The following is a 56,161-nucleotide window of genomic DNA, read 5'->3' as shown; positions in this document are numbered from 1 at the left end:
CCACCCCTTCCTCGGCCCCGGACTCCGGCACCTCCGCCGATCCCGTCGAGACGATCGGCTCCGACTTCATCGCGGGGACGTTCGACCAGGAGGCGGCCGATCTCCTCCCGTCCGACATCGCCGAGGCCGGCGTCATCCACGCCGCCGGCGGACCCGGGTATGCCCCGCACTTCCTGCTCGCCGACGACGGCGAGACCCTCACCGGGAACGACATCGAACTGCTCCTCGCGGTCGGCGACGTGCTCGGTGTGGAGGTCGAGCACGAGGACGTGGGCTTCGACGCGATGATCCCCTCGCTGCAGTCCGAACGCGTCGACATGGCGAACGGCGCGATGAGCGTCACGGACGAGCGACTCGCCGTCGTCGACTACGTCACCTATTTCGCCGGTGGCACGTCGCTCATCGTGCCGACCGGGAACCCGCTCGGCATCGACCTCGACTCGATGTGCGGTCGCCGGATCGCGGTTCAGCAAGGAACGGTCTACGCGGACAACTACATGCCGATCTTCGACGCCGAGTGCACCGCCGCGGGCGAGGAACCGATCGAGATCTCCGTGTTCCCGACCCAGCCGGACGCCACGCTCGCTCTCACCTCCGGTCGAGCGGACGCGAGCATGTCGGACTACGGGCCGCTCGTCTACGTCGCCGACCGGTCGAGCGGCGCACTCGAGGTGCTCGAGGAGACGTACGACCCGAGCACCTGGGGCTTCACCTTCACGCAGGGCTCGGACCTCTCGCCGGCGATCGCCGCGGCGGTCAACGTGCTCATCGAGGACGGGACGTACGCGGAGATCCTCTCGAAGTGGGGCGTCACGAGCGGGGCCGTCGAGGAGTCCGAGGTGCTCACCAGTGCCGGGGAGTGAGGCGGCCCCCTCCCCGGCCGCGGCGATTCGGGTGGTCCCCGTCCGACACTACGGACAGTGGGTCGCGACGGCGCTCGTTCTGCTCGTGGCCGGCCTCATCGCGGTCTCCCTGCTGACGAATCCGCGTTACCAGTGGGACCTCGTCTTCAGCTACGTCTTCAACGCGCAGATCCTCGCCGGCCTCGCGACGACGATGTGGCTGACGGTCATCGCGATGGTCTTGGGCGTCGTCATCGGGGTCGTCATGGCGCTCGCGCGCGAGTCGTCGAACGTGGTCGTCTCCACCGCCGCCTCCGCCTACGTCGCCTTCTTCCGCGGGACCCCGCTCCTCGTCCAGCTCATCTTCTGGTTCAACCTCGCCGCGCTCTACCCCGTGGTGTCCATCGGAATCCCCTTCGGCCCGACTCTCTTCACGGAGAGCACGAACGTGCTCATCACGCCGTTCCTCGCCGCGGTGCTGGGACTCGGTCTCAACGAGGGCGCCTACATGTCGGAGATCGTTCGGGCCGGTCTGCAATCGGTCGACTCCGGGCAGACCGACGCCGCTCACGCCCTCGGGATGAAGAAGTCGCAGACCTTCCGTCGGATCGTGCTCCCGCAGGCCATGCGCGTGATCATCCCTCCCACGGGCAACGAGACGATCTCCATGCTCAAGACGACGTCTCTCGTCAGTGTCATCGCGATCCCTGAGCTCCTGTGGCAGGCGCAGGCCATCTATTCGCGTACGTACCAGGTCGTCCCTCTGCTCATCACCGTGAGCCTCTGGTACCTGCTGCTCACCACGGTGCTGAGTATCGGCCAGTACTACCTCGAGCGTCACGTCACGCGCGGCGATTCCCGACGGACCGACCGCACGCTCCTCGGCATGATCGCCCGCGGCATCGTGCCGCGACACGCTCCGGTCGCTCCCGCCGGGGAGACATCGACGGAGAGGACGTCCCCATGACGATCGAATCGGCCCCCGTGCTCGTCGAGGCGAGAGGTGTGCACAAGGCGTACGGATCGAACCTCGTGGTCCGCGGCATCGACATGACGGTGCGGACGGGCGAGGTCATGTGCCTGCTCGGACCGTCAGGCTCGGGGAAGAGTACGTTCCTGCGCTGCATCAACCACCTCGAGAAGATCGATGCCGGCACCATCAGCGTCGCCGGGGAGCTCGTGGGCTATCGGCGCCAGGGCGACCGGTTGCACGAACTCCGCGATGCGGAGATCGCCTCCCGGCGAAGCGACATCGGAATGGTCTTCCAGTCGTTCAACCTGTTCCCGCACATGACCGTGCTCGAGAACCTGGTCGAGGCGCCCATCCGGGTGCGCCGCGAGAGCCCGACGTCGGCCAGGGCCCGGGCACGCGAGCTGCTGGACGCCGTCGGTCTGGCGGAGAAGGCGGACGCGTACCCTCGGTCGCTGTCCGGCGGTCAGCAGCAGCGCGTCGCCATCGCGCGAGCGCTCGCGATGCGGCCGAAGCTCATGCTCTTCGACGAGCCCACGTCGGCCCTCGACCCGGAACTGGTCGGCGAGGTGCTCGACGTCATGCGCGGGCTCGCCGACGACGGAATGACGATGATCGTCGTCACGCACGAGATCGGTTTCGCCCGCGAGGTCGCCGACACCGTCACGTTCATGGACGAGGGCGTGGTCGTTGAATCCGGTCCGCCGACGCAGGTGCTGCGCGCACCCCAGCACGAGCGCACCCGATCCTTCCTCGCGAAGGTCCTCTGACATCCCTCCCCTCATCCGTTCCGCCACCCACAGAAGAAGGATCAGCACCACATGGAGACATTCGACGTCGCCGTCGTCGGCCTCGGAGCGCTCGGAAGCGCCGCGGCCTACCACCTCGTACGGAAGGGGGCGCGCGTCGTCGGCTTCGAACAGTTCGATCTCGGCCACGTGCGCGGTGCTTCCCACGACACCTCACGGATCGTGCGCACGTCCTACGGCGCTCCGGAGTACGTGCGGCTCGCGCAGGCCGCGTACCGCGACTGGGCCGACCTCGAGGCAGCCACCGGGGAGCACCTCCTCGACATCACGGGGGGCCTCGTCTTCTTCCCCGACGACGGTCCGCACTCGATCGACGACTTCGTCGAGAGCCTCACGGCCACGGGGGTTCCGTTCGAGATGCTCTCGAACGTGGAGGTGCATGCGCGCTTCCCGCAGTTCTCGATCCCCGCCAACGTGCGGGCCATCTACACGGCGGACTCGGGCATCGCGCACGCGGCCCGCTCCGTCGCGACCCTGCAGATGCACGCCCGGATGGGAGGCGCCTCGCTGCGCGACCGCACCACGGTCGAGGGCGTCGAACCGGACGGCGACGGTGTGATCGTCCGCACGTCCTCCGGCGACGTGCGGGCACGGAAGGTCGTCATCGCGGCCGATGCGTGGACGAACCGACTCGTCGCCCCACTCGGCGCGGAGATCCCCCTCACGGTGATGCAGGAGCAGGTCACGTACTTCACCCCGTCCGAACCACAGGACTTCGACCGCTCCCGGTTCCCCGTCTGGATCTGGGAGGACGTGCAGTGTTACTACGGCTTCCCGACGTACGGCGAACCCACGATCAAGGCGGCGCGAGACGTCTCCGACAACCTCATGCGGCCGGAGGATCGGACCTTCGTACCCTCCCCCGCGCTGCTCGACCAGCTCTCGACCTTCATGGCGGCGACGATCCGTGGGAGCGGAGAGGTGCTCCGCACCGTGACATGTCAGTACGCGCTCACCGAGAACCGCCGCTTCATCATCGGCCCGCTCGACGACCACCCCGATGTGATCGTCGCGCTCGGCGCGGGACACGCATTCAAGTTCACGCCGACGATCGGTCGGGTGCTCGCCGAGCTCGCGCTCGACGGGGAGACGTCCGAGGACATCTCGCGCTTCACGGTGACGGAGCCGGCGGGAGCCGCGGTTCCGTTCCCCGTGGGGTGAGGGCGGGCTCGGGTCAGGTCGCGTCCCGTAGCGCGTCGGCGAACGCCTGGATCGCTCGGTTGCGCTCGCCTCCGCGACGCACCGCGAGCGAGACGACCCAGTCCGGGAGGTCGTCGCTCAGCGCGATGACGCGGCACCCCGCGGAATCGATCGCATCGGGGACCACCGCGATCCCCACCCCGGCTGCGACGAAGGACGCGACGCTCGGGAGATCGGCGACCTCGGCGGACAGACGCCGCACGATACCGAGCTCGGCGAGCCGGGCATCGAGTTGCACCCGATTGCCGAAGCCCGGCAGCACGTCGATCCAGTCCTCGTCGGCGAGATCGGTGAGCGACACCTCGTCGCGACCGGCCAGCGGGTGATCGAGCGGCACGAGCGCGACGAACGGCCGACGCACGACCGGCACCGCCTCGAGTCCCGGCGGAACCGGGAGTGCGACGAAGGCAAGGTCGAGCCGACCTCGCAGGAGGTCGTCGAGGAGGCCGGTGGATCCCGTCGCCGAGGTCATCAACTGGACGTCCACACCCGCGTGGTCGCGCCGGAAGCGTCCGAGAACACCGGGGAGGTCGAAGACGAGGAGCGCCGCGAAGGTGCCGACCCGGACACGACCCCGGAGGCCGAGTCCCGATTCGTTCGCCGTCGAGAGCAGCGCGTCGATCCCGTCGAGGACGTCGCGCGCGATCGGGAGGAGGGCTTCCCCCGCCGGGAGCAGGGAGACGGCCTTCGTCGATCTCTCGAACAGTCTGACGCCGAGCTCCCGCTCGAGGCTGCGGAGCCCGGCCGAGACCGTCGACTGTGCAACGAACAGGCGCTCGGCTGCGCGCGTGAGATTGGACTCGTCGGCGACCGTGACGAAGTACTCGAGCATGCGCGTATCCATGACCGTGATCATAGAGTGCATCGATTACTGGCATCGATATAATTCGCTTCCCTCGATGACCAGCCGCGCGCATGATCGACCTATGAGCCTCCTCGCACACAACAGTCGGCCGTCCTCCGACGAACGCACGCCCTCCCCCTCGGTCCGCACCAGCCGAACACCCGGCGCCCATCTCGCCGTGCCGCACCGCGCGGGCTTCTGGATCACCGCGGCAGCCTTCCTCGTGATGATGGCGTTCAACACCGTGCCGACGCCGCTGTACGCGCTCTACGCGGAGCGGGACGGGTTCCCGACGATCGTCGTGACCGTGGTGTTCGCGGCCTATTCGATCGGCGTGATGATCGCGCTCTACCTGGCCGGACATCTGAGCGACCGTGTCGGCCGGCGACGCATGATCCTCTCGGCGGTGGTTCTCGAGACCCTTTCGGCCGTCCTCTTCCTCGTCTGGTCCTCCACGCCCGGCCTCATCGTCGCGCGCCTGGTCGCGGGGCTCGGGATCGGCCTGCTCACTTCCGCAGCGACAGCACACCTCGCCGATCTGCGGCGCATCACGCACCCCGTGTCGACGGCGGGCTTCGCCGCGACGATCGCCGGCATCGCGAACATGGGAGGTCTCGCGCTCGGCCCCCTCGTCGGCGGGATGTTCGCGGAATGGGCGAACGCACCTCTCGTCACCCCGTTCGTCGTCTTCCTCGCTGCGCTCGTCGCGATCGGCTTCGCCTACGCCTTCGTGCCCGAGACGGTGTCGGCGCCCATGGCCCGGGCGCCCTACCGCCCTCAGCGTGTCAGCGTTCCGGCGGAGAGCCGTTCGACGTATTGGGCCGCCGGAGTCGGTGCGTTCGCCGCCTTCGCGATCACCGGACTCTTCGGTTCGGTCGCTCCCACGTTCCTCTCCCGGATGCTGAACCAACCGGATCACCTCATCGCCGGGCTCGTCTCCTTCGCCGTCTTCGGGGCAGCGGCGGCCGCACAGGTCGTCTTCGCGACTCTCGCGGCCCGACGTCAGCTGGTCCTCGGGGTCGTCGCGATGGTCGTCGGTCTCCTCACCCTCGGGGCTGCCGACCTCGCGGTCTCGGCGGTCGCCTTCGTGCTGGGGGGAATCGTCGCGGGCGCCGGCGTGGGCCTCGTCTTCCGGGGCGCCCTCGCCACAGCCTCCTCCCTCTCCGACAGCGGCAACCGGAGCGAGATCACGTCGGGCATCTTCCTGCTCGCCTTCGCCGGGATGACCGTTCCCCCGCTCCTCGTCGGCGCCGCCCTCCTCATCCTTCCCCTCACGCCGGTCTTCGCCGGGTTCGTCGGCCTCGTGCTCATTCTGATCCTGTGGGCAGGGCCCCGGATGATCCGGACGACGGCGCGCTGATCCCCCGGCTCAGGCGTCGAGGCGCGCCCGGAGCCAGTCGACGATCCGATCCCGCAGGGCGCCGTCGAGGAGGTCGAGGGCGTGCCCGTCGCCCTCGACCCGCTCGAGGACGACGTCGACCGCGGCCTCCTCGAGCGCGGCGACGAACGCATCCGCCTGCTCGACCGGAATGAAATCGTCCTCCGCGTGCACGATGAAGAACGGCGGCGCCCCTGGCTCGACGGCGTGCATCGGCGATGCCGCCCGCGCCGACGGGCAGTCGTCGTACGTCTCGCAGCCGAGGTAGTCGAGCTGAACGCGCTGGAAGCTGTCGTCGAGGTCTCCGAGCGCGGCCCCGTCCTGCGTGAGGTCGAGCGGGGCGCTCAGCTCCACGACACCGCGCAGGGTCCCGGAGGCGGTCGCTCCTCTCAGCCCCAGCAAGGACACGAGGTTGCCTCCGGCGGAGTCCCCGAACGCCGCGACCCGCGACGGGTCGTGGCCGAACGTCGCCGCCTGCCCGTCGTCACGGATCCAGTCGAGCGCCGTCTCGAGGTCGTCGAGCCCCGCGGGGAAGGGATGGTCCGGCGCCAGGCGGTAGTTCGACTGGAAGACGACGAATCCCTCGCTCGCGAGCCACGCGCACGCCTCCCGCCACTGCGGTTGTGCCTTGTCGCCGGCCCGCCAGCCGCCCCCGTGTACGGACAGGATCGCGGGCGCGCCGGGAGCCGCTTGGGCCGGCCGGCATACGTCGAGGCGGATCCCGGCCGGGCCGCCGAAGTCGACGTCGTCGATGAACTCGATCTCATGGTCCGCTATCGGCGACCACGACACGGCGCCGTCGCCCGTCGCGGGTTCCGGGGCGCATGCGGCGAGCAGCAGCACGAGCCCGGCCGCCGCGAGACCCGCCGCGCGCCGTACGGCCCGCGCCGCCGCCAACCGCTTCATCGTGCGGCGAGGATCGGTTCGAGCCGCGCCGTCAGCACGTCGGCGAGCGAACGGGAGTAGGTCGCCGTCACGTGGTGTTCGTCGGAGTAGACGAGCGTCGCGCCGATGACGGCGGGGCACGTCGTGACGTTGCAGAAGAAGTCGGTCAGGTCGATCACCGCTCCCCCGTGTTCGGCCGCCACGAGGCGCTGTGCGTCGCGGATCGCCGGGTTGAGCGCGTCCTCCCGCGGCACGGAACACCGGTCGGCGTCATCGAGGTTCGAGGAGAGGCACAGCACCGGTGACGTCTCGAACTCGGGCGAGTCGGCGATCGTCACCACGAGGCTCGACTCCGGCAGCCGGTCGTACAGCGCGGACAGCCCGTCCACCCAGTCGTCGCGCTGTATCGCGGGATCCCGCCCGGGCGTCGGGCCGAGGTGGTTCGCGAGCACGATCACGTCGGGCGGATCGGCGAGAAGCTCCTGCACGGCGGCCTCCCGCCACTCGGCGCACGACGCGTTCTTCGACGACGCCCACGCCTCGGCGGTCTCCTCGGTCCGGCAGCCCGACTTCGTATACGTGTCGAGGCGGTAGTCGAGCGCGGTCGCCGCCTGCTCGAGGGCGGGGAACCAGCGGCCCGCGTGGGAATCGCCGAACAGCGCGATCGTGCGCGGCGACTCGACGGAGCCGAACGAGCACGACACCACCTCCGTGCCGGAGAGATTCTGCTGGCACCCATCGGTGTAGACGGCCCCCGTGTCGGCGGTCGCCGAGCGGAGGGCCGGCGCGATGTTCGTCGGCACGACGTCCGTGCCGACGGGAAGTTCCGCCGCGGCGGTGGGCGGCACCTCCCGCGCCGACGTGAGCGGGAGGTGCGTGGCCGCGGCGCTCCCGCCGAGGAGGCCCGCGACGAGGGCGAGCGTCACGGCAGAGGAGACCACGACCACCCGGCGCCCCGTCGATCGTCCCGAGCGCAGGGGCGTCTCGACGAGACGGAACAGCAGCCACGCGATCGGAACGGACGCCGCGGCGAGAACGACGGAGACGACGGCAGGTAGAGGCTCGTCGAGTCCGAGGTGCTCGTGAGCGAGGACGAGGATCGGCCAGTGCACGAGATAGAGCGAGTAGGAGATCGCTCCGACGAAGAGGAACGGGCGGAGCGAGAGCAGCCCCGTGACGCTCCCCCGCGGCACGCCCTCACTGCCGGTCGTTCCGCTTCCGGCCGCGATCACGAGTGCCGTGCCGGCCACCGGGAGGAGCGCTGCGACACCCGGATAATCGACGGCGGCCGTGTACGTCGCCGCCGCCGTGAGGACCATCCCGAGCCCCACCCATCCGAGCACGACCGCGACGCGGCCGGGCAGACCCGCGAGGAGCGGCGCCGCCCCCGCGACGAGTGCACCCACGCCGAATTCCCACGCCCGCGTCATCGGCGAGAAGAACGCGAGCGACGGCGCCTCCGGTGTGAGCGCGACGCTCGCGACGAACGACGCCACGGTGACGAGACCGATCACGAGGAGGATCGAGCGCACCGAGCGTCGCCCCACGAGGAAAGCGGCGAGCAGCAGGACAGGCCAGACGAGATAGAACTGCTCCTCCACCCCGAGCGACCAGAAGTGCTGGAACGGCGAGGGCGCCGTGCCCGCGAGGTAGTCGGTCTGACGGATCGCGAACACGATGTTCGGCACGTAGAGCGCCGACGCCACCGCGTCCTGCAGGATCTCGACGATGCGCAGCGGTGACACCACGATGAAGGCCGCGACCGCCGTGGCCGCGATCGTGACGAGCGACGCCGGCAGGATCCGTCGCGCACGTGCGGCGTAGAAGCGCATGAAGTCGATGCGTCCCGTGCGGCGCAGGCTCCCCACGAGGTGCCCGCTGATGAGGAAGCCGGAGATCACGAAGAACACGTCGACGCCCACGAACCCACCCGGAACGAGTGTCGTCACCGCGTGGTTCACCACGACGAGCATCACGGCGACCGCGCGCAGTCCCTGGATGTCGCCGCGGAACGGGCGCCGCTCGGGTGCGCGCGCCGGAGCGGTGGTACCGCTCGGCAGCTCGCGCACGCTCGTCATTCCCCCACTATGCCGCTCGCGGGAGAACGGGTGGTGAACGGCTGAGGACGCCGGGCTACGGCTGCGACGAAAAATCCCGTCCACGACGGTGAACGGGATTCCTGGTGTGCCTGGATGTGGTGGACCTAGGGGGATTCGAACCCCCGACCTCTTCATTGCGAACGAAGCGCGCTACCAACTGCGCCATAGGCCCAAGTGCCTGAACAGGCTATCACGATCGAACCGGGCGACCGGACGGCGCCGGAGCCCCTACCCAGCACGGCTGGGTGCTCGGCATGACGTCTCACTGATACCGAGAATCTCCAGAATCCAGCATCGCTGGACAGCCCGCCCGTGACCGGACATGTCATGGGTAAGGATGACCACGATGGAGGCTCGACCATGAACGACACCGACCTGGACGCTCGACTCTCGGAGTCGGCGCCTGCCGCTTCTCCCCCGCTCGGCCTCGCCGCCCATCGCGGCCGGATCATGGCGGAGGCGCGGGCACGACGGTCCCATCGCGCGCGTCTCGGCATCGCCAGCGCCGCCGCATCGCTCGCGCTGATCGGCGGTGGCTCCATGGCGATGGCGGGCAACGGCGGGCAGACACCCTGGGGCTGGGTGGCCGACAACGTGTTCTCGACCGATCGGCCAGACGGCTCGTTCTGCTTCAAGGGCATACGTGTGATGTTCGACGGCGTCAGCGGAGGCTCGGACATCGCGCGCGACGCTCGAGACATCGTCACGTCGATCGATCTCGACAGCCTCGACACGACCGAGGCAGAGGCGAGGGCCCGGGCAGACGACGCTGCTGCCGTGGATCTGGACGGCGAGCCGGCGCCCATCCACGACAGCGAGGATCAGGTGCGGCTGCGAGCGATCGACTCGATCGTGGCGCACAGCCTCTTCGACGGATTGGCGGAGCGCGGTTACAGCGAGACGGAGATCGCCCAGGTCTCGCTCGAATCGCGCACGACGGGCTGCGAGTGATGGGCACGCCGACCGGGCGCACCGCGTTCGACGACAGGATCCGGGAGAACGAGCAGGACGTACTCCGCTACTTCCAACGGCGCCTCCTCAACGACGCTGACGCCGCCGAGGCCTTCGGCGAACTCCTCCTGACGGCCTGGAAGCTGCGTCGCACGATGCCGGCGGATCCTGTCGCTGCCCGCATGTGGCTCTTCGCCACCAGCCGCAACGTGCTCCTGAATACCAGACGGAGCCTCGCGCGGCGATCGGTCGCCACTCGACGCTTCGTCGATGAGATGAGGACGCATCCGCAGAGCGTGGAAGCCGATGATCTCGCGATCGAGATCCGCGACGCCATCGCGGCCCTGCCTGCGGAGGATGCCGAACTCGTGCGCCTGGTCTATTGGGACGGCTTCCGCTCCCACGAGGCGGCGGCCGTGCTCGGGATCAATCCCTCGACGGCGCGGTCGCGGCTCTCGCGAGCGAAGCAGACCCTCCGCGCGGTGCTGGCCGACGAACTCGAGCCGACCGGCACCCGGTCGGAGTGATCGCGTCAGCCCGCCATCCGGCGACGGCGGACGATGTCGTTCGTGGCGATCTCGGTCTCGTCGATGACGCCCATGCGGGCGAAGCGGGAGTCGACCGCCGGGGCGTCCTCGACGGCGACGGGCGCGGCAGGCGCGGTCGAGGCGGCCGGGGTCTCGCGCACGGGGAGCGTCGTGACAGGGCGGGCGAGTTCGGCGGCGCGCTGGGCCATCGCCTCGGCGAGAGCCGCCGCACGGAGGCGCTCGTGCGCTTCCGCCTCGGCGATCGCGGACGCTGCCGCGGTGCCTTGGGAGAGGTGCAGCGGACGCGGCAGGGGCACGGGCGTCCACGTGGTCTCGGGGACCACATCGGCCTCGTACTCGACGAGAGCGGACGATGCGGGGGCGGCAGCGGTCACCGGTGCCACGGCTACTGCGGTGGAACGGCGTCCGGTGACGCGCGCCATCCGCGACAGCAGACCGACGCACACGACGGAACCCGTCGCTCCGGCGGCGAGGAGCATCCAGGCTCCGGCCGTCGCGAGCTGAATGCCGCCGAACGCGGTGGAGACGAGAGAGGCGAGGAGCACGGTGGTGGTGGCGAGCCGGGCCCGGCGTCGCGAACGGGCGAGAGCGGAGGCCGCTGCCTCGGCGGAGAGCTTCCGCGATTCGGCCTTGAGCTTCCGGGCGAGCGCCTCGGCCTCGGCCTTCGCGATCGCGGCCTGCTCGGCGCGGTGTTTCTTCAGCACACGCTGCTGCTCGGCGACCGCACGGGAGCTCGCCTCGACGCGGACCTCCTCCGGCACTTCCGAGGTCTCGGCGAGGATCCGGAGCGTCTGCTGGAGGCGCACGGCGTTGCGTTCCGTCGCGATGTACTCGCTGCGGCGGCGCCACGTAGGGATGAGGTAGAGGATCCAGAGTGCGGCGGCGATCGCGAAGACCACCCCTCCACTCAGAACTCCACCACCGGCCATGTCCCTAAGGTAAGGGTTGAAGGTTCCCCGAGCCTGGTGATCGCATGGGTGTGTTGCGGCGTATCGCGTGATCGAGGGCGGCAGCTCGGTGCCGAGGGCGGCAGGTCTAGGTGGCGCCCTCGCTCGGGAGTAGCGACTTCAGTCGGTGAAGGTGGTGAGGGGGTGGGCGGCGGCCTCGCGGTCGGCGGCGGGAATGACGCACGCGTCGGCGGGCACGCGGCCCTCCTTCCAGCGCGCGAGCACTCCCCCGGGCACTTCTTCGCGCACGAGCGCGAAGCAGAAGTGGTCGGCCCACGAGCCGTTGATGTGGATGAAGCGACGGCGGAGCCCCTCGTAGCGGAAGCCGAGCTTCTCCACCACCCGCAGGCTCGGCGCGTTCTCCGGACGGATGCAGATCTCCATGCGGTGGAGACCCATCGAGAAGAACACGTGATCCGTCGCGAGCGCGACCGACGTCGGCGTGATGCCGTAGCCGGCGAAGCGCTCGCTCACCCAGTAGCCGAGGGTCGCGCTCGACACCGACCCGTAGACGATACCCGAGACGTTGAGCTGACCGGCGATCTCGCCCCGGTGCTCCATCACGAACGGCAGGCCGTTGCCGCCGCGCGCCTGCGCGAGAAGGGAGCGGATGCTGCCCTTCATGTCCCACGCACTGAGCGGGCCGTACGGGTTCGTCGCCTCCCACTTGCGGAGCCACGTACGGTTCTCCATGAGCTCGCGTTCGACGACGCGAGCGTCGCGTAGACGAATGGAACGCAGAGAGATGTCACCGTCGCGAAGGACGGGAAGCGGTGCCGCCATGGCAGTCCTTCCGCCGGGCTCGGCCCGGCCGGGAGATGGATCGAGCTCGGCCGAGCGTGGCCGTACTCAGTCGGAGTCGGAGTCGGCCGAACTCGGTCGAGATCGGCCGTGCTCAGTCGAGGTTGGCCGCGAAGTCCTTGAGCCACGGACCGAGGTCGGCGCCCAGGTCCTCGCGGTCGAGAGCGAGCTGCACGATCGCCTTGATGTAGTCGAGGCGATCGCCCGTGTCGTACCGGCGACCGCGGAAGATGACGCCGTACACGCCGCCCGCGATCTCGTCGTCGGCCGCGAGCACCTGCAGGGCATCCGTGAGCTGGATCTCGTTGCCCTTGCCGGGCGGGGTGTTCTCGAGGACGTCGAAGACCTCGGGCTTGAGCACGTAGCGACCGATGATCGCGAGGTTGGAGGGGGCGTCCTCCTTGGCCGGCTTCTCGACGAGGCCCGTGACCTTGACGACGTCGGGGTCGTCGGTCGCCTCGACGGCGGCGGCGCCGTACAGGTGGATCGAGTCCGGGTCGACCTCGAGCAGGGCGATGACGGTGGCGTTGCGGCTCTCCTGCTCGTCGAGCATGCGCGTGAGCAGTTCGTCGCGCTCGTCGATGAGGTCGTCTCCGAGGAGGACGGCGAACGGGTTGTCGCCCACGTGGCTCTTCGCACGCAGCACCGCGTGACCGAGACCCTTCGGGTCGCCCTGACGCAGGAAGTGGATGTCGGCGAGGTCCGTCGACTCCATCACGCGGGCGAGCTTCTTCTCGTCACCCTTGGCGAGGAGGTTGGACTCGAGCTCCGCGACGCGGTCGAAGTGGTTGGCGATCATGTTCTTGTTGCGGCCGATGATCATGAGCACGTCGTCGAGCCCCGCGGCGACCGCCTCTTCGACCACGTACTGGATCGCCGGCTTGTCGACGACAGGCAGCATCTCCTTCGGCATGGCCTTGGTGGCGGGGAGGAAGCGCGTCCCCAGTCCCGCGGCAGGAATGACGGCTTTTTCGACTCTGTGTCCCATGGGGCCAGCGTACAGATAATCGACCCTCGCGCACGTCGCACTAACAGGGGACACACCGGACGGATGCCCGAACTAGAATGTGCGCATGACGACCGACACGGAGCACCGCAAGCGCGCCCTCCGAGCCGAACTCCGCGAACGCCGTCGCAACCTCACCTCGTCGGAGCAGGATCACGCGTCGGCCGGTCTCACCGAGAACCTGCAATCGGTCACCCTCGGACTCAGTGCACGCTCGGTCGCCTGCTACCTCTCTGCTCCTGACGAACCGAACACCCGCCCCTATCTCGCATGGGCGCAGTCGGAGGGACTACGTCTCCTCTTCCCCGTGAGCCGGGACGACGGACTGCTCGACTGGACCGTCGGCGAGGACGGCGAGGAACTCGTCGGCCTCTTCGGCATGCCGGAGCCCTCCGGTGAGCTCCTCAGCCCCCTCGCCATCAACGACGTCGACCTCATCCTCGTGCCCGCCGCCGCGATCGGTCGCGACGGCATGCGCATGGGTTGGGGCAAGGGCTACTTCGACAAGACCCTCGGGTCGATGGAGAAGTGTCCCCCCGTCTACGCGGTCGTCTACGATTCCGAACTGATCGACGAGGTCCCGCGCGAGCGGCACGACCAGCCCGTCGACGGCGTCGTCACGCCGGACCGCATCATCGAATTCTGATCCCCCGAGAAAGACACGCATGCCCACCTATGCCTATCGCTGTGCCGATTGCGGAACCGCCTTCGACCAGTACCAGTCGTTCACCGACGACACCCTGACCGAGTGCCCGGCTTGCGGCGGACGCCTCCGCAAGGTCTTCGGCTCCATCGGGGTCACCTTCAACGGCAGCGGCTTCTACCGAAACGACTCGCGATCGAGCTCGTCGACGTCGAGCCCGGCGTCGGGATCGTCCTCCGACGGCGGGTCGTCCTCGGGCTCGAAGGAATCCTCGGGGTCGAACGGGACCGGCTCAGGTTCCGGCTCGTCCGGATCGGGCTCGGGATCCTCCGGGTCGTCGGGATCCTCCGGGTCGTCGGGATCCTCCGGGTCGTCGGGCTCCAGCGGCTCCGGTTCAGGCTCATCGGGATCGGGCTCGTCGGGATCGGGATCGGGCACGTCGGGGTCCGGGTCGAAGACCGCGGCCAACTGACCGCCGGCCGGCGGCGCATCCACCTCACTCAGGGAACGAGGCAGAACACATGATCAAGGGTTTCAAGGAATTCATCCTTCGCGGCAACGTCATCGACCTCGCGGTCGCCGTCGTGATCGGCGCGGCGTTCACGGGTGTCGTCAACGCGATCGTCACGAACCTCTTCAACCCGCTCATCGGGGCCCTCTTCAACGCTGAGAGCCTCAACGATGCGTTCCCCGTCGACATCCCCACGATGAGCGGCGGCGAGGCGACGATCCACTTCGGCGCGATCCTGGGTGCGATCCTCAACTTCCTCATCATCGCCGCGGTCGTCTACTTCGTCTTCGTACTGCCCATCAACACACTCAAGAAGCGTGCGGACGCACTGCTCGCGAAGAACAAGCCCACCGAGATCGAGAACGAGGCCCCCCTCGCGTCCACCGAGGTCGAGCTGCTCGCCGAGATCCGCGACCTCCTGGCCAAGCGCGAGGCGTAAGCGAGTCGCCCCGCCGAACGGCGGGCGCTCAGGCTGCAGGCCTAGGCCGACACCGGGACCGTTCCACGGACGGCCCATGCCCGGGCCGGGAGCGAGATCGAACCGTCGGGCGCGACCGGCATGGCACGCCGGATCGCTTCCCTGAGAGCGGCGACGGCCTCCGGCTGGAGCGTCGCGACGTAGGACGGCGCCGACCCCTGATTGACGAGGAGGGGTGACCAGTAATCGTCGAAGTCGGCGTAGACCGTCGTGATGTCGATCGGATGCAACTCGATGTCGACCAGTCCTGCGGCTCGGAATCGGTGCGCGAGCTCGTCGGGCATCCAGGAGGCGAACCGTCGACCCTCGTGACGACGCCGAGCGACGGGGTCGAGGAGTGTCGCGGTGTCCCAGAAATGCCGGATCGACCACATCTCCCCCGCGTAGTCCCAGATGTAGGCACCGACGACCCCACCCGGCCGTGTCACACGGACGGCCTCGACCAGTGCTGCGGAGGGGTCGTCGACGAAGTTCAGAACGAGGCCGGAAACGGCCGCATCGACGGAGGCATCGTCCGCGGAGAGCGCTTCGGCACGGCCGACGGCGAACGCGACCCTCGAGTCGTCGACGGTCGAGCGGGCGTGCGCGATGTAGGTCTCGGACGGATCGGACGCCACGACGGAACCCGGGTTCGCGACTCGGAGGATCTCCGACGTGAGAGGACCGGTCCCGCAGCCGGTCTCGAGCCAGCGAGCGCCGGGAGGCAGTCCGAGCCACGCGACGAACTCCCGAGCCACGAGCCGGCTCCACCGACCGATGTACGGCTCGTATGATTCCGCGTCCGACCAGCGGATCGGTGGTGCTGTTTCTGCAGACATGGGGGGTTCGCCTCTCACGTGAGGTCGGGTCGCCCGTTCCCTCGCCGCGCGCTGCCTGATTTCGGGATCACTGTACACCCGCTCACCAGTGCGGCGGAACATCCTCGATCAGTCGCTGGTCGTTCTCGCCGCGCCCGCCCGAGGGCGTCGAGCGTGGCTGCTCCCGCCGGGGGATGTCCGGGGACGTGTCGGTGCCCGCGACCGGCTCCAACCGGGCGCGACGCGAACCCGGCACCCTGCTGACGCGCTGACGCGACCTCGGCTCGTCGTCATTCGACTCCGAGCCCTGCGGATCCGCGTCGTCAGGAGGCGACGACACCCGTGTCCGCCGCGTCGGGGAGGGGGGCGCCGAGGATCGACATGACGTTACGGGCCACACCCTCCGGGTCGGCGAACAGGTCGAAGCTGTGCACGCGGATGTAGTGCCAGCCGAGGCGCCGCAACACATCGGGTCGCAGACGGAGCGACTCCCGCAGCGACTCGAGCCCGACCTCGGGGTCGGATTCGATGGCGACGGCCTTCGACCCGTACGCGGCGACGAGAGCGATCGAGCCGCGATATCCGATCTCCACGTTGAGGCCGTAACGGTAGAGGCGCTCGGCGAGGTCGAGCAGCATCGGCTGCGCACCGTCGGTCACCGGCGGGCGCGGGTCGCGACGCGGCGGCTCGCGGAGGATCTGCGCGAGCGCGACGATCCCGTGCTGCATGCGCTCGGGATCGATGTCGTCGGGTCGGATGCACGAGACGATGACCATCGAGCGACGTGCGCGCGTCATCCCGACGGCGAGCAAGCGGTCGCCACCCGGACGACCGAGGGCACCGAAGGTCGACAGCACGCGCCCGTGGGGCGTGACGCCGAACCCGAGGGAGAAGATGACCCGATCGCGGCTCTCCGCCTCGGACTGCTCGAGCGTGAGCACGGTGAAGGGCTCGGCGCGCTCCCGGAGGATGAAGTCGGAGAGGTCGCTGCGGCGCGAGAACGCGTTCAGGACGGCCTGCTGCACGCGCACGGCGTGCTTCTCGCTCGCCGTCACGACCATGAGGGACTCGCGCGGGCGGTTGGTGGCGTGCTCGAGTACGAGGCTCACCACGCGAGCGACCTCGGGATCGACGGACTCCACCGTGCCCGTGAGCGGATCGGGCATACCGTGGCCGTTCGCGACGTAGTCGAGCGTGAGCGACCCGTGTCCGAGGAACGATCCGGCCCACGGCAGGGAGTCGATCTCGCCGCCGTAGAAGCGCTGGTTCACGAGCTCGGCGAGGTCCTCGCCTCCCGCCCGGTAGCTCCGCGTGAGCTGGAGACCTGGCAGCAGCTCGCCGAGACGGGCGAAGGCCGATCGCGACGCGAGCTCGTCGACGTCCACCTCGTGGTGGGACGAGGTCTGGTCGGGAGCGCCGATGGCGATCTCGAAGGGCGTGGGGCTCTGGGTGACCGGGTCACCGAACACGACGACCTGCTTCGCGCGGCGGATGGCGCCGACGTTCTCGGACAGCAGAGTCGCTCCCCCGTCGAGCAGGAACACCGCGTCGAACCGCAGGGAATCCGGCAGGGAGGGCACGTCGTAGGGCGACATCGCCCAGATGGGCGACAGCGAGCGCGCGAGGTGCGGGGCCGCGGCTTCGACGTCGGCCGGCGAGATGACGCCGTCGCCGCGCAAGAGCGTGCGAAGGGCGAGCGCCTCGTCCGGCCAGTCGACGAGACCGATCTTCCACATGTCCGCGAGCATCCCGGCCAGAATCCCCCCGGAGGCCGACGCGTGCGCCTCGTCGACGAGACGGAAGTCCGCCTCGAGTCGATCGATGACCTGCGTGTTCGCACCGAGGAGGGCCTTGTCCGAAGCGAGCGCGTTCTCGAGGACGGACTGCCACCACGCGAGCTCGAGCTCGTCCGCGACGAGGTGCTCGGGCACGTGCCGGCTCGACAGATCCACGAGGAGGTCGTCGAGACCCTTCTCCCGCAGCTCCGCGATCAGGGTCGTGCGCTCCTGCAGGTTGTCCATCACCTGGGACTCGGCGGCGAGGCCGGACATCATGCGGACGAGTTCCTTGACGGGCGCGGCGACGAGGCGGTCGGCGGCGTCCTCGCGACCGAGCGGCCCGTCGAGCTGACCGAGGTCAGCGACGACGCGCTGGTAGGCGACCTGGACGTCGGCGATGCCGAGCGGCACCTCGGGCGTGACCCCCGCGTCGACGTAGCGCTGCCAGAGGATGCGCTGCTGCTGCACGCGACGGAGCGCTCCGTTGAGATCGGAGATGTGCACCCCGGGACGCACGTACTCCTTCGCGAGCCTCTTGAGACGGCGGCGGTTCGCCGACGCCATGCCCGGCGACTCGCGGCGCGAATCGGTGGCGGCGATGAGTTCGGCGAGTGAGCGGTCGAAGACGGAGGGCTGGAACTTGTCGAGCGTCTCGCGCACGTCGAGCAGCAGCCGCAGGTAGATGCCGAGTTCCTCGAGCGTCTCGAAGGGCCGCATCCGGGTCTGACCGATGAGCTCGTACCCGCGCTCGAGGAGCCGGGGCAGCTCGCTGCGGTTGAGTTTCTTCGCGAGCTCGTGCGTCGCCTTGGCGTCCTCGGTCGTCGCGAAGTGCGCGCCGTACCAGGGCGAGTCGCCCGGACCGTACTGGAACTCGCCGAGGGCGGCCGCGTGGGCGAGAGCCTTCGCCGTCTCCTCGCGTCCCTGCGCGAGCTGGGTGATCGAGTGCATACCGAGTCGGGCCGTCGTGGACGGCGACTCCGGCTTGTTCGCGAGGGCGGTGAGCGCATCGAGAGCGTCGACGACGGAGACCCCGAGCAGGTGGTCGATCGACACGAGCGACGACCTGTAGTCGATGAGCACCTTGCGGAGACGGACGAGTGCGTCGTCCACGTCCGAGACACGCGGCGCCTTCGCCTTCTCGTTCCGCGAGATCGCGGTCACGAGGTCGCGCCGCAGCGTGGACGGGTGGGCCGCCAGGCCCGGGAGGCCGACTCCCGTGAAGCGGTGACGCATGCCGTCGAGGCTCGAGCGGCGCGGGCTCACGACGAGCACGCGCTTGTGCTTCGAGACGAGCTCTCCGAGGGCATTCACGATGGTCTGCGTGCCGCCGGTGCCCGGAAGCGTGCGGACGACGATGGACTGCCCGGCCACGATCTGGGCGATCACGTTCTCCTGCTCGGAGTCGGCGTCGAGGAGCAGCGTGTCCGTGGTCGGCGGGCGCTCATCCTGCGGCACCGGGTCGACCGGCGAACTCATGCCCTCGATGAGGCGACGCGATCCCGGGTTGCCGGCGAGGGCGTCGAGCACGGGGTGGTCGAGGCTGCGCGTGTCGTGGACGAGACCCGCACTCGCGTCGGCGAACGAGGAGACGACGAGGCGCGGCTGCACGTTGAACCAGTCGAGGTGCGACGTGAGTCCGCGCAGTCGATCGATGACCGGTTGCGGCTTGAAGACGTCACCCGCGTGGGCGAGGGCCTCGAAGGCGGTCGCGTCGAGGGTGATGCCGAACTGCTCGCGCAGGGCGCGGGCGAGTTCCGGGTTGAGCACCGTCGTGCCGGTGAGCTTGAGCTCGAAGTCGCTGCCGTAGCGACGGATCGCGAGCGGCCGGAGCAGCACGGGGGCGCAGTAGTCGTCGCCCTCGAAGCGCCAGTGCGCGAGGCCGACGGCGAGGTGGACGGCGTCGATGCCGCGCACGCTGCGGAGCTCGATGCCCTTCGCGGTGATCAGATCGGCCGAGACCTTCGCGCGGCGCAGCGCGACCTCGTCACGGATGAGGTTCGACAGGAGCGTCGACTGGCCGGTGATGAACTGCGGGAGTCCGCCGGGGTGTGTGGCGCTCAGCTCGATACCGGTGTGGGCGGCGTCGACGAAGTGGAGGAGCGGCGAGCGACCCCCGACGATCGTGAGCTCTTCGCGCCACTGCTCGCGCGTGCGATCCGCGACGTTCGCGACCGTCACGGTCGGATCCCCGAGGCTGAGGTCGTGCGGTTGCGTCGTGTTGGGCCCGAGCACGTCACCACCGGCGGCGTCCCCGGTCTCGAGCACGCCGTCATTGTTTCGTCGATCTAGCCTCCACACACCGCCACCCTAGGCGCGTCCACCGTGAAAAGCCGGTATTCCGCACCGATCGGCGAACGATCGGGCCGTGAATCCGCTCCGCGGGGTGTCAGAGATCGACGCGGCGACCGAACGAGCGCGCCCGCCGGGGTCGCGGCGAGCACTCGAGCACGGGCAGCAGCCGCGTCAATTCGTGCGGTTGGAGCGAGGCGACGGCGGAGAACTGCTCCACCGAGCTGAAGCCCCCGAGTCGCTCGCGTTCGGCGAGCACCGCCTTCGCCCGTTGGCGCGTGAAGCCGGGCAAGGCCTGCAGCGCCTTCTGCGTGGCGGTGTTCACGTCGACCGGGGTCGTCGGCAGCGCCTTCTGCCGCGTGTTCGGCGCGGGCGTCCGACCGCGCGATGCTCGCGACGAGCGACCGGACGCCGATGTCCGACCGCCGCTCGGTGTCTCGGCGAGGTAGTCGCTGCCGTCGGTGCCCGCGGCGTCGAGCAGCCCGACAGCCTCGTCGGGGACATCGCGGCCGGATCGGCGCGACGCGGTTCGGCGGCTCCGTGACGGTCGCCCCCGGCCAAGAGGCGAGAGTCCTCGTTCCATCCGGCTCCAGAGCGTTGTCTGCCACGTTCGGTTCGCTGCGATGCCGTGCGCGATCCCGACGACCCACAGCACTCCGCCGAGCACGACGCTCCACGCCCCGAGCGCCTCTGTGGTCTCGATCATGACCGTCGCGACGAAGTACGCGACGCTCGCGGCGATCCACACGGGACGGAGCATCGCGAAACCGATGAACGCGAAACCCAGCCAGGTCGTGACGCCGTTCGGCAGCAGCACGAACACGAGCCAGATGCTCGTGAGTAACAACCACCGGGCGGACGGACCGTCCGGCCCTCCCCACCTCGACGTCTTGAGCGCACTCGTCACCGTGTCGTCACACGTCCTGTCGCACGTTGAGCACCATCGTGACCGTCGAGGCCTCGTCGCGCGTCTCGGAGACGAGCTCGAAGCCGGCCGAATCGGCCTGCGCCCGGATCCGCTCGGCGACAGCCGACTGGACCCGACCGGCGTAGGCGGCGTCGAGGCGGGTCAGGATGTCACGGGCGATGTCCTCGTCCACCGCGATGCCGTCGGCCCTGTCCATGTGGGCCTCCCAGACGTCATCCTCGGTGAGCGTCATCGAGAGGCGGATGTCGTCGATGGTCGCCGTCACCTGCGTCTCACCGGCGACGACGTCGAGGGCTCCGAGGTCGTCGAGCGCGAGCCCCAGGAGCCCACGGTCCTTCATGCGTGTGCGCACGGTGAGGGCGGTACTGGGGTTTCCGGCCCGTCGGCTCTCGTCCCGGGCGCGGTTCGCCGCGCCGAGTCCCGCCCCGCCGGCGAGGGACGCCGCGGCGAGCGCGACGGGGATGAGGAGGATCGTGACACTCATCGGTTCTTCTCCTTCCGGAACGGGGCGTCGGCCCTCACTCCGAGATCGTCGAGCAGGATGGCGAGGGCCGCGTCGTCGGCCCAGCCGTTCACATCGATGCGGCCGTCACGGTCGATCCGGATCTCGACCCGGTCGCGGCCTCCGTCGGCATCGATCCGCGCGACGACGTCGGCGTACGCGGGGCTCAGTGCGCGGATCCCCTGGTTCGTCGATCCGAGCCACGGCCGGATCGCGTCCGGGCGATCGCGCAGGTACGGACCGTCCACGAGCAGGTCGGTGGCGGCGAGCAGGCGCGCGATGTCGTCGCGCTCCGCCGCCCACCCGGTGAGGGCGTCGAGGGTGTACCCGCTGAAGGTCATCACAGTGAGGCCGCGCGCCGCCATGGCCTCCGCGACGACGGCGAGCGCCTCGGCCTGGTCGAAGGGCTCCCCGCCGAGGAGGGTGACGCCCTCCGCGCCGGCCGCCTCGGTCTCGGCGGCGAAACGTTCGGCGAGAGCCGCGGTGTCGTCGAGACGCGCACCCGCCGCGGCCCACAGGTGCGGGTTGAAGCACCCGGGGCAGTGGACGGAGCACCCCTGCGACCACAGGGCCGAGCGGACGCCCGGTCCTTCCGCGGTTGTCGACGCCAGGAAGCGTGACCAGCGGAGCGTCTCCCCCGACCGGCGCTCCGGCACGGGCCGGTCGAGGAGGTCAGCGACCGAGCGCATCGCGGTCCTCCGCGACCACGCCGGCGGAGTCGTCGACCCCGGTGCGGTGATAGTCGTCCGTGAAGGCCGACTCGGTGGTCTCCGCCTCGAGCAGGTTCTCGAGAACGGCGATGTAGTCGAGGCACTCGGCGCCCTGCATGCCGATGGTCTCGGCGTGCACCGTGCCGTCACGTCGCACCTGGACGACGAGTTGCTTCTGCGTCATGCGTTCCTCCTCCATCCGTTGCCGTTCACCAGAACCGTGCTCATCAGAATTCCACCGTGCGGCCGCCGCGGCGCTTCGCGAGGTCGGCTCCCGTGGCCGGGACCCCCGCCTGGGCATCGTCCTGAGCGGGGTCCGCGTCCTCGCTGCCCGTCGCGCGCACGGCCCGGAGCGCCGCCCAACTGCGAATGCCCGCGACCTCCTCCGACTGCGTCACCGCGAGCGGGATCATCGAGGTGATGGCCTTCTCGAGGTCGTCGATCGTAACCGTGCGCCCTCCGGCGAAGGCCTCGTACATCGCCACGACGACCGCTTGCTCGATCTCGGCGCCCGAGTAGTCCTCGGATGCGGCCGTGAGGCGGTCGATCACGCTCGCGTCTGACGCGAGCGGCGCGAGGCCGTTGGCCGGGGTCGCTTGCGACGCGAGCTGGATGCGCCAGATCGCGTCGCGCTCGATTCCCGTGGGGAGATCGACGAAGAAGATCTCGTCGAACCGGCCCTTGCGGAGGAATTCCGGCGGCAGTGCGTCGATGTTGTTGGCTGTCGCCACGACGAAGACGGACTTGGTCTTCTCCTGCATCCATGTGAGGAAGTAGCCGAACACGCGCGCCGTCGTGCCGGAGTCGCCGGATCCGGTGGTGTTCGAGAACCCCTTCTCGATCTCGTCGACCCAGAGGATGCAGGGTGCGACGGCCTCCGCCGTCGCGATCGCCGTACGCAGGTTCTGCTCGCTCGAGCCGACGAGCCCCGCGAAGATCTTGCCGATGTCGAGGCGGAGAAGCGGGATGTCCCACGATGCGGCCGTCGCCTTCGCCGTGAGGGACTTCCCGCAGCCGGGAACGCCCGTGATGAGCACTCCCTTCGGAGCAGGCAGCCCGAAGGCCTCGGCCTCCGCGAGCCAGGAGCCGTCGCGCCGCGACAGCCAGCGCTTGAGGTTGTTGAGGCCGCCCACCTGGTCGAGGTCGATGCCGTTGTCCACGAAGTCGAGCAGACCGGCCTTCCGGACGGTCTGCCGCTTCTCGTCGAGGATGATGTCGATGTCGTCGGTCGTCAGTGCGCCGTCGTCGACCATGGCCCGCGCGAAGGCGTTCTCCGCCTCGGCCATCGTGAGACCGAGAGCAGCCTGCACCATCTTCTCCCGGTCGCCGGTCGACGCCTTGACCCGGATGCGCCCCGAGCCCGACGAGTTGTTGTCGATCATCGTGTCGAGGAGCCAGGAGAGCTCCTTCCGCTCCGGCAGGGGGAACTCCACGAGATTCGTGAGCTTGTCGAGCTCCGGCGGGATCGCGCGAACCGGCGCGGTCACGACGAGTGCCCGGCCGAGGTCGCCGTGCCGGAACTCCAGCACCGCCTCGCGCACCTTCCGGATGATGCCGGGGTCCCCTGGCCGGCCCTCCGACCCGAAGTACGCGTGCAGGTCGCAGAACACGAACACGGCGTTCTCGGTGACGGTCTGCGCATGCTCGAGCGCGCGGGACGGATTGGTCGTGTTCGAGATGATCTTCGACTCGGGCGACACGAGTCCCGTCGCGGACGACCATGTCCACACCTGACGCGGGTGCCGCAGCTGCCCGGCGGCGCGGCCGATCTCCTGGATCACCCGCTCCTCCTCGCTCGTCTCGATGTAGAGCAGCGGGAGCCGGGCCTTGAACGCCTGGTCGAGGGTCTTCACGAAGTCGGCCATCTACGGGGTCTCCTGCTCGGTGGGGGGATCGGTCGGCTCGGACGACGTCGTCGGCGTCTCGCCGGGAGTCGGGGTGCTCTCATCGTCATCATCGTAGGAGTCGATGTCGACGACCCAGGCTCCGCGGTCGGCGCTCGATTCGATACTCAGGACGACGACATCGGACGGCGACCACGACTGCCGCTGCTCGATCGGGTCGCTCTCGATGATGAGGGATTCCTCGCCGACCTCGCGCGAATACGCCGTGACGATGAAGACACCGTCGCCGACGAACTCGAAGAGCGCGCTCACGGCGTTGCCCCGATAGACGAGGAGCCTGTTGCCCTGGCCGGAGACGACGTCCGTGATCTCGTCGGCGACGAGTTCCTCGATGCGGAGGATCCACTGCTCGTCAGCCTGGACCCACAGTTCGAGGGTCCCCGCGTAGGGGAACACGACGGAGGGCAGGTCTTCCTGTGGATAGCCGACGCGCAGCGGCCACTCGCGATCTTCGACGGGCAGCTCGGGGTCGATGTCGCCGCTCTCCGTCATCGAGAGCCGGATGTACTCGCCGTCGATCGGAGTGACCTGCAGAGGCGCCGTCGTCACGCCGTCGATCCGGATGACGGCGTTGCCGTTGCCGACGTAGACGTCGGGGTCGTTCGCGTCCGGCTGCGCCTCCGGGAGGTTCTCGTCCTCCCACGGGTAGTCGCTGTAGCCGCCCCCACCAGGCTCGAAGAGTCGGCCGGTGTCTCCGTCGACCGCGAGACGACTGAAGGTGCCGAAGGCGATGAGCGCCATGATGATCGCGCCGGCCGTCCACGAGGCGCCGGCGAAACGCGCGATCGTGCGGCGAGCGCGGTCGGACTGGATGGGCTGTCCCGAACTCACAGCGATCATCTCCCCCGACAGCGTGATCAGGCATCCGCGCGGCGATCACGGGTGCAGGATCACCCTATCGACACGCCGGACCGTCCCGTCATGGGGAGCGCTCCCCACTCCAGGGGTATGGAGTGGGGAGCGCTGGAGGTCGTTCGTCAGGCGGCAACCGGGAGCGCTACCGCGCGCCTCCAGGCGAGGAGTGGGGAGCGCTGGGTGGAGCAGAACGTCAGGTCAGCGGGAGACGAGCTCCGACTCGGCCGCGGCGTCGACACCGAGGAGCTCGCGGACGCGCGGGGCGACCTGCGTGCCGTAGAGGTCGATGCTGTTCATGAGCTGCTCGTGCGGCATCGTCCCGTTCGCGTACTTCAGGTCGAAGCGGTCGAGCTCGAGGATCTTCGCCGTGCGGGCGATCTTCCCGGCGACGGTCTCCGGCGAACCGACGTAGAGGGATCCCTCGGGAGCGGCCTCCGCCTCGAAACGGTCGCGCGTGATGGGGGGCCATCCGCGGTCGCGGCCGATCCGGTCGAGCAGCACGCGGTAGTGAGGCCACAGCTCCTCGCGGGCCTGCTCGTCCGTGTCCGAGACGTGTCCGGGCGAGTGCACGCCGACGGGGGGCAGCGGGTTGCCGAACTGCTCGAGGGCCTGCTTGTAGAGCTTCACGAAGGGGGCGAAGCGGTGCGGCTCTCCGCCGATGATCGCGAGCATGAGGGGAAGGCCGTAGTGCGCGGCGCGCACGACGGACTCGGGGCTTCCGCCGACGCCGATCCACGTCTTCAGCAGGCCGTTCTCGACGGGCGGGAAGACAGACTGGTTCGACAGCGGAGCGCGCGTGTTGCCCTGCCACGTGATGGGCTTCTGCTTGCGCACCTCGGTGAAGAGCTGCAGCTTCTCCTCGAAGAGCTCCTCGTACTGCGTGAGCTCGAAGCCGAAGAGCGGGAAGGACTCCGTGAACGAGCCGCGGCCGAGGATCACTTCGGCGCGTCCGTTGGACACGGCGTCGAGGGTCGCGAAGCGCTGGAAGACGCGGATGGGGTCGTCCGAGCTGAGGACCGTCACGGCCGTGCCGAGGTGGATCCTCTCCGTCTGCGCGGCGATCGCCGCGAGGAGGACCTCGGGGGCGGAGACGGCGAAGTCCTCGCGGTGGTGTTCGCCGATGCCGAAGTACGCGAGACCCACGCGGTCGGCGAGCTTCGCCTGCTCCACGAGGTTCCGGAGAACCTGGGCGTGCGGCAGCAGGTCGCCCTGAGCGTCGACGCTCACGTCTCCGAAGGTGTCGAGTCCGAGTTCGAGGTTCTTCGTCATGTCGGTTGCGTCCGTCCTATCCACTGGTGTCCACTGGCTTCCAATCCATTCATCTGAATGTATTGGCTCATGTGGGTCAACGGCAGCCCCCTCGGCGGTATTCCCAGACCGCCTTTCTCGGCACGACACGGGATCGTCACTGCGGCCTTCCCTTTCTTCGCGCCCCGTCGCTCCGTCCGGCACTGCACGATATCGATCTCGGACACGGGATCGTCACTGCGGCTTCACCTCCCGTCTCCCTCGTGCTCACCGCTCCGTCCACGTCACGCGGGACCATCGAGTATGCGGATCGCGATGGTCGCCGAGTCCTTCCTCCCTCACATGAACGGGGTGACACACTCGCTGCTGCGTGTGATGGAACACCTCACCGAGCGCGGCGACGAGATGATCGTCATCGCCGCACGCAGCGGTAGGCTCACGCCGGCCGAACACGCGGGTGTGCGCGTCGATCAGGTTCCCTCCTTCACGCTCCCCCGGTATCCGAGCGTGCGCGTTGCGCCAGGGGGCTCGCGCCGCCTCATGAACACGCTCGAGCGGTTCCGCCCGGATGTCGTGCACCTCGCGTCCCCCTTCGTGCTCGGATGGCGCGGCCTCCTCGCCTCCCAGGCGCTCGGGCTGCCGACCGTCGCGGTCTACCAGACGGAGATCCCCGCCTACGCCGCGCGCTACGGCATCCCGTACGCCGAGGAGCTGCTCTGGCAGCACGTCGACCGCATCCACTCCGGGTCGACCCTCACGCTCGCACCCTCGAGCGCCGCGATCCGCCAGCTCGAGGAGCGCAGCATCGACCGTGTGCGCCTGTGGGTGCGCGGTGTCGACTCGGAGCGGTTCGATCCGTCGAAGCGGTCCGAGGCCTGGCGCCGGGCGATCGCCCCGAACGGCGAGCGCCTCATCGGTTACGTCGGGCGCCTCGCGGCCGAGAAGCAGCTCGAGGACCTCGCGGCGCTCTCCTCCGTGCCGGGCACCCGGCTCGTGATCGTGGGAGACGGCCCGCTCGCGCCGGCCCTCAAGCGGCAGCTGCCCGACGCGCACTTCGCCGGCTTCCTCGGAGGAGAGGACCTCGCCGTCGCCATGGCGAGCCTCGACGTCTTCGTGCACCCCGGCGAGTCGGAGACGTTCTGCCAGACGATCCAGGAGGCGATGGCCTCGGGCGTGCCCGTCGTCGCGACGGGGCGCGGCGGCCCCGTGGACCTCGTGGACTCGAGCCGCACCGGCTGGCTCTACACCCCCGGCAACCTCGACGAGATGGCCTCGGCCGTCCGCGACCTCGCCGGCGACGACGGCAAGCGCGCCGCCTTCGGCCGCGCCGCGCGCGAAGCCGTGCGCACCCGCACGTGGAAAAGCGTGACGGGAGCACTCGTCGGCCACTACAGCGACGCGATCGAACTCGCCTCCGGCACCTCCCCCCTCCCGGGCTCCCCCCTCCACACCCCTCGCCTCCAAACCCCCCGCCGCCGCCGCACGAGCCGCCCCTAAGCAAGGGGCTACTCCCGAGCGAGGGCTACAGGTGCGCCTGTAGCCCTCGACACACACCTACCGCCCTCGGCCCGCCCCGCCCCCTCCCTTCTCCAAGCGAGGGCCTTCGAGCCGACGTGGCGCCCTCCGCGGAGTCGATGTCCCACGGAGCACATACCGCTTCGGCGAGTGATTGACTGAGCTGATGCAGATCCGGTCCTTCCAGGCTTCCGATACCGAGGCCGTCATCGCGCTGTGGCATGCGTGCGAACTGACACGACCCTGGAACGACCCCCACCGCGACATCGAGCGCAAGCTCACCGTGCAGCCCGAGCTCTTCCTCGTCGGCACGATCGACGATGAGCCCGTCGCGAGCCTCATGGCGGGGTACGAGGGGCACCGCGGCTGGCTCAACTACCTCGCCGTCTCCCCGTCGCATCGAGGGGAAGGCTTCGGCCGGGCCCTCGTGCGCGAGGCGGAAGTGCGCCTCGAGGCTCTCGGTTGCCCGAAGATCAACCTGCAGGTGCGCGCGGGAAACGACGCGGCCCTCGGCTTCTACGCCGCACTCGGCTACGAACCCGACGGCTCGATCAGCATGGGTCGCCGCATCATCCCCGACTGACGCACACTCGCCCTCTCCCCACACCTCCTGCTCCCCCGACACCCTCGCACGCCCGATCGGATCGCACGCCCGATCGGGTCGCAGGTCGGTGAGCGCTACTGATCTAGCCGAGGGCTACGGATTCGTGTCGCGCTCGGCGATAGCTGTAGCGCACGGCGCTCGTGATCGTGACGAAGAACGGAGGGCGACCGAGCGACCCCGAAAGCATGACGGAGGTGTATAGTTGACCGTTGCCAACTATTACCGGGAGTCACATGTCACGCGGAGACGTTGCGCGGAAGCGCAGCACGAACACATCACCCTCAGCCACCACGGCGGCGCCGGACGGCTCGCCCGACGGCTCGATGACCCACCGCCAGGTACTCCAGGCCCTCTCCGGCCTCCTGCTCGGCATGTTCGTCTCGATCCTCGCCGGAACGGTCGTCTCGACCTCGCTCCCGCTGATCATCTCGGAACTGAAGGGCGACCAGTCCGCATACACCTGGGTCGTCACGGCGACCCTCCTCGCGACCACCGTGTCCACTCCCCTGTGGGGCAAGTTCGCCGACCTCTTCAACCGCAAGCTGCTCATCCAGCTCGCCCTCGGGCTCTTCGTCCTCGGCTCCGCGGCTGCAGGCTTCGCGCAGAACACCGACTGGCTCATCGTCTTCCGCGTCTTCCAGGGCCTCGGCGGAGGTGGCCTCGCGGCGCTCAGCCAGATCATCATGGCCGACATCATCAGCCCGCGTGAGCGCGGTCGCTACGCCGGTCTCTTCGGTGGCGTCATGGCCGTGGGCACCGTGGGCGGACCGCTCCTCGGCGGCCTCATCACGGACGCGTTCGGATGGCGCTGGAACTTCTTCGTCGCGCTCCCGGTCGCGATCGTCGCCATCATGCTGATCCAGTCGACGCTCCACCTGCCGAAGCGCGCCAAGCGCAAGGTCACGATCGACTACGCCGGAGCCGTGCTCATCGCCGGCGGTGTCTCCCTCTTCCTCATCTGGATGTCGATGGCCGGCAAGCAGTTCGACTGGATGTCGCTCGAGACCATGATCATGGTGACCGGTGCGATCGTGCTCCTCGCCGTGGCGGTCGTGGTGGAGCTCAAGGCGAAGGAACCGATCATCCCGCTGTCGATGTTCCGCAACCGCACCTTCACCCTCGCCGTGATCGCGAGCATCTCCGTGGGCGTCTCGATGTTCGGCACCGCCGTCTTCCTCGCCCAGTACATGCAGCTCGCTCGTGGCGCGACCCCGACGCAGTCCGGTCTCCTCACCATCCCGATGATGGCGGGCCTCCTCATCGCCTCCGCGTTCTTCGGCTCGCTCATCAGCAAGCGCGGCAAGTGGAAGGCGATCATGGTGACCGGTGGCGTGCTCGCCGTCGTGGGCACCTCGCTCCTCAGCACGCTGCACTACGACACGCCTTTCGTGCTCGTCGCGATCTACATGTTCCTTCTCGGGGCGGGGATCGGCATGCTCATGCAGAACCTCGTGCTCGTGGTGCAGAACTCGATCGAGGTGCGGAACCTCGGCGTCGCGACGAGCGCGGTCACGTTCTTCCGCAGCCTCGGCGGCACGGTCGGCGTCTCGGCCCTTGGCTCGATCCTCGGCACCGTCGTCGCGCAGAGCATCAAGGACGGCATCGCCGACCTCGCTCCCGAACAGCAGGTGGTCGCCGCCCAGGCCCTCGCCGGCGGCACGATCCCGCAGGTGAACCAACTCCCCGAGGCCGTCCGCATCGTCGTCGAGAGCGCCTACGGCACGGGCGTCGGCCAGGTCTTCCTCTGCAGCGTGCCGCTCGCGATCATCACCCTCATCGCGGTCGCGTTCCTGCCCAACGCCCACCTCGGTACGATGAACGCGGTGCAGCGCCACGGCGACGCATCGAAGACCGAGCTGGAACGCGAGATCGACGTGGCGGAGGACAGGCTCATCAGCACCTCGACCGCCGCCGTCGCTCTGCCGCCCGTGGGGCTCGCCCGCCCGAACGGCGTGGAAGCGACCGACCCGGAGACCGGCGCGGGAGGCCGAGAGCGATGACGACGCCCGAGGTCGACGGCGGCACCACGCGCGATGACGGGGCCCCGACCCCGCTCACCGAGGTCGAGGAGCAGATGGGGATCCTCGCCGCGAAGATCCGCACGAGCATCCGTGACGCGGCAGCCGCCGTCGACCCCGGGCTCCAGCCGTTCGGGCTCAAGCTGCTCCGCATCGTCGAGCGCCTCGGCCCGATCCATGCGGGTGCCGCCGCCGACATGCTCGCCGTCGACCGAACGGCGATCAGCCGCCAGTCGCGGCAGCTCGAGGACCTCGGCCTGGTCTCCACCCGGTCGGACCCGGAAGACCGCCGGGCGCGTTTCATCGAACTGACCGACGAGGGACGGCGCCGCCTCGCGAACCTGGGACCGACCGGCTTCTCGTCCCTCCAACGCGTGCTCGGCGAGTGGGAGGACGAGGACCTGCACCGATTCGCGGGGTACCTCGCGCGGTGGATCCACGATTGGGAGGCCCTCGAAGCCGAGGACGGGCGGGACGCAGCCGTCTGATTGACTGTGGGCGTGAACCGAGATGAACCAGATCGCCCCGAGGACGACGACGAGGGCGTCGAGGTCTTCGCTGCCGGGTCCTGGCCGCAGATCAGCCCACTCGCGACGCTATGGGGGACCAACGCGACCCTGGGCGAACGTCCCGACTGGGCTACCGCCGCGACCTTTCTGACGAAGGCGATGGATCGTCACCGCGAGGCGGCCGAGGCCTACGCGAAAGCGCTCCTGACCGACGCGGACATCGGCGAGTTGAACAGCGCGACCGCCGCTCTCGAGGAGTCGATCGTGAGTCTCGGGCTCGCGCGGGCGATGCTCAGGGATGACGCGCATTTCGAACGCGAGATTTCCGCGTCCAACGAAGACGAAGACGAAGACGGCGACGGCGACGGCGACGGCGACAACGACGGCGACGGCGACGGCGGATGGTTCATCGGATTCAGCGACTCCGGTGAGTTCGACCGTCCTCCCCGCGACGAGCTTCCCGTGACGCTCGCCCCCGATATCGTTCTCGTCGACAGTTCGACGACCGTTCGCGTGCGCGATGTGCGCGTGTACACCAAGGGCGTCCTCCTGACACTCGACATCGCGATGCGCTCGGAGAGCGGATGGAACACGCGCGAGGAGATCGACCTCACACAGCGCTTCTCCGATTCCCACCTGGACGAACACCACTCCTTCGGAGGGGAACAGCCCGGTCCCGAGCTGACCGACTCACGGGTGGAGACGTTCGATCGTGCTCTCGTCGGGTGGCGGCAGTATTGGGTCGACACGCGAGACGCCGTCGAGCCCGTGGTCATCCGGATCAAGAACCCGCTCGATGAGTCCGCCGATGACTGGCTCGTCCCTCTCGACATGTCGGTTCTCGCTCATGCTCGAGAGCGCGTAATCGACCTGTCGAACGCCCGGTAGGTCGCGAACCTTCAGTTGACGGACTGGATGAGGTCGAGGAGCGCCTCGCCGTAGGCCTCCGCGGCGTGGTCGCTCGTGTATCGGCGATCCTCCCCGTCGATGCGCGCGACGACCGTGTAGACGGTGCGTCCGCGCAGCCCCTCCTGGAGGCGCGCGAGGGAGACGAAGGCGCCGCGGAGCAGCTCGCGCAGCTGGTCCTCGCGCGGAAGCCACAGGGCGTCCTCGAGCGAGACCGAGTCGAGCGCCCACTCGGTGGTGCCGTTGAAGCCGAGGATCGTGCCGCTCGGATAGTGCTGCGGTTCGATCGTCATGTCGCTGACGGTGAAGACGTCGCCCTCGAAGTCATCACCTTTGATCTCGAAGGCGTCACCGGAGGACGGGGCCCACGTGAGGCCGGCGGTGCGGAGACGGGACGCGAGCAGGGTGGAGATCATGGGTCCATCCTGTCGTGTTCCGCGGCGTACAGGCTGAGTGCGGCCGGATCGAACAGCCGATACGGTCAGCGACCGGCCGTCGCCACCTGCAGGTCGTCGAAGACCGCCGTGTTCGCGTCGAAGGCGGCGCGCGCCTCGGCGACGAGGGCATCCCGCTCGGCGTCGGTCAGATCGAGGGCGTCGAGGGCGTCCCGGTAGCCGCGCTTGTACGGCACGAGCGGGCCGAGGGCGTCGAAGCGGAAGTAGGAGAGCTGGTCTTCCGTGGCGCCGTAGTGGCGGCGCAGCATCGTCGCCATCACCTGGCCACCGGAGAGGTCCCCGAGGTACCGCGTGTAGTGGTGGGCGACGAGGCGGAGCGGCTCGTCTCGGGCGAGGGCCCGCAGGCGCTCCTCGTAGACGATCGTCGCGGGCAGGGCCGGCAGGGTGTCACGCCAGTCGGGGGCACCGAGGGCGGCGAGGTCGGCCTCGATCGCGGCGGCCCGGTCGAGTCGGCGGTCCTGGAGCACCGCCGGATCCGACCGCACCGTCTCACGCGATTCGAGCCCCGCGTAGATGCGCGCGAACTGGGCGAGGTAGAGGGTGTAGGCGGCGAGGTCGAGTTCCCCACCCATGAGCGCCGTCATGAAGGGTCGGGACTCGGCGGTGCGGTGCTGCGCGTCGGTGGCCTCGCGCAGCAGAGCGGCGACGCCGGGGGCCTGCTCGGCGAGCGGGGTGATGGTCGTGTCCATGGCCTCACTCTAGAGCAAAGGGTAGGTTTACCTAAGTAGTTAATCTGGTTAGGGTTGGCTTACCTTCCCTCGCTGCCATCGCGACCCCATCGATCGAGAGCCTCTCCTCACCGTGACCACCCCCCGCCGCCCCTTCATCACGGCCGCTTTCGCCGTCGTCACCCTCCTCCTCTCGGGGTGCACGAGCACCGGGAGCGCGACGGGCGAGGACGCGGCCACCACGCCCCGCCTGGCCGATGTCGCACCGATCGCCGACCCGGCCGCGTGGGACGGGCCGAGCACGGCCGTCGCGCCCGCCTCACCCGTCGACCCCGTGACCGTGGGCGAACAGTCCCTGCCCGCGATGATCACGGACGCGCAGGGCACGACCGTCGAGGTGGACGACACCTCGCGCATCCTCGCCCTCGACATCTACGGGTCGCTCTCGCGCACGGTGTTCGAGCTCGGCTTCGGCGATCAGGTCGTCGGACGCGACATCTCGAGCGGCTTCGCGGAGATCGCGGACCGTCCGCTCGTGACGCAGAACGGCCACGACCTCAACGCGGAAGCGATCCTCGACCTCGCGCCCACACTCATCATCACCGACACGAGCCTCGGCCCGTGGGACACCGTGCTGCAGATGCGGGACGCGGGTATCGATGTGGTCGTGGTCGACTCGCACCGGTCGCTCGACTCCATCGGTTCGCTCATCGACGGGGTCGCTGCGGCCCTCGGGGTCCCGGAGCGCGGCACCGCTCTCGCCGATCGCGTCACGGCATCGGTCGACGCGACCGTCGCCGACATCGCCGCCATCGCCCCGGCGGACGGCGAGCGCCTCCGCATGGTGTTCCTCTACGTCCGCGGCCAGTCGGGCGTCTACTACCTCTTCGGGCAGGAATCCGGCGCCGACGCGCTCGTCTCGGCGCTCGGAGGCGTTGACGTCTCCTCGGAGATCGGCTGGACGGGCATGCGGCCGGTCACCGACGAGGGACTCGTCGCCGCGAATCCGGACCTCATCCTCGTCATGACCGGCGGCCTCGAGTCCGTCGAGGGTGTCGACGGGCTCCTCGAGGCGCTCCCCGCCCTGCAGCAGACACCGGCCGGCGAACACCGACGGGTCGTCGACATGGCCGACTCCCAGATCCTGAGCTTCGGTCCGGACACGGCGCGCGTGCTCGAGGCGCTCGCCGTGGCCGTGTACGCCCCGGATCAGGCCGGATGAGCGCCGCGATCGCGCGGGTCGCTGCCGCCCCCGGTGACGACTCCGACGACCCCACCCCGCTCGACCGCGACTCCGATGCGGTAATCGCGCATCATCGTCCGGCCCGACGGCGCCGCACCCTCACGTGGTCGCTCGTCGTCGCGACCGCGGCTCTCGCCGTCGTGTCGGCGGGTCTCGGCCAGCTCGCCATCCCCGTGCCGGAGATCCTCGGGTCCGTCGCCCTCCACACGAACGACGCCCTGTCGACGATCGGCCTCGGCGGGATCCGACTGCCGGTCGCCGCGGTCCCGAGCCACCCCAACGCCGATGCGACGCTCTGGTCGATCCGGATCCCGCGCATCACCATGGCCCTCCTCGTCGGGGCCGCCCTCGCCGTGGGCGGCGCGCTCATGCAGGGGGTCTTCCGGAACCCCCTCGCCGAGCCGGGAGTCGTCGGCGTGTCGTCGGGAGCCGCCGTGGCGGCATCGGTCGCGATCGTCTCGGGTGCGACCTTCGCGGGCCCGCTCACCTCGCCGCTGTTCGCCTTCGTCGGCGGGCTCGTCGCGACCTTCCTCGTCTACCTGGCGGCCCGATCGGGCGGGCGCACCGAGGTCGTGACGCTCGTGCTCACGGGAATCGCCGTGAACGCGGTGTGCGGCGCGGGCATCGCGCTCGCGACGTTCCTGTCCTCCACGCAGCAGCGTGAGCAGATCGTGTTCTGGCAGCTGGGTTCGCTCAACGGCACGCGCTGGCAGGACGTCGCGATCGTCGCACCGGTCACCGCGATCGGGATCGTCGGCGCCCTGGCACTCGCGCACCGCCTCGATCTGCTCGCCCTCGGCGAGCGCCAGGCACGCCACCTCGGCGTCTCCATCGAGCGCACGCGCGTGATCGCGATCGTGCTCGTCGCCGTCCTGACGGCGGCGGCGGTCGCGCTCTGCGGCATCATCGCGTTCGTCGGCCTCGTGGTCCCCCACCTCGTGCGACTCGTCCTCGGGCCGGCTCACCGAGCGCTCCTCTCGGTGAGCGCCCTCGGTGGCGCACTCCTCCTCCTCGCCGCCGACACCGTCGCGCGGACCGCCGTTCCCTACGCCGACCTGCCGATCGGCATGCTCACCGCGCTCGTCGGAGGCCCCTTCTTCTTCTGGTTGCTGCGCCGCACGCGCCTCCGTTCCGGGGGCTGGGGATGACGGCGGTGGGGGCAACGCCGGTGGAGACGACACCGGTGGGGACGACACCGGTGCTCGAGGCACGGGGCCTCACGGTGCGATTCGGGTCGCGGGACATCCTCTCGGGCGTCGATCTCGCAGTGCGCGCGGGCGAGCTCGTCGCCCTGGTCGGTCCCAACGGGGCGGGCAAGTCGACCCTTCTGCACGCCCTCTCCGGAGACGTTCCGGCGTCGAACGGCGTCGTGGAGCTCGACGGGCGCCCCCTCCGCGCCTCCTCCCCGATCGATCTCGCGCGACGGCGATCGGTCCTGACGCAATCGAACGAGGTCTCCTTCCCCTTCTCGGCGCGCGAGGTCGTCGAGATGGGCCGCGCGCCCTGGCGCGGGCGTCCCGAAGCGGACGCCGACGAGGCACACGTCGCCCGCGCGGTGGCGGACGCCGAGATCGCCCCGCTCCTCGACCGATTCGTGACCGAGCTGTCGGGAGGCGAGCGCGCCCGCGTCGCCTTCGCTCGCGTGCGGGCGCAGGCCTGCCCGATCATCCTGCTCGACGAACCCACGGCGAGCCTCGACATCCGCCACCAGGAACGGGTCGTGGAGCGGCTCCGCGCCCATTCCGACGCCGGCGGCGCAGCCGTCGTCGTGCTCCACGACCTCGATCTCGCAGCGGCGTACGCGGGGCGGGTGGTGGTGCTCGACGCGGGTCGGATCCGGTCGGACGGATCGCCCCGCGAGGCCCTCTCGAGCGCGCTGCTCTCCGAGGTGTACCGCCACCCCATCGATGTGCATCCGGAGGGGCATACCGTGCGGGTGCGCCCGGTCCGGACCACTCGTCCCACGTCCGCTGCCCTGCCCTCGGCTCCCCACGCCGAACGACACCTCGATCCTCGCCGGAAGGACCACTCGGCCCATGACTGACTCCCCCACCCGCCGACGAACGCTCGGCGCCTCGATCCTCAGCGCGGCCGTCGTGGCGACCCTCCTCGCCACGACGGTGCTCACCGGATCAGTCGAACCCGCGGCCGCCGCGGGCCGCGTCTCGGTGGAGAGCGAGACCGGAGGGGCGACCGCGGACCCGGACTACGCGACGACCGTGACCGTCACAGGCGCGGGCTTCCAGTCGATCGCGGGCGGCTTCGGCGGCGTTTACGTGCTTTTCGGCTGGGTCGCGGACGGAACATCGTGGCAACCGAGCGAGGGAGGCACCGTGGGCACGGACTACCGCTACGTGCCGGATTCCGAGGCGAAGGACAACCAGGGCTTCCAGCGGTTCGTCGCCTTCCCCGGCAGCGAGACGGAGGACTCCGCGAACGCCGTCATGGCCGCGGACGGGTCGTGGAGTGTCGACATGATCGTCCCGGGGGCGTCGTTCGAGAGTCTCGACCGTTCCGGCGAGGTCTCCTCCGTCGATTGCCTCTCAGTGACGTGTGGCATCATCACGATCGGTGCGCACGGCGTGAAGAACGCCAACAACGAGACCTTCACCCCGATCGACTTCCGCTCGACGACCGGAGCCGGCGAGGAGACGCCGCCGGCATCCGGTGCGGATTCGGGTGGGCCCCCGAGCGACACGGCGGCGACCGCCGCCCGGGTGGGTTACACGACCACCACGGCCGTGCCGGGCCAGGCCCTGAGCTTCACCGGGCAGGGATTCGACCCCGGCGAACTCATCGTCGCCACCCTCGACGACGGGGTCTCCGCCGTGGGGCCCCTCACGGCCGGTGCCTCCGGCGAGATCGCCGGGGTCCTGCCCCTGCCCGCCGATCTCCGCGTCGGAACGCACCTCCTCACCCTCACCGGTGCGGCTTCCGGCCGGATAGCGGAATCGAACGTGACCGTGTCGGCCGACCCCGCCGTGATCCCGTCCGCCACCGACCCGACCGCGCTCCCCACGTGGCCGTACATCGTCCTGGGGGTCGCGGTCCTCGTCGCGCTCGTCCTCCTCATCCTCAGCATCGCGACATCGATCCGACGTTCGGTCCGAGCACGGGCTGCTCGACGCACCGAGGTGACGGCGTGAGGCGCGAGCGCGCGGCGGGCGCGATCGTTCTCGCACTCCTCTCCGCGGCTCTCGTCCCGTCCGCGGCTCTGATGCCGACCGTGGCGATCGCCGCTCCTCTGTCCGCTGAATCCGACGACGGCGTGCCGATCGACGTGACGGTCCCGGAGTCGACGGACCCGGCGGCGCCCACGGCCGGCACGGTCGACGACGCGCAGTTGCGCTGGGGCCTCAATCGCGAGACGAGCGGCGGGGCGTTCGCCGGCGGCTGCAACTTCCTCAGCGCCGGTCTGGCGGGAGACTCCGGCGGCGCCCGCGTGTGGGGCGCTGACGACGGCCTCTACGCAGCGCAGAGCGGTGACGTCGAGATCGTGAAGGCGACCGCAGACGGCGAGTGGGAACGCGCGAGCTTCGCCACGAAGTGCCTCGACGCGGCCGGAAACGCCGTGACCGCGGCTTCGACGGCATCCTCCACCGACTCGCAGGTCGTCTACACGGGCGGAACGGGCACCTTCGGCCGCGATGGCGTCGACCTCCGCTGGACCGGCTCGTTCACGGTCGCGTTCTACGGCGGAATGACCTACTGGAGTGCGACGGACCCTGTGCTGGAACTCGACGCCTCGGGCAACGGCCGGCTGACCGCCACTCTGAGCGGCTTCGGTACGAGCATGGAGGACATGACGAAGTGGGAGCCGATCCCCGGCCGCACCGTCGTGCTCGCCGAGCTGCGCGGTGCGGCCCTCCTCGACACCGGCTTCGAGATCCTGCCGGAGTACCTCGGAGTCGATGCGGCCGGCGCCGGCCAGGTCGCTCGGACGGACACGAACGCCACCTACTGGGGCGCCTTCCCCGCGACGTTCCTCGGGTTCCAGAAGCTCACCGGACAGACGGGCTACTGGATCACCTCGGGCGGGCAGCGAGACCCGGCGAAACCCGCGACGACGCTCGTGGTCAACGCCGAGGCCGAGGCCCCGGCGATCGTGCCGACGACCGGCGGCTCCGGAACCCCGTCCGGTGCGGTCCCGCGGAACGACGTGATCGCGTCCCCGCGCGCCGGGTCCGCACCAGCGACGACGACGGATCCGCCACCCCCGGCGATGCTCGCCGCGGCACAGGCCTGGTCGAGTGTGCAGCGCGGCGCGGCCGGTCTTGTGCCGGAGGCCACCGACCTCGTCGCGCCCCTCGTCCTCCCCCTCGGCGGTACTGTGCTTGCGGTGCTCGTCGGCATCCTCTCCGTTCTGAACATGGCGGGCCGGTTGCGATTGCCGTGGTCGAGGAGCTGAGGCGCGTCACGCGCGCCGTCGCCTCCGCAACACCAGCATCACGGCGGCGATGATCACGGCGATCGCCACCAGGATCAGCAGGGTGGCGACGGGCACGGCGGGGAGCCGGAACGGCTGGACGACCGAGTCGAGCTGAGCCGCTCCGATGCCGACGCTCGTGGGGATCACGTTCACAGCACCGTCGAGCCAGAGGAGCGCCGCGACGCCCGAGAGGGACTGCCGCACCTCGACCGTCGAGCCCGGAAGCACCTCCGCGAGCTGCTCGGCCCCCGTCGATACGGGGGCGACACCGAACGGCCCGTGGGCAGAGCTCGCCGCCACGGCGGTCACGCGGGTGTCTCCCGTGTTGCGCAGCGAATACACGATCTCGAGGTCGCCGAGAGCGAGCGGATTCCACGAGCCGGTGAACGCGACGGTGGGCTCGGACACCTCTACGGCGGGCGACAACTCACCCCCGACACGCACGAACAGGCGGCTTCCGAGTCGACGGTCCACCTGCACCTGCGCGCCGGAGTCCTCGGACAACAGCGACGTGACGATACCCGCGGGATGGTCACCGGGGCGCGCGTCGGCGGGGACGGAGAGCGTGAAGGGGACCGAACGGGTCTCCCCCGGTTCGAGCGTCACCTCGGCGGCTCCGAGCTCCACCCAGGTGCCCGCGTCGACGGACTGCTCACCCGCGGGGAGGAGATCGATGTTGCCCTCCCTCGTCGTGAACGCGTCGGCGGCATAGACGCGCAGGGTCAGGGGTGCCGCCCCGTCGTTGCGGATGTCGAACGCGTCGGAGACGCTCGCCCCCGCGTCGAGTGCGAAGTCGAAGAACGGCCGCCCCGTTCCCCGCGCGGAATCGGCCGGTGCGACACTCCAGCTCGCGCCGTCAGCGGGCGTCGCGGTAGAGGTCGACGTAGCCACGATCGGCTCAGCGGCGGCCGAGGACGCGGCGGGGATGCCGCTGAATGCCACTGAGACGGCAACGGTGGCCGCGAGGACCGCGGCGGGGAGGGACGATCGGGCGCGGGTCATCGGGAAACCTTCGTTCGGAGGGGTGATGCACAGGTGACGGAACTGGCGCAGAGGTGACGGAGCTGGCGTGGAGACGGCCAGCGGTGGCGACAGCCAGGGGTGGAGAGGATACGACGGCGGGAACCGACGAGGGGCGGTGCCGGCGAATCGCCGGCACCGCCCGTTCGTTCCGTCGGCGGATCAGCCGAGTGCGGTCACCGTGAGCGTGGCGGAGTAGTCGCCGGCCGCCGTGTCGCTCGGGATCACGAGCGAGAGGGCGGCGTCGACGGCCGCGCTCGCCGCTGCCGTGCTCGACGCGAGGGTCGCCGATGATCCGAGGCCCGCTCCCCCGCTCAGGGTGGAGGAGACCGGTGCGCCGGCCACGACACCCGCTCCGGCCTCGGAGACGCTCGGGGTCCAGCCGAGGTAGCCGGCGGAGAAGCTGCCGTCCTCCGAGGCGAAGTCGGAGACGCTGCCCGAGATGCTCCACGAGTACGCACCCGCTCCACCCGAGCGCGTGTCGGTCACGGCGATCGTGTTGAGGGAGCCGTCCGCGGTGAACGTGCTCCCGGCCTGGGTCGCGGTGCCGAGATCCACGGCGGCGGCGGACGTGAACGCCCACCCGAAGCTGCCCGTTTCGGGCTCGGGCGCTGCGGGCACCGTCACGTCGATGTCCTGCTCGTCCTCCGCCGGTTCGGTGCCCGGGTCGGTACCCGGGTCCGTGCCCGGGTCGGTGCCGCCCGCTGTGAGCTCGTACGACACGTCGAGGGGCGTCGTCGGCTTGGCCGCGTCACGGGATCCGCCGGAGCTGTACCAGTAGCTGCTCTGGCCGGTGAGCTGCTGGAAGTCGACGAAGCTCTGGGGGAACGAGCCCCACGTGGCGCCCGTCGTGGACTGGGGAGTGCCGGCAGTGGTCACGGTCTCGCCGAGGTAGTCGGGGGTCACCGTGAGGCCGTCGTCGTCCGTGGCGGCCGCGGTGATGTCGGCGAGCACGATCTCGCGGCCCGCGATCGGGACCCACTGCGTCATGTCCTCCATGCTCGTGCCGTAACCGGAGGCCGTAGCGGTGAGCTGCCCGTTGCCGGAGCCGTCGAGCGTCAGGACGGGGTCGGTCGCCGTCCAATAGGTGAGGCCGCCGTAGAAGGCCACCGTGAACGATCCGGTCCAGGCGATCTCGGTGGAGCCGTCGGCGGCCACGGTTCCCGCGCCCCCGTCGAAGACGACGGCGTTCTTCGTGAGCGACGTCGTGGAGGAGGCGGAGACGGCCGTGCCCTGCGGGGTCTGGCACTTCGTCGCCCAGGTCGGCTGCTGGAGCTCGCCGGCCGCGTTCGGCTTCACGATCGTGACGTTGCCCGACTGCGTCGAGTAGAAGCCGTCCGCTTCGGTCCACAGTCGCGAGCTGCCGGTGTCGCCGGCGGTGCCGGCGCTCAGGAAGTTGCAGCCGCCGAAGAAGGCTCCGCCGCCCGCTTCGCCGCTGAGTCCCCACGTGAACGACGCGTCGGAGATCGTTCCGGCCGAGGGTGCCGCGTTCGCGGCGGTCGCCGTGCCGAGGGCGGCTCCGAGGGAGAGCGCGGCGGCTGCGACGAGAGCCGCGGCTTTCCGAGCCGTGGCGCCGTGACGGCGTGGTACTGCTGAATGCACAGGGTGTCCTTTCGGGAAGGGAAGACCAACCCTCCCCATGGCACGCCAGGGGAGATTGGTTAGGTTACCCTTAACTTACTTAGGAGAGGCTTACCTACACAAGGGCACGAGACATGCGGACCACCTCGCCTCCCGAACCCGTCTCAGAGATCCCCGCTCGCACCCCCAGCCGGCCGACGGGCACCGACAACGCGGACGACCACACCGTGCCACCGAACGCCCCACCTCGTTCCCTGGGCCTGTCGAAGGGAGGCGACCACCTCGGCCACCGAGAGCGCCCTCCGATGGCCCCCTCGGAGGGCGCGGTCCGATCCGCAACCTGTCGTCCACAGGATGATCTCTCGAGAGAAACTGACTCCTTTTCCAGATACCGTCCGAATGTCGGTGGTCTCGTGTTCACTGGACGTATGGGGGAACACGGCACCGCGCACCGGCAGGCGATCAGAGCCCTGATCGCTCAGTTCGACGCGACCCTCGCCGCCCTCGACCCTGCCCTGTTGTCCGGCGCGGAGTTCCTCTCGATCGTGTCCGAGGCGGAAGCCTTCGGTCGCCGCGGGGATGCCCTCCGGGCTCGAGTCGCGGCAGAAGCCGAGACGCGCATGGACGGCCCGATCGATACCCTCGGCGCTGCCGGTTACGCGTCCGCGAAGGATGCCGTCGCGAAGCTCACCGGTACGTCCGTCGTAGAGGCATCCCGCCGTATCCGCATCGGGAAGGGTCTGTCTCCCGGCGTTGCCCTCTCGGGCGCCCCGACCGCGCCACGTCACACGTCCGTCGCCACCGCCGTCGCGGCCGGCAACCTCGGCGTCGAGGCGGCGGATGTCATCATGCAGAACCTCGACACAGTCGCATCCCGCGTAGACCCGGTCATCCTCGCAGAGACGGAGGACAGCCTCGTGTTCCTCGCCGCCGGCACAGACACCCACCCGCCCGTGTGCGTAGATCTCGTGCGGGTGCAGATTGCCGCGTTCCTCCTCCGCATCGATCCCGATGGCGCCCGACCCCGCGAGAAGCGCGCCCGCCGGAAGCGCCACCTCACCTTCGGGCAGGAGACCCTCGACGGGTTGATCCCCGTGTCGGGGTTGCTGGTCGCCGAGGTCGGGGCCACATTCAAACGTCTCGTGGAATCCCATGTCCGGAGGGTCACGTTCACGGACGGCAGCGAACCGGCCGTGGCCGACGATCGCACGCGGCCGCAGCGCAACCACGACACCCTCGCGGACATCCTCAGCGCCGCGTCCAGAGTCAAGGACGCCCCCGAACTCGCCGGTTCGGCACCGGCCGTCCTCGTCACCGTCACGGCGACCGAGCTGGAGGACGGCCGCGGTGCGGGCTTCATCGACGGACACGCCGCCCCGATCTCGATCGACGCGGTGCAACGACTCATCGACTCCCGCGGACTGCAGACGGTCACCCTCAACACCGCGAACCGCGTCCTGGCGCTCGGTTCGACTCAGCGCTGCTTCACCTCGTCGCAGCGTCGGGCCATCACCGCGCGCGACGGCGGGTGCGTCATCCCCGGCTGCCCCACACCCGCCGGCTGGTGCGAGGTGCACCACATGATCCCCTGGAGAGCGGGAGGCGAGACCCATACGGACAACGGGGTGCTCCCGTGTTGGGGACACCACCAGCGGATCGACTCCGGACCGTGGCGATTGTCCATGCCGGACGGAGTCCCCCACGTTGTGGGACCCGGGTATCGCGAGTGGACCCCCACCGTCGGGGCGCGCACGCGCGCATCCGCCCCGCGCACCCTCACCGGCTGACATCCGCCGGCCGTTCAGGGTGCGCGGAGACGGGAGGAGGACACATCCCCCTCCCGTCCCGAGTTCACCCCCGCCGCGGTCGCCCGCCGTCCGGCCGGCCGGGCTGCCGCTCGGCCTCGGCTTCGAGCTGCTGGACGATCGGAGATGATCCGCCGAGGGTCCGCTCGAGCTCGTGCGCGAGCGATTCGAGCTCTGCACCGCCCGCCATGAGGCTCGTGAGCTCGTCGAGAGTGATGTCCTTCTTCGCGAAGTCGCCCAGGCTCGTTCCCCGGTTGAGCAGGAGGAACCGGTCGCCCACCGGATACGCGTGATGCGGATTGTGAGTGATGAACACCACGCCCAGGCCCCGGTCGCGCGCACGCGCGATGTACTTCAGGACGACGCCCGACTGCTTCACACCGAGCGCCGCCGTCGGCTCGTCGAGGATGAGGACACGAGCACCGAAGTAGACCGCGCGGGCGATGGCCACACACTGACGTTCTCCACCGGAGAGCGTGCCGATCGGCTGATCCACATCGCGGAGGTCGATGCCCATGTTGTCGAGCTCGGTGTAGGTGATCTTCTTCATCTCACCCACATCCAACCGCCGGAACGGCCCCACGCCGCGGGTGATCTCGGAGCCCAGGAAGAAGTTCCTCCACACGGGCATGAGCGGGATGACCGCGAGGTCCTGGTAGACGGTCGCGATCCCCGCATCGAGGGCGGCACGCGGAGACGAGAACGTCACCGGCTTCCCGTCGAGGAGGAACTCGCCCTCGCTCGGCGAATGCGCTCCGGCCAGGATCTTGATGAACGTCGACTTTCCGGCACCGTTGTCTCCGAGGACGCATGTCACCTCCCCGGCCTTGACCGACGTCGAGACGCCCGAGAGAGCGTTCACGGGGCCGTAGCTCTTGCCGATCCCGGTCACCTCGACGATCGGCGCGGCCTCGGAGACCGCGGGTCGTGTACCGGTCGCGCTCATCGTGAACCTCCCGCTCGAGTCCTGACGAAGTGGTTGAGGAAGACGGCGAGGAGGAGCATCGCGCCGAGGAACGTCCGCAGCCAGTTCGTGTCCCACTGCGCGAACGTGATGCCCTGGAAGACCATGCCGTAGATCAGGGCACCGAGCGCCGCTCCGATGGCCGAGCCGAACCCTCCGGTCAGGAGGCAGCCGCCGACGACCGCGCAGATGATGTAGATGAACTCCTGCCCGACGCCCGTGTTCGCCTGGACGGTCGACGTCCGGAACAGGGAGATCATGCCCACGAGCCAGGCCGCCGCGGCCGTCGTCATGAAGAGGCCGATCTTGGTCCGCAGCACCGGCACACCCACCTGTCGTGCGGACTTGAGTTCGCCGCCGACGGCGAAGATCCAGTTTCCGGCCCGGGTCCGCAGGAGCACCCAGGTGGCGATCGCCGTCGCCACGAACCACCAGAGCACCGACACGTAGAACGTGCCGCCGCCGATCTGGATCGATGCACCGAAGAGCGGCTGGATCGTGTCGTAGAAGGGCACGCTCGTCATGCCCTGGATGGCGACCTGACCGGTGATGAGCTTCGTCACCGCCAAATCGATCCCCGCGAGGACGAAGAACGTCCCGAGCGTGACGATGAAGCTCGGAAGCCCCGTCTTCATCACGAGGAGCCCGTTGATCGCGCCGATCGCGAGAGCCAGGACGAGGGAGATCACGGCGGCGACCCAGATGTTGAGGCCGTAGTGGCTCGTGAGGATTCCGACGACGAGGGCCGTGAACCCCGTCATCACACCGGCCGAGAGATCGAACTCCCCGCCGATCATGAGGAGGGCGACCGCCACGGCCATGATGCCGAACGTCGACGCGGATTCGAGCCACACCCCCGCACCCGAGAGGGTCATGAAGGTCGAGGTGTAGACGGAGAAGAACAGCATCACCGCGAGAGCCGCGACGAGGGCTCCGATCTCGGGCCGGCCGAGGATCTTCCGGAGGGGTCGGTTCTCCAGGCGGGGCCTGTTACCGACGGTCACGATATCGGTCGTCGTCATCGTTCAGGTCTCCTCTCGGTGGTCGCGGCGGGGACGGGCGCCCCCGCCGTCGGCGTTCTCACCGCGTACCGTTCGCGGCGTACTCGGCGACCTCGGCGGCGTTCTCCTCGGTCACGAAGGCCGGTCCGGAGTAGACCGGCTGGCCGCCGCCGATCTGGTTGCCGTTGATGGAGTCGAGGTACAGCGCGGTCACGCCGAGGAATCCCTGGACGTAGGGCTGCTGGTCGACGGCGAAGAGGATCGCGCCGTCCTCGATGTTGCTCACGACGTCCTCCGAGAGGTCGAACGTCGCGACCGTCGCCTCGCTGCCCGCCTCGGAAACGGCACCGACGGCGTCGATCGCGTACTGGCCACCGAGAGTGAGGACGCCGTCGATGGAGGGATCGGCCTGGAGCTTCGACTTGATGGTCGCCTTGACCTCGGCATCGTTCGTGCCGTCCACCTGCAGGTTCTGCATCGATCCGGTGAAGGTCGAGGCGGCCGAGCCGCATCGCTCCTCGAGTCCGACGTTCCCGGCCTCCTGGATCACGCACAGGACGTTCGTGAGTCCGGCCTCCGAGAGCCGGTCACCGACCGCCTCGCCGGCGACGGACTCGCTCTGTCCGATGTGCGTGATGGCGCCGAACTCGGCCGAGCGCTCGATGCCCGAGTTGATCGTGACGACGGGCACGCCCGCCGCGACGGCCTTCTCGATGCTCGACTGCAGGCCGTCCGGGTTCGCCATGGAGACGACGATCCCGTCGACGTCCTGCGCCACGGCGTTGTCGATGAGCTGCGATTGCTTGGCGGGGTCGGGGTCCGCGTTGTACGTCACATCGACTCCGTAGTCGGAGCCGGCACGTTCGGCACCGGACTTCACGCGGTCCCAGAAGGCGTCTCCTGGACCCGAGTGGGTGACGACGGCGTACGTGAGATCGAGCGATTCCGAGGTGGCGGCCGGCTCCTGGCCGGTGCCTGAACAGGCGGAGAGGAGCAGGGCGGCCGTGGCGGCGAGGCCCACGCTCGTGAGGAGGCGCATCTTCATTGAGGGTTCCCTTCGGTGCGGAGCGTCTCGCCTGCGAGCCGTCCGGGTGACGTCGGTGTCGAGTTGAGTTTCCGACTGTTCGACGCATTTGTCAATACATTCTGTCAAGCCGGTATAGTCGGCATCACTCACCGTCGAGGAAAGGTCTGTCATGCCGGAACGAACACGCGTCGGGGTCGGCCTCGTCTCCGTCGGTTGGATGGGTCGCGTGCACGCACGGGCCTACCGGGCGGTCGGGATGCACTATCCCGACGTGACCGCGAGCGTCTCCCTCGTCTCCGCCGCCGACGTCAACGCCGATGCCCGGCAGTACGCGGCCGACGCGCTCGGGTTCGCGACGACGACGGACGACTGGCGGAAGGTGATAGACGACCCGGAGGTCGACGTGGTGTCGATCTGCACCCCGAACTACCTCCACCACGAGGTGGCCCTGGCGGCGGCCTCCGCCGGTAAACCCTTCTGGATCGAGAAGCCGATGGGCCGGGGAGCCGCGGAATCGGCCGACATCGCGCGCGCGGCGACGGCTGCCGGGATCGTGACCTCGGTCGGGTTCAACTACCGGCACGCACCCGCCGTGGCCCGCATCCGCGAGCTCGTGCGCGGCGGACACCTCGGCCGCATCACGAACGTCCGCGTCGCCCTGCTCGCCGACTACTCGGCCGATCCTCGCGGCGCCCTGACGTGGCGCTTCCGCACGGAGGAGGCCGGGTCGGGCGTACTCGGCGATCTGCTCTCCCACGGCGCCGACCTGGCCCAGTTCACCGTGGGCCGCATCTCCGAAGTGACGGCCCTGACGGAGCGGTTCATCCGCGAGCGTCCTCTACCCTCGAACGCATCGAGCGGGCACTTCTCGCTCGGTTCCGCGTCGGCCGAAACCGGCGAGGTGGAGAACGAGGACTACGCGGCCCTGCTCGTCCGCTTCGACTCGGGCGCCGTCGGCGTCATGGACTCCAGCCGGGTCGCGGTCGGCCCGCACGCCGAGTACACGCTCGAGATCTACGGAACGCTCGGATCCGTCCGCTGGGACTTCCAGCGCTTCAACGAGCTGCAGATCGCCGATTCGGCGGACGGGTATCGCACGGTCATGGCGGGGCCCGAGGCCGGCGACTTCTCGCGCTTCCAACCCGGCCGCGGCACGAGCATGGGGTTCGACGACCTCAAGACGATCGAGGCCCAGCTCTTCCTGCGATCGGTGGTCGAGGGACGGCAGGTGGGGCCGTCGGCGTCGGACGCCTGGTCGGCGTCCGAGATCGTGGCAGCGGCCCTGCGGAGCGACGAACGACGGGCGTGGGAATCCGTCCCCACAGTCGAGGGAGCCACGACCTTCGATTCCTGAGGCGACGCGCCGGGCCTCAGCGGGCGGCGCGTCGCCGCGTCCGGGCGAGCGCGGCGGCGAGGGTGCCCCGTTCCTCAGACCGTGAACGCAGCCCGGAACGCGGCGAGCGCGGCGTCCGGGTCGGAACGGGCCCAGGCTTCGAGGCCCACGACGCCCGTGTAGCCGAGGACCCCGAGCTCCGCCGCGATCGCCTCGTAGCGGATCTCCCCCGTGCCCGGTTCGCAGCGACCGGGCACGTCGGCGACCTGGATCTCCCCCACCCACGGCAGGGCCGACCTCACGAGTTCGATGAGGTTCCCCTCGCCGATCTGCGCGTGGTAGAGGTCGAGATTGAGGCGGAGGCCCGGGTCGTCGACGGAGCGCACCAGGGCGAGCGTGTCGGCGGCACGGGCGAACGGCGTGCCCGGATGATCGACCGCCGTGTTGAGGTTCTCGAGCGTGAACACCCGTCCGGATCGGCGCCCGAGGTCCGCCAGCCGCGCGAGAGTCTCGCGGGCCCGCAGCCAGTCCTCGCCCTCGACCGACGACCGCGGATGCACCGGCATCCCGTCGGGATCGAGCCCCGTTCCATGGAGATTGAGTCGGGGCGAATCGATGATGTCGGCCGCGCGCAGCGATTCCTCGGCCGTCGAGAGCAATTCGGCGATCCCCTCGTCCGTCGTCGGGTCTCCGCGGAGGTACCCCGTCATCGAGGAGAAGGTCGCACCCGTCGCGGCGAGGGACTCGAGGTCCTTCGACCGCCAGTCCCAGATCTCGACCTCGAAGCCGAGCTCGTGCAATCGACGCACCCGATCCGCGACGGGGAGGTCGACGTAGAGCATCTCGGCCGAGGCGGCCAGCCGGAATCCCACGACGATCTCAGCCCAGGTCCACCGCGACGGAGACGCGCTCCTCGGCGGAGCGCTGGGCGGCGTCGGCGAGGATCAGGGCGGCTCGGCCATCCTCGAACGTCGGACTCGTCGAGGACTCGCCCCGCACGAGACGGACGAAGGCGCGCAGCTCGGCCGCGTAGGCCTCCGCGTATCGCTCGAGGAAGAAGTTCTGGTACGGCGGCTTGCCCTCCACGACCGTGGCGGTCGACAGGCTGACGAGGCTCGTGGGGGCGTTCGCGACCTGCAGCGAGCCCTCGGCGCCGAAGGCCTCCAGGCGCTGGTCGTAGCCGACGGCGCTGTGCCGCGAGTTGATGATCGTCACCGTCGCGCCCGACGACGCGCGCAGCGTCGTGACGGCCGAGTCGAAGTCGCCGTGCTCGCGGGCGCCGTCGTCGAAGAGGGCCGATCCGACCGCGGTGACCTCGACGATCTCCGGCAGGAAGAACCGCGCCATGTCGAGGTCGTGGATCGTCATGTCACGGAAGATCCCGCCCGACACGGCGACGTACGCCGCCGGCGGTGCCGCGGGGTCCCTGCTGACGATGGTGAGCTGCTCGAGGGCGCCGATCTCCCCCGCCGCCACGCGGGACTGCACGCTCGCGAACGCCGGATCGAAGCGGCGGTTGAACCCGAGGGCGACCGGTACGCCCGACGACCTCACGAGGGGCAGCAGGGAGTCGACGCGCGAGATGTCGAGGTCGATGGGCTTCTCGCAAAGCGCGGGGATTCCCGCCTCGATGGCGGCGGCGATGAGGTCGACGTGGGTGGCGGTCGGCGAGGCGATGAGCACCGCGTCGACGTCGCCGGAGGCGAACACCTCGGACGCGTCGTCAGTCACGGCACCGCCGAAGCGCTCCGAGACGGCTTCGGCGCCCGCGATGAAGGGATCGCACACCCAGGACAGCGTCGTGTCGGGGTCTGCGGCGATACTCCGGGCGTGTACCTGGCCGATGCGGCCGGTTCCGATGAGTCCGAAGCGGAGGGGGCGAGTGGTCACGATCTGTCCCGTCGAGTAGGTGGAGCGTGGAAGGTCAGGGGGAAGGCGTCTACAGCCACGAGCGGAGTGCCTCGCGGTTGTCGCGCTGGTCTGCGGCGCGTTCGTCGCGGAAGGCGGCGATCGAGACGCCGGGTCCGTTGAGCACGTCCTGCTCCACGACAACCCAGCCGCCGAACCCGCGCGCGTCTATCGCGTCGAGGACTGCGTCGAGATCGAGGTCTCCGCGACCGAAGGCGACGAACGCGCCGGACGACCAGACGTCGCGCATGCCCCCGCCGGCGGCGAGCACGCGGCGCAGTTCGGCGAGGTCCACGTCCTTCAGGTGGAGGTGGTTGATGCGATCGCCCCACCGCTCGACCACGTCGAGCGGATCTCCCCCCGCGATGAGCAGATGGCCGGTGTCGAGCGTGAGGTCGATGTCCACGTTCGCGAGGAAACGGTCGATCTCGGCGGACGACTCCACGAAGGTGCCCGCGTGGTGGTGGAACGTGGGTTCGAAGCCCGCGGCGCGCACGCGGGCGGCGGCCGTCTCCGTGTTGGCGAGGAGGCGCGACCAGCCGGCCTCGGCGAGAGGATCCGCGGTCTCGCCGCGACCCGGAGCGCTCCGGCGGGCGGCCGAACCGTCGTCGGCGAGCGTCGGGAGCGGCAGTCGGTCCTGGCCGTTCTCCGCCGCCTCCGCGAACACGCGGAGCGCCTCGTCGAGCCCGGGCAGCGACGCGGCGAACGCGTCGTCGTCCGACAGCGGGAGCTGCACCCAGCCGCCCGCGAGCTCGAGGTCGAACCGCCGGAGCCGCGTGCGGAGCTCGTCACCGCGACCGAGGAAACCCACGGGCCCGAGGTCGATGCCCCGGTATCCCGCCGCAGACAGCAGTTCGAGCATGTCGTCGGGGCCCACGGTGTCGGCCCCCTCCGGCGTCATCTCGAACACGCCGAAGCTCACGGGCGCGCCGGCGACGGCGGCCTTCATCGGTCCGCTCCGTCGCCGGCCGCTTCTCCCAGAAGGGGACGCTGCGCCGAACGGAGGCGCTCGTATTCGGCTCGCGCCCGCGCGGTGGATTCGGTCGTGGAGGTCTGCGCCACGGGCACGTCCCACCAGCCCTCGCCGTCCGGCCCGTAGAGCAGCGGATCGCTCTCGACGTGGATGACAGTGGACCGCGCCGACGCCTTTGCGGCGCGCACCGCGTCGCTCAGCCGTGTGCTCGCGTCCGGCCCGGGCTCGACCTCGATCACGTCGATGCCGTAGCTGCGCGCGTTCATCGCGAGATCGATCGGCAGGAGCGTGTCGCCCTGGAAGTTGCCCGTCGCCTGATCGAGCGCGCGGTACTTCGTACCGAATCGCTCCGAGCCGACGGTCTCCGAGAGGTGTCCGATCGACGCGAAGCCGTGGTTCTGGATGAGCACGACGACGATCTTGATCCCCTCGGCCACCGCGGTGACGAGCTCCGAGTGCATCATGAGGTACGAGCCATCGCCGATCATGACGATCACGTCGCGGTCGTCGCCGACGGACTCGAAGGCGCGCTTGGCGCCGAGTCCTCCCGGTATCTCGTATCCCATGCAGGAGTATGCGTACTCCACGTGGTAGCCGAGCGGGTCGCGCACGCGCCACAGCTTGTGGAGGTCACCGGGCAACGACCCGGCGGCCTGCACGACGACGTCGCGCGGGTCGGATGCGCCCTGCACCGCGCCGATGATCTCGGACTGGCTCGGTCGTTCGGCGCCCGTCGGAGCGAGGGCTGCGTCCACGACGGCGTCCCATTCGGCCTTCTCGCGGGCGATGCGCTCCGTGTAGGCCGGGGCGACATGGAAGCGCGTCAGCTCCGCTGCGAGCGCCTCGAGGGCCTCGCGCGCGTCGGCGATCACGGGGGTCTGCGTACCGTGCTTATAGGCGTCGAACGCCGCGACGTTGATGTTGACGAAGCGCACGTGCGGGTCCTGGAACGCCGTTCGCGACGCCGTCGTGAAGTCGCTGTAGCGTGTGCCGATCCCGATGACCACGTCGGCCTCCGCCGCGAGGCGGTTGCCGGCGGTCGTGCCGGTCGCGCCCACCCCGCCGAGGTACTGCGCGTGGTCCCACGGGAGGGAACCGCCGCCGGCCTGCGTCGTGACGACCGGGATGCCCGTGGCCTCGGCGAACGCACGGAGCGCGTCCTCCGCGGCGGAGTAGAGCACGCCGCCGCCCGCGACGATGAGCGGCCGTTCGGCGGCGCCGATCGCGGCGACCGCACGGGCGAGAGCGCCCCGCTCCGGAAGGGGCCGGCGGAGGTGCCACTCGCGGTCGGCCAGGAACTCCTCGGGCACGTCGAGCGCCTCGGCCTGCACGTCCTCCGGGAGCGCGATCGTGACCGCACCCGTCTCGGCCGGGTCGAGCAGCACCCGCATCGCCGCGAGCGCGATCGAGTAGAGCTGCTCGGGCCGCTGCACGCGATCGAAGAACCGCGAGAGCGGCCGGAACGCGTCGTTGACGGTGAGACCGATATCCCACGGCTGCTCGAGCTGCTGCAGCACCGGGTCGGCGACGCGCGTCGCGAAGGTGTCACTCGGCAGGAGCAGCGCCGGAAGGCGGTTGGTCGTCGCGAGTGCGGCTCCCGTGAGCATGTTCGTGGCCCCCGGGCCGACCGAGGCGGTCGACGCGAAGGTGCTCAAGCGGCGGCGCATGCGCGCGTAGCCGACGGACTGGTGCACCATCGCCTGCTCGTTGCGGGCCTGCAGGTACGGCATGATCCGCGAACCCTCGGCGTCGAGCTGGGCGAGCGCCTGCCCCACTCCCGCGACGTTTCCGTGGCCGAAGATCCCGAACATGCCGGGGATCGTGCGCTCGCGGTGGTCGCCGTCGACCGTCCACTGGTGAGCGAGGAACTCGACGAGGGCCTGCCCCACCGTCATTCGTCTCGTGGTCATCGGGTGGATCCTTCCGTCGTGTACGGCAGTCGGGCGTCGACGCCCGCCGTCGCCCAGTCGTCGCGCACCCACGCGTGGCGCGGGTCGTCCGTGATGCGCCAGATGCGCTCGGCGTCGGGTCCCGCCATCACATTGAGGTAGTAGAGGTCATAGCCGGGGGCGGCGACGGCCGGGCCGTGGTAGCCGAAGGGCACGAGGGCGATGTCACCCGAGCGCACCTGCGCGTCGATCTCGATGTCACCGGCCGGGGACGACGACGTGCTGAAGAGGCCGAACGCCGCGTCCGCATCCACGGAGGCGGGGGCCCCGCGGGTGGGGGCGGACTCGAAGTAGTAGATCTCCTCGAGGCGGGACTCCACGCCGTCGACGTGCTCGTCGTGCTTGTGCGGAGGGTAGGACGACCAGTTCGACGCCGGCGTGATGACCTCGCAGACGATGAACCGCGCAGCGTCGAGGCCGTCGGGCGTGCCGAAGTTGTGCACCTGACGGCTCGAGGCACCAGCACCGCGGAGCTCCACGGGCGTCTCGGACGCCGCCACGTGCCGCGTCGGGAACCGCTCCTCCGTCGGCGACGAGGCGACGGCGACGCGGCCGCTTCCGGAGACCTCGATCGTCGACCCGGCGCCCGCGTAGAGCACGTCGGTGGGGCCGTCGAAGACCGACGCGCGACCGGCGAGCGCGACCGTCCGTCGCTCCCCGTCTCCGTCTCCGTCAACCACGACGACTTCGAAGCGGCCGGAGAGGGGAACGACGAGTCGCTCCTCACCGCGGTCGTCGAGCGCGAGCGTCTCGCCGTCGCTCAGCTCTGCGACGCGCAGGCCGGTGTGCTGCCAGCCGGGCAGCTGCGCGTCCACGACGCTCTCCCACCCGTCGCGGGCGAGGTCGCCGCGGCGGTGGAACCAGCGGGGTGTCGAATCGGTCATGCGGTGTCCTCGTTCCGTCGGCGTCGTCGCCGTCTCGAAGGGTGTCGTCGGGGGCTGCTGGGCCTCGCTGGGTCAGGGTGTCACACCGGGGTCAGGGTGTCACGGGGTCAGGAGGACGAGGCGGGGTGGACCAGTCGAGCGGCGGTGTCCACGGCCCCGGCCACATCGCCGTCGGGCGGATACAGCAGCGTGCGACCGACGGTGAGTCCCCGCACGCCGGGAAGCGCGAGCGCGTCCTGCCAGGAGGCGAACGTCTGGTCGGGGTCCGATCCGGAATCGCCCCCGAGCAGGAGCGTCGGCAGCGTCGTGGCCGCCATGACGCGCTCCATGTCCTCGACCACGGGCAGCTTGAGCCACGTCGATGCGCTGCTCGCGCCGAGGCCCGAGGCGATCGCGACGGACAGGATCACGGCGTCCGTCGAGAGGTCGTTGACGACGCGGTCGTCGACCCAGCGGCTCATGAACGGCTCGAGCATGATCGGGAGTCCGGCCGCCGCCGCTGCCGTGACCGCGTGCGCCGTGCTCTCGAGCGTCGCGGCGGTGCCGGGGTCGTCGAGGTTCAGCCGGAGCAGGGTCTTCGCGACGTCGAGCCCCGCCCCCACCATCGACGGCACGTCGTACGCCGTGAAGCGGTCGTCCATCTCGAAGCGGGCACCGCGCAGACCGCCGCGGTTCATCGACCCCACGACGATGCGATCGTCGAGCAGCCCCAACAGGGCGAGGTCGTCGATGATGTCGGGCGTGCCGAGCACGCCGTCGACGCCCGGGCGGCTGAGTGCGATCGCGAGTCGCTGCAGCAGATCGTCGCGATCGGCCATCGCGGTGGGGCGGTCCCCCACGGCGAGGGCGCCGCGGGCGGGATGGTCGGCGGCGACGATGAAGAGCCGCCCGTCCCCGCGCATCAGGTCGCGACGGCGACGCGACGCGAGGGCCTCGCGGATCGCCTCGGGCCGTTCGGCGCGCACCCGGCGGAGTCCGGCGAGAGCGTCCGAGGCGAGCACGGTCGTGAGCGTCATCTCAGCGCCTCCCGTCGAGGATCGCGTCGACCTCGTCGCTCGTCGGCATCGCGGTAGAGCATTCGCGTCGCCCCGCCACGATCGCACCCGCGACGTTGGCGAAGCGGAGGATCCGTTCGAGGTCCCACTCCGCGAGGAGCCCGTGCACGAGGGCCCCACCGAACGCGTCCCCGGCGCCGAGGCCGTTCACGACGTCGACCGGTACGGGCGGCACCTCCACACGCTCGGCCCGGGTCTTCGCGAGCACGCCCTTCGGCCCCTGCTTCACGATGGCGAGTTCGATGCCGAGGTCGAGCAGAGCGTCGGCAGCGCGATCGGGGTCGGACTCCCCCACCGCTACCTCGCACTCCTCGCGGTTGCCCACGGCGACGGTCGACAGGGCGAGTGCCCGGCGCACCTCGCGGGTTGCGTCCTCCGGTGATGACCAGAACATCGGGCGATAGTCGAGGTCGAAGACGGTGAAGCGGGCACGGTCGCGGATCGCGAGCGCCTCGGCGTGTGTGGTCCTGCTGGGCTCGGCGCTCAGGCCCGTCGCGGTGAACCAGAAGACTCGGGCCGAACGGATCGCGTCCGCGTCGACGTCGTCGATCCGGATCGCGAGATCCGGCGCCTTCGGCTCGCGGTAGAAGTAGAGGGGGAAGTCGTCGGGCGGGAAGATCTCGCAGAACGTGATCGGTGTCTTGAAGTCCGGGTCGGTCGGCACGAAGCGCGCGTCGACCCCGAGCCGGCCGAGTTCCGCCGTGAGGTAGCGGCCGAACGGGTCGTCGCCCACGCGGGACACGAGGGCCGAACGCCGACCGTGACGCGCGGCCGCGACCGAGACGTTGGCGGCGCTGCCGCCGAGGTACTTGCCGAAGGTCGAGACGTCTTCGAGCCCCACGCCGTCCTGCAGCGGATAGAGGTCGACGCCGAGGCGTCCCATCGCGAGGAGGTCGAGGCCTCCGGTGTTCTCGGTCATACGGCGCTGTACAACTTCCTGGTCCACATCACGGCCACCCCGTGACTATGTCCTGACAATATCACAAGCTCTCGTTGGCAGAGATGTGACAACGCACGGGGTTCGTCCTATTGTCGTCACAATGACGCGCAGCCGGCGCGGTGAGGGAGCGACATGGCCGACGATCGCACGTACTGGCCGGACGAACTCTTCGCCGACCTCGACCGCACCGGCCCCGTGCCCCTCTACTTCCAGGTCTCGAGCCGACTCGACGCGGCGATCCGCGGGGGGACGATCCCGCCCGGAGCGCGCCTCGACAACGAGATCTCCATCGCCGCGCGGCTCGGGCTCTCGAGACCGACCGTGCGCCGCGCGATCCAGGAACTCGTCGACAAGGGCCTCCTCGTGCGGCGCCGCGGCATCGGGACCCAGGTGGTCCAGGGCCAGGTCACACGCCCCGTCGAACTCAGCAGCCTCTACGAGGACCTCGAGAACACCGGCCACTCCCCCGGCACCGTCGTCCTCGAACACGCGGTGATCGCCGCCGACGACGCGCTCGCCGAGCGCCTCGGGGTCGACGTCGGCGCGGACGTCGTGCGTATCCGCCGCCAGCGCTCCACAGACGGCGTGCCCGTCGCCGTGCTCGAGAACATCCTGCCGGGCGAGTTCGCGGACATCACGGCGGAGCAGCTCGAGACGGCCGGGCTCTACCAGGTGCTGCGGGGTCGTGGCGTCGCGATCCGCATCGCGAAGCAGAAGATCGGCGCGCGACGCGCTCACGGCGACGAGGCCGAGCTGCTCGGGATCGAGCGCGGCCACCCCGTCCTCACGGTGGAACGGATCGCGTTCGACAACGCAGGGCGGGTCGTCGAGGTGGGGCACCACTGCTACCGGCCGGACATGTACAGCTTCGAGACCACGCTCGTGGCGAAATAGTCACCCGAAAGTCGTCCGGAAGCTGCGGCGGACCGGACATGAGTCAAGGGTCTCCGCGAGGATGGGATCGGATGATCGAATGGACATCGACGATCGAGGGATGAACACGTGAAGGAAGAGATGTCGGACGACCAGGGACACGAGCTCGACGAGACGATCGCCGCGGACGCCACCGCCGATGAGACGGTCGAGGAGACCAGCGAAGCGGGCGAGATCACCTACGACGAGCAGCGCTACCCCGCGCGCCCCCGTCGTCTCCGGCCGCGCACCAACCTGCGCGGCGGCAGCCTCCGCCGCTCCTTCTCCGACCCGCGGGCGGCGAACGGCCAGAACCCGGCCTACGTCGAGTGGCTCGTCCGGCACTCCATGCTGAAGGATGCCGACGTCCTCGGCCGCCAGCTCTCGGGACAGCCGAGCATGTGGCGCCACCCGTACGCCCGTCCCGACGCGCGTCGGGCCGTCGCGACCACCGACGTGTGGTTCACCGCCTACCCGATCTCCGTGATCACGCGCGAGCACGAGACCTACATCGGCGCCCTCGCCGACCCCGCCCTGTG

The 56,161-nt window shown here is 69.8% G+C and carries 53 protein-coding genes, 1 tRNA gene and 1 pseudogene (2 of these 55 cut by a window edge); 24 read left to right on the top strand and 31 right to left on the bottom strand.

Annotated features, from left to right (window positions below):
- The 4 genes in view from ELQ94_RS12355 to solA are tightly spaced (at most 51 nt apart) and all read left to right on the top strand, a layout consistent with a single transcriptional unit that may run on beyond the window.
- A protein-coding gene (locus ELQ94_RS12355; protein ID WP_127050660.1) for an ABC transporter substrate-binding protein crosses the window boundary here: on the top strand, positions 1–863 show its 3' portion. Its footprint begins 103 nt before the window's first position; the window shows 863 of its 966 coding nt (coding positions 104–966); its start codon lies off the left edge, out of view; its stop codon occupies positions 861–863.
- 31 nt (positions 864–894) lie between these two features.
- Positions 895–1,809, top strand: coding sequence for an amino acid ABC transporter permease (locus ELQ94_RS12350; protein WP_243697001.1), 915 nt, complete (start codon positions 895–897; stop codon positions 1,807–1,809).
- Entirely contained in the window at positions 1,806–2,582 is a 777-nt protein-coding gene (locus ELQ94_RS12345) for an amino acid ABC transporter ATP-binding protein (RefSeq protein WP_127050658.1), read from the top strand. Before ELQ94_RS12350 ends, ELQ94_RS12345 begins: the two co-directional genes overlap by 4 nt.
- A gap of 51 nt (positions 2,583–2,633) precedes the next feature.
- On the top strand, positions 2,634–3,782 hold the full coding sequence (solA, locus tag ELQ94_RS12340) for an N-methyl-L-tryptophan oxidase (RefSeq protein WP_127050657.1): 1,149 nt from the start codon (positions 2,634–2,636) through the stop codon (positions 3,780–3,782).
- Between the two features lie 13 nt (positions 3,783–3,795).
- On the opposite strand, the gene ELQ94_RS12335 is transcribed toward solA, so the two are convergent.
- A complete protein-coding gene (locus tag ELQ94_RS12335; protein ID WP_166404774.1) occupies positions 3,796–4,665 on the bottom strand; it encodes a LysR family transcriptional regulator in 870 nt (289 codons plus the stop codon).
- A gap of 82 nt (positions 4,666–4,747) precedes the next feature.
- On the opposite strand from ELQ94_RS12335, the gene ELQ94_RS12330 reads away from it, so the two are divergent.
- Positions 4,748–6,025 (top strand): MFS transporter, encoded by a 1,278-nt coding sequence (locus ELQ94_RS12330; RefSeq protein ID WP_127050655.1) that lies wholly within the window; start codon positions 4,748–4,750, stop codon positions 6,023–6,025.
- A 9-nt stretch (positions 6,026–6,034) separates the two neighbouring features.
- On the opposite strand, the gene ELQ94_RS12325 is transcribed toward ELQ94_RS12330, so the two are convergent.
- The 3 genes from ELQ94_RS12325 to ELQ94_RS12315 all read right to left on the bottom strand — a co-directional run bounded on the left by ELQ94_RS12325 (position 6,035) and on the right by ELQ94_RS12315 (position 9,199).
- A complete protein-coding gene (locus ELQ94_RS12325; RefSeq protein ID WP_127050654.1) occupies positions 6,035–6,949 on the bottom strand; it encodes an alpha/beta hydrolase in 915 nt (304 codons plus the stop codon).
- On the bottom strand, positions 6,946–9,006 hold the full coding sequence (locus ELQ94_RS12320) for an acyltransferase family protein (protein WP_127050653.1): 2,061 nt from the start codon (positions 9,004–9,006) through the stop codon (positions 6,946–6,948). The genes ELQ94_RS12325 and ELQ94_RS12320 overlap by 4 nt, the downstream gene beginning before the upstream one ends.
- Before the next feature lie 117 nt (positions 9,007–9,123).
- Positions 9,124–9,199: transfer RNA gene (locus ELQ94_RS12315), tRNA-Ala, on the bottom strand.
- A gap of 188 nt (positions 9,200–9,387) precedes the next feature.
- On the opposite strand from ELQ94_RS12315, the gene ELQ94_RS12310 reads away from it, so the two are divergent.
- Together ELQ94_RS12310 and ELQ94_RS12305 are read left to right on the top strand one after the other, a co-directional pair.
- A complete protein-coding gene (locus ELQ94_RS12310) occupies positions 9,388–9,978 on the top strand; it encodes a hypothetical protein (protein ID WP_127050652.1) in 591 nt (196 codons plus the stop codon).
- Positions 9,978–10,505, top strand: a complete 528-nt coding sequence (locus tag ELQ94_RS12305; RefSeq protein ID WP_127050651.1) for an RNA polymerase sigma factor — start codon at positions 9,978–9,980, stop codon at positions 10,503–10,505. Before ELQ94_RS12310 ends, ELQ94_RS12305 begins: the two co-directional genes overlap by 1 nt.
- Before the next feature lie 5 nt (positions 10,506–10,510).
- On the opposite strand, the gene ELQ94_RS12300 is transcribed toward ELQ94_RS12305, so the two are convergent.
- The 3 genes from ELQ94_RS12300 to galU form a co-directional block, all read right to left on the bottom strand.
- Positions 10,511–11,455, bottom strand: a complete 945-nt coding sequence (locus ELQ94_RS12300; RefSeq protein WP_127050650.1) for a hypothetical protein — start codon at positions 11,453–11,455, stop codon at positions 10,511–10,513.
- 138 nt (positions 11,456–11,593) lie between these two features.
- Positions 11,594–12,256, bottom strand: coding sequence for a GNAT family N-acetyltransferase (locus ELQ94_RS12295; RefSeq protein ID WP_127050649.1), 663 nt, complete (start codon positions 12,254–12,256; stop codon positions 11,594–11,596).
- 112 nt (positions 12,257–12,368) lie between these two features.
- On the bottom strand, positions 12,369–13,262 hold the full coding sequence (gene galU, locus ELQ94_RS12290) for a UTP--glucose-1-phosphate uridylyltransferase GalU (RefSeq protein WP_127050648.1): 894 nt from the start codon (positions 13,260–13,262) through the stop codon (positions 12,369–12,371).
- A gap of 85 nt (positions 13,263–13,347) precedes the next feature.
- Here galU and ELQ94_RS12285 point away from each other — a divergent pair, with 85 nt between their 5' ends.
- Both ELQ94_RS12285 and ELQ94_RS17605 read left to right on the top strand, forming a co-directional pair.
- Positions 13,348–13,926, top strand: a complete 579-nt coding sequence (locus ELQ94_RS12285) for a 5-formyltetrahydrofolate cyclo-ligase (RefSeq protein WP_127050647.1) — start codon at positions 13,348–13,350, stop codon at positions 13,924–13,926.
- 19 nt (positions 13,927–13,945) lie between these two features.
- Positions 13,946–14,086 (top strand): annotated as a pseudogene (locus ELQ94_RS17605) (FmdB family zinc ribbon protein); the annotation flags it as partial.
- A 14-nt stretch (positions 14,087–14,100) separates the two neighbouring features.
- Here the strand turns inward: ELQ94_RS17605 and ELQ94_RS17600 are convergent.
- Positions 14,101–14,418 carry a hypothetical protein gene (locus tag ELQ94_RS17600; RefSeq protein ID WP_243697030.1) on the bottom strand — a complete coding sequence of 106 codons (318 nt, stop codon included), beginning with the start codon at positions 14,416–14,418 and terminating at the stop codon, positions 14,101–14,103.
- 26 nt (positions 14,419–14,444) lie between these two features.
- Here ELQ94_RS17600 and mscL point away from each other — a divergent pair, with 26 nt between their 5' ends.
- A complete protein-coding gene (gene mscL / locus ELQ94_RS12275; RefSeq protein ID WP_127050645.1) occupies positions 14,445–14,873 on the top strand; it encodes a large conductance mechanosensitive channel protein MscL in 429 nt (142 codons plus the stop codon).
- A gap of 41 nt (positions 14,874–14,914) precedes the next feature.
- Here the strand turns inward: mscL and ELQ94_RS12270 are convergent, their stop codons facing one another.
- From ELQ94_RS12270 to ELQ94_RS12230, 9 genes are all read right to left on the bottom strand, one after another.
- Complete coding sequence (locus ELQ94_RS12270) at positions 14,915–15,730, bottom strand: class I SAM-dependent methyltransferase (protein WP_127050644.1); 816 nt, start codon at positions 15,728–15,730, stop codon at positions 14,915–14,917.
- A 302-nt stretch (positions 15,731–16,032) separates the two neighbouring features.
- Complete coding sequence (locus ELQ94_RS12265) at positions 16,033–19,752, bottom strand: AAA family ATPase (protein ID WP_243697000.1); 3,720 nt, start codon at positions 19,750–19,752, stop codon at positions 16,033–16,035.
- A gap of 121 nt (positions 19,753–19,873) precedes the next feature.
- Positions 19,874–20,683: a ComEA family DNA-binding protein gene (locus ELQ94_RS12260; RefSeq protein ID WP_127050642.1), complete on the bottom strand. Its 810-nt coding sequence runs from the start codon at positions 20,681–20,683 to the stop codon at positions 19,874–19,876.
- A 7-nt stretch (positions 20,684–20,690) separates the two neighbouring features.
- A complete protein-coding gene (locus tag ELQ94_RS12255) occupies positions 20,691–21,188 on the bottom strand; it encodes a hypothetical protein (RefSeq protein WP_127050641.1) in 498 nt (165 codons plus the stop codon).
- Entirely contained in the window at positions 21,185–21,895 is a 711-nt protein-coding gene (locus ELQ94_RS12250) for a 4Fe-4S single cluster domain-containing protein (protein WP_127050640.1), read from the bottom strand. The genes ELQ94_RS12255 and ELQ94_RS12250 overlap by 4 nt, the downstream gene beginning before the upstream one ends.
- Complete coding sequence (locus ELQ94_RS12245; protein WP_127050639.1) at positions 21,879–22,100, bottom strand: DUF2997 domain-containing protein; 222 nt, start codon at positions 22,098–22,100, stop codon at positions 21,879–21,881. Before ELQ94_RS12245 ends, ELQ94_RS12250 begins: the two co-directional genes overlap by 17 nt.
- 43 nt (positions 22,101–22,143) lie before the next feature.
- Positions 22,144–23,781 carry an AAA family ATPase gene (locus ELQ94_RS12240; RefSeq protein WP_127050638.1) on the bottom strand — a complete coding sequence of 546 codons (1,638 nt, stop codon included), beginning with the start codon at positions 23,779–23,781 and terminating at the stop codon, positions 22,144–22,146.
- A complete protein-coding gene (locus ELQ94_RS12235) occupies positions 23,782–24,651 on the bottom strand; it encodes a hypothetical protein (RefSeq protein WP_127050637.1) in 870 nt (289 codons plus the stop codon).
- Between the two features lie 222 nt (positions 24,652–24,873).
- Complete coding sequence (locus ELQ94_RS12230; protein ID WP_127050636.1) at positions 24,874–25,944, bottom strand: LLM class flavin-dependent oxidoreductase; 1,071 nt, start codon at positions 25,942–25,944, stop codon at positions 24,874–24,876.
- A gap of 282 nt (positions 25,945–26,226) precedes the next feature.
- On the opposite strand from ELQ94_RS12230, the gene ELQ94_RS12225 reads away from it, so the two are divergent.
- From ELQ94_RS12225 to ELQ94_RS17310, 5 genes are all read left to right on the top strand, one after another.
- On the top strand, positions 26,227–27,420 hold the full coding sequence (locus ELQ94_RS12225; protein ID WP_127050635.1) for a glycosyltransferase family 4 protein: 1,194 nt from the start codon (positions 26,227–26,229) through the stop codon (positions 27,418–27,420).
- A 184-nt stretch (positions 27,421–27,604) separates the two neighbouring features.
- Positions 27,605–28,021 (top strand): GNAT family acetyltransferase, encoded by a 417-nt coding sequence (locus ELQ94_RS12220; RefSeq protein WP_127050634.1) that lies wholly within the window; start codon positions 27,605–27,607, stop codon positions 28,019–28,021.
- Between the two features lie 344 nt (positions 28,022–28,365).
- Positions 28,366–30,042: an MDR family MFS transporter gene (locus ELQ94_RS12215; RefSeq protein WP_127050850.1), complete on the top strand. Its 1,677-nt coding sequence runs from the start codon at positions 28,366–28,368 to the stop codon at positions 30,040–30,042.
- Positions 30,039–30,548 carry a MarR family winged helix-turn-helix transcriptional regulator gene (locus ELQ94_RS12210; protein WP_127050633.1) on the top strand — a complete coding sequence of 170 codons (510 nt, stop codon included), beginning with the start codon at positions 30,039–30,041 and terminating at the stop codon, positions 30,546–30,548. The genes ELQ94_RS12215 and ELQ94_RS12210 overlap by 4 nt, the downstream gene beginning before the upstream one ends.
- 12 nt (positions 30,549–30,560) lie before the next feature.
- Positions 30,561–31,457, top strand: a complete 897-nt coding sequence (locus tag ELQ94_RS17310; protein WP_166404772.1) for a hypothetical protein — start codon at positions 30,561–30,563, stop codon at positions 31,455–31,457.
- 11 nt (positions 31,458–31,468) lie between these two features.
- On the opposite strand, the gene ELQ94_RS12195 is transcribed toward ELQ94_RS17310, so the two are convergent.
- On the bottom strand, positions 31,469–31,891 hold the full coding sequence (locus ELQ94_RS12195) for a hypothetical protein (protein ID WP_127050631.1): 423 nt from the start codon (positions 31,889–31,891) through the stop codon (positions 31,469–31,471).
- Between the two features lie 65 nt (positions 31,892–31,956).
- Entirely contained in the window at positions 31,957–32,619 is a 663-nt protein-coding gene (locus ELQ94_RS12190; RefSeq protein WP_127050630.1) for a biliverdin-producing heme oxygenase, read from the bottom strand.
- 112 nt (positions 32,620–32,731) lie between these two features.
- Here ELQ94_RS12190 and ELQ94_RS12185 point away from each other — a divergent pair, with 112 nt between their 5' ends.
- From ELQ94_RS12185 to ELQ94_RS12165, 5 genes are read left to right on the top strand one after another with little or no spacing between them, the layout of a single operon-like run.
- Positions 32,732–33,820, top strand: a complete 1,089-nt coding sequence (locus tag ELQ94_RS12185) for a heme/hemin ABC transporter substrate-binding protein (RefSeq protein WP_166404770.1) — start codon at positions 32,732–32,734, stop codon at positions 33,818–33,820.
- On the top strand, positions 33,817–34,989 hold the full coding sequence (locus ELQ94_RS12180) for a FecCD family ABC transporter permease (RefSeq protein ID WP_127050628.1): 1,173 nt from the start codon (positions 33,817–33,819) through the stop codon (positions 34,987–34,989). Before ELQ94_RS12185 ends, ELQ94_RS12180 begins: the two co-directional genes overlap by 4 nt.
- Before the next feature lie 35 nt (positions 34,990–35,024).
- A complete protein-coding gene (locus ELQ94_RS12175) occupies positions 35,025–35,885 on the top strand; it encodes a heme ABC transporter ATP-binding protein (protein WP_243696999.1) in 861 nt (286 codons plus the stop codon).
- On the top strand, positions 35,878–36,987 hold the full coding sequence (locus ELQ94_RS12170) for a hypothetical protein (RefSeq protein WP_208007672.1): 1,110 nt from the start codon (positions 35,878–35,880) through the stop codon (positions 36,985–36,987). Before ELQ94_RS12175 ends, ELQ94_RS12170 begins: the two co-directional genes overlap by 8 nt.
- Entirely contained in the window at positions 36,984–38,249 is a 1,266-nt protein-coding gene (locus ELQ94_RS12165; protein WP_127050626.1) for a hypothetical protein, read from the top strand. The genes ELQ94_RS12170 and ELQ94_RS12165 overlap by 4 nt, the downstream gene beginning before the upstream one ends.
- Before the next feature lie 6 nt (positions 38,250–38,255).
- Here the strand turns inward: ELQ94_RS12165 and ELQ94_RS12160 are convergent, their stop codons facing one another.
- Complete coding sequence (locus ELQ94_RS12160; protein WP_127050625.1) at positions 38,256–39,272, bottom strand: WxL protein peptidoglycan domain-containing protein; 1,017 nt, start codon at positions 39,270–39,272, stop codon at positions 38,256–38,258.
- A 180-nt stretch (positions 39,273–39,452) separates the two neighbouring features.
- Positions 39,453–40,892 (bottom strand): hypothetical protein, encoded by a 1,440-nt coding sequence (locus ELQ94_RS12155; protein ID WP_127050624.1) that lies wholly within the window; start codon positions 40,890–40,892, stop codon positions 39,453–39,455.
- 407 nt (positions 40,893–41,299) lie between these two features.
- Here ELQ94_RS12155 and ELQ94_RS12150 point away from each other — a divergent pair, with 407 nt between their 5' ends.
- Complete coding sequence (locus ELQ94_RS12150) at positions 41,300–42,658, top strand: HNH endonuclease signature motif containing protein (protein ID WP_166404768.1); 1,359 nt, start codon at positions 41,300–41,302, stop codon at positions 42,656–42,658.
- A 64-nt stretch (positions 42,659–42,722) separates the two neighbouring features.
- Here the strand turns inward: ELQ94_RS12150 and ELQ94_RS12145 are convergent, their stop codons facing one another.
- Genes ELQ94_RS12145 through ELQ94_RS12135 form a run of 3 tightly spaced genes read right to left on the bottom strand, consistent with a single transcriptional unit; the run spans position 42,723 to position 45,686 of the window.
- Positions 42,723–43,622, bottom strand: a complete 900-nt coding sequence (locus ELQ94_RS12145; protein WP_127050622.1) for an ATP-binding cassette domain-containing protein — start codon at positions 43,620–43,622, stop codon at positions 42,723–42,725.
- Entirely contained in the window at positions 43,619–44,662 is a 1,044-nt protein-coding gene (locus ELQ94_RS12140) for an ABC transporter permease (RefSeq protein WP_127050621.1), read from the bottom strand. Before ELQ94_RS12140 ends, ELQ94_RS12145 begins: the two co-directional genes overlap by 4 nt.
- A gap of 58 nt (positions 44,663–44,720) precedes the next feature.
- On the bottom strand, positions 44,721–45,686 hold the full coding sequence (locus tag ELQ94_RS12135) for a sugar ABC transporter substrate-binding protein (RefSeq protein WP_127050620.1): 966 nt from the start codon (positions 45,684–45,686) through the stop codon (positions 44,721–44,723).
- A 151-nt stretch (positions 45,687–45,837) separates the two neighbouring features.
- Between ELQ94_RS12135 and ELQ94_RS12130 the strand changes: the two genes are divergently transcribed.
- A complete protein-coding gene (locus tag ELQ94_RS12130; protein ID WP_127050619.1) occupies positions 45,838–47,022 on the top strand; it encodes a Gfo/Idh/MocA family protein in 1,185 nt (394 codons plus the stop codon).
- 74 nt (positions 47,023–47,096) lie between these two features.
- Here ELQ94_RS12130 and ELQ94_RS12125 read toward each other — a convergent pair whose 3' ends face one another.
- From ELQ94_RS12125 to iolC, 7 genes are all read right to left on the bottom strand, one after another.
- Entirely contained in the window at positions 47,097–47,843 is a 747-nt protein-coding gene (locus ELQ94_RS12125; protein WP_208007687.1) for a TIM barrel protein, read from the bottom strand.
- A 37-nt stretch (positions 47,844–47,880) separates the two neighbouring features.
- Positions 47,881–48,891, bottom strand: coding sequence for an inositol 2-dehydrogenase (gene iolG / locus ELQ94_RS12120; protein WP_127050617.1), 1,011 nt, complete (start codon positions 48,889–48,891; stop codon positions 47,881–47,883).
- A gap of 49 nt (positions 48,892–48,940) precedes the next feature.
- On the bottom strand, positions 48,941–49,858 hold the full coding sequence (locus ELQ94_RS12115; protein ID WP_127050616.1) for a sugar phosphate isomerase/epimerase family protein: 918 nt from the start codon (positions 49,856–49,858) through the stop codon (positions 48,941–48,943).
- Positions 49,855–51,792, bottom strand: a complete 1,938-nt coding sequence (iolD, locus tag ELQ94_RS12110) for a 3D-(3,5/4)-trihydroxycyclohexane-1,2-dione acylhydrolase (decyclizing) (protein ID WP_127050615.1) — start codon at positions 51,790–51,792, stop codon at positions 49,855–49,857. The genes ELQ94_RS12115 and iolD overlap by 4 nt, the downstream gene beginning before the upstream one ends.
- Positions 51,789–52,715 (bottom strand): 5-deoxy-glucuronate isomerase, encoded by a 927-nt coding sequence (gene iolB, locus ELQ94_RS12105; protein ID WP_127050614.1) that lies wholly within the window; start codon positions 52,713–52,715, stop codon positions 51,789–51,791. Before iolB ends, iolD begins: the two co-directional genes overlap by 4 nt.
- A gap of 107 nt (positions 52,716–52,822) precedes the next feature.
- Positions 52,823–53,731 (bottom strand): class I fructose-bisphosphate aldolase, encoded by a 909-nt coding sequence (locus tag ELQ94_RS12100; protein WP_127050613.1) that lies wholly within the window; start codon positions 53,729–53,731, stop codon positions 52,823–52,825.
- A 1-nt stretch (position 53,732) separates the two neighbouring features.
- A complete protein-coding gene (gene iolC, locus ELQ94_RS12095; RefSeq protein WP_127050612.1) occupies positions 53,733–54,689 on the bottom strand; it encodes a 5-dehydro-2-deoxygluconokinase in 957 nt (318 codons plus the stop codon).
- A gap of 153 nt (positions 54,690–54,842) precedes the next feature.
- Here iolC and ELQ94_RS12090 point away from each other — a divergent pair, with 153 nt between their 5' ends.
- Together ELQ94_RS12090 and treS are read left to right on the top strand one after the other, a co-directional pair.
- Positions 54,843–55,604: a GntR family transcriptional regulator gene (locus ELQ94_RS12090; RefSeq protein ID WP_127050611.1), complete on the top strand. Its 762-nt coding sequence runs from the start codon at positions 54,843–54,845 to the stop codon at positions 55,602–55,604.
- A gap of 120 nt (positions 55,605–55,724) precedes the next feature.
- Positions 55,725–56,161, top strand: the start of a protein-coding gene (treS, locus tag ELQ94_RS12085; RefSeq protein ID WP_127050849.1) for a maltose alpha-D-glucosyltransferase. Its footprint extends 1,936 nt past the window's final position; only the first 437 of its 2,373 coding nucleotides appear in the window; the start codon lies at positions 55,725–55,727; the stop codon falls past the right edge of the window.

It is taken from the genome of Labedella endophytica (assembly GCF_003990045.1).
In the GTDB taxonomy this organism is placed as follows: Bacteria; Actinomycetota; Actinomycetes; order Actinomycetales; family Microbacteriaceae; genus Labedella; species Labedella endophytica.
This window is presented reverse-complemented; position numbering and strand designations above follow the sequence as displayed.

Bases quoted from the DNA above. Each gene is read 5' to 3' on its own strand.
- ELQ94_RS12250 (WP_127050640.1), bottom strand. From the start codon at position 21,895: ATGCGCTCGGTCGCTGACCTCCTCGACCGGCCCGTGCCGGAGCGCCGG.
- ELQ94_RS12125 (WP_208007687.1), bottom strand. From the start codon at position 47,843: ATGCTCTACGTCGACCTCCCCGTCGCGGATCGGGTGCGTCGATTGCAC.
- ELQ94_RS12135 (WP_127050620.1), bottom strand. From the start codon at position 45,686: ATGAAGATGCGCCTCCTCACGAGCGTGGGCCTCGCCGCCACGGCCGCC.
- ELQ94_RS12310 (WP_127050652.1), top strand. From the start codon at position 9,388: ATGAACGACACCGACCTGGACGCTCGACTCTCGGAGTCGGCGCCTGCC.
- mscL (WP_127050645.1), top strand. From the start codon at position 14,445: ATGATCAAGGGTTTCAAGGAATTCATCCTTCGCGGCAACGTCATCGAC.
- iolC (WP_127050612.1), bottom strand. From the start codon at position 54,689: ATGACCGAGAACACCGGAGGCCTCGACCTCCTCGCGATGGGACGCCTC.
- ELQ94_RS12285 (WP_127050647.1), top strand. From the start codon at position 13,348: ATGACGACCGACACGGAGCACCGCAAGCGCGCCCTCCGAGCCGAACTC.
- ELQ94_RS12195 (WP_127050631.1), bottom strand. From the start codon at position 31,891: ATGATCTCCACCCTGCTCGCGTCCCGTCTCCGCACCGCCGGCCTCACG.
- ELQ94_RS12100 (WP_127050613.1), bottom strand. From the start codon at position 53,731: ATGACGCTCACGACCGTGCTCGCCTCGGACGCTCTCGCCGGACTCCGC.
- ELQ94_RS12220 (WP_127050634.1), top strand. From the start codon at position 27,605: ATGCAGATCCGGTCCTTCCAGGCTTCCGATACCGAGGCCGTCATCGCG.
- ELQ94_RS12230 (WP_127050636.1), bottom strand. From the start codon at position 25,944: ATGACGAAGAACCTCGAACTCGGACTCGACACCTTCGGAGACGTGAGC.
- ELQ94_RS12215 (WP_127050850.1), top strand. From the start codon at position 28,366: ATGACCCACCGCCAGGTACTCCAGGCCCTCTCCGGCCTCCTGCTCGGC.
- iolD (WP_127050615.1), bottom strand. From the start codon at position 51,792: ATGACCACGAGACGAATGACGGTGGGGCAGGCCCTCGTCGAGTTCCTC.
- galU (WP_127050648.1), bottom strand. From the start codon at position 13,262: ATGGGACACAGAGTCGAAAAAGCCGTCATTCCTGCCGCGGGACTGGGG.
- ELQ94_RS12115 (WP_127050616.1), bottom strand. From the start codon at position 49,858: ATGAAGGCCGCCGTCGCCGGCGCGCCCGTGAGCTTCGGCGTGTTCGAG.
- ELQ94_RS12270 (WP_127050644.1), bottom strand. From the start codon at position 15,730: ATGTCTGCAGAAACAGCACCACCGATCCGCTGGTCGGACGCGGAATCA.
- ELQ94_RS12225 (WP_127050635.1), top strand. From the start codon at position 26,227: ATGCGGATCGCGATGGTCGCCGAGTCCTTCCTCCCTCACATGAACGGG.
- ELQ94_RS12160 (WP_127050625.1), bottom strand. From the start codon at position 39,272: ATGACCCGCGCCCGATCGTCCCTCCCCGCCGCGGTCCTCGCGGCCACC.
- ELQ94_RS12325 (WP_127050654.1), bottom strand. From the start codon at position 6,949: ATGAAGCGGTTGGCGGCGGCGCGGGCCGTACGGCGCGCGGCGGGTCTC.
- ELQ94_RS12245 (WP_127050639.1), bottom strand. From the start codon at position 22,100: ATGACGCAGAAGCAACTCGTCGTCCAGGTGCGACGTGACGGCACGGTG.
- ELQ94_RS12145 (WP_127050622.1), bottom strand. From the start codon at position 43,622: ATGAGCGCGACCGGTACACGACCCGCGGTCTCCGAGGCCGCGCCGATC.
- ELQ94_RS12255 (WP_127050641.1), bottom strand. From the start codon at position 21,188: ATGAGTGTCACGATCCTCCTCATCCCCGTCGCGCTCGCCGCGGCGTCC.
- ELQ94_RS12305 (WP_127050651.1), top strand. From the start codon at position 9,978: ATGGGCACGCCGACCGGGCGCACCGCGTTCGACGACAGGATCCGGGAG.
- ELQ94_RS12240 (WP_127050638.1), bottom strand. From the start codon at position 23,781: ATGGCCGACTTCGTGAAGACCCTCGACCAGGCGTTCAAGGCCCGGCTC.
- iolB (WP_127050614.1), bottom strand. From the start codon at position 52,715: ATGACCGATTCGACACCCCGCTGGTTCCACCGCCGCGGCGACCTCGCC.
- solA (WP_127050657.1), top strand. From the start codon at position 2,634: ATGGAGACATTCGACGTCGCCGTCGTCGGCCTCGGAGCGCTCGGAAGC.
- ELQ94_RS12150 (WP_166404768.1), top strand. From the start codon at position 41,300: ATGGGGGAACACGGCACCGCGCACCGGCAGGCGATCAGAGCCCTGATC.
- ELQ94_RS12320 (WP_127050653.1), bottom strand. From the start codon at position 9,006: ATGACGAGCGTGCGCGAGCTGCCGAGCGGTACCACCGCTCCGGCGCGC.
- ELQ94_RS12295 (WP_127050649.1), bottom strand. From the start codon at position 12,256: ATGGCGGCACCGCTTCCCGTCCTTCGCGACGGTGACATCTCTCTGCGT.
- ELQ94_RS12300 (WP_127050650.1), bottom strand. From the start codon at position 11,455: ATGGCCGGTGGTGGAGTTCTGAGTGGAGGGGTGGTCTTCGCGATCGCC.
- ELQ94_RS12090 (WP_127050611.1), top strand. From the start codon at position 54,843: ATGGCCGACGATCGCACGTACTGGCCGGACGAACTCTTCGCCGACCTC.
- ELQ94_RS12130 (WP_127050619.1), top strand. From the start codon at position 45,838: ATGCCGGAACGAACACGCGTCGGGGTCGGCCTCGTCTCCGTCGGTTGG.
- ELQ94_RS12180 (WP_127050628.1), top strand. From the start codon at position 33,817: ATGAGCGCCGCGATCGCGCGGGTCGCTGCCGCCCCCGGTGACGACTCC.
- ELQ94_RS12140 (WP_127050621.1), bottom strand. From the start codon at position 44,662: ATGACGACGACCGATATCGTGACCGTCGGTAACAGGCCCCGCCTGGAG.
- ELQ94_RS12345 (WP_127050658.1), top strand. From the start codon at position 1,806: ATGACGATCGAATCGGCCCCCGTGCTCGTCGAGGCGAGAGGTGTGCAC.
- ELQ94_RS12170 (WP_208007672.1), top strand. From the start codon at position 35,878: ATGACTGACTCCCCCACCCGCCGACGAACGCTCGGCGCCTCGATCCTC.
- ELQ94_RS12335 (WP_166404774.1), bottom strand. From the start codon at position 4,665: ATGGATACGCGCATGCTCGAGTACTTCGTCACGGTCGCCGACGAGTCC.
- ELQ94_RS12330 (WP_127050655.1), top strand. From the start codon at position 4,748: ATGAGCCTCCTCGCACACAACAGTCGGCCGTCCTCCGACGAACGCACG.
- ELQ94_RS12210 (WP_127050633.1), top strand. From the start codon at position 30,039: ATGACGACGCCCGAGGTCGACGGCGGCACCACGCGCGATGACGGGGCC.
- ELQ94_RS12190 (WP_127050630.1), bottom strand. From the start codon at position 32,619: ATGGACACGACCATCACCCCGCTCGCCGAGCAGGCCCCCGGCGTCGCC.